Here is a 57,041-nt window from a genome sequence, read left to right on the forward strand (position 1 = left end):
TCCGGAAAAGGGATTGGTTTGCAATGGGTCATTGCAATGGGTCATGGAGCCTGGCTGCACGGTTCCCGGCCAGGGTCGTGTACCGTGGGCAGGCCAACGCTTCGCCCGCTTAGGTTCTTGTTTTGTCGCCGATTTTCAGCGCCGAACCGGCATCCACTTCGTCGGAAAATGCTCTAGCGCCCGTCCGCCCGCGCCACCGCCCGCTTGATCACCTGCTGCACCTCGACGTTCGACAGGAAGAGGTCGTGGTTGATGAGGCCGCTGCCGTAATCGGACGCGTCGGCGACGCGCACGCCGAGCGCCTCGAGGCGGCTGCGGTCGGCGGCACCCGCCCGCGTCACGCCGCCCGCGATGGTGCTGGAGAGTTCGAGCGCCCGGTCGTTCGTCGAGGAGATCACCGTGATCTTCTGCGCCGCGGTGCCGAGGCGCTCGATGCCGTTGGTGAAGAGGTCGATGTCGATGTCGGGGGCGGCGAGCACGATGGCGCCGATCCGGTCGAGGGCGGCCTCGCCGGCATCGGCCCGCAGCATGCGCAGGGTCTCGAGGGTGAGGAGCGTCCCCATCGAGTGGGCGACGATGTGGATCCGCCCGCCCTGCGAGGTAGCGAGCGCCCGCAACAGATCCTCGAAGGCGTCGCGCGACCACAGGGCGCTCTCGCGGTCGTAGCCGTAATCGAAGGTCTTGCCGGCCGACGGCCAGGTGAACAGGCCTGACACGCCGCGGAAGCGGATGCCGTCGGAGAGCTGCGCCGCGCTGACCGCCGCGGTCTCGAACGATTCGCGGTAGCCGTGGACGTAGAGCAGAACGTCGCGCCCGAGCGCCGCCTCCGCGAAGGCGGTGGCGGCTTCCGGCCCGGTGACCACCCGGGGCGCGGCGGCGATGCGCCAGTCGCCGGTGACCACCGACGAGACCTTGCCGATCAGCGACCGGTCGGGGACCGTGAGCCGCACGGTCGCGAAGGAGAGGCCGCGGCCGCGCTGGTCGGTGAAGTAGGGCGGGCGCCCGGCCGGGTCGGCGGGGCGGCGGGTCGTGGCGACGAGGAGCACCGGGCTCACGTCGAGGGCGGATTGCTTCTCGGGGCCCGGGGAATCGCCGAGCAGCCCGTCGCCGAAGCAGCCGCCCAGCGACAGGCTGGCGAGGGCGGAGAGGCCGAGGCGGGCGAAGCCCCGGCGCGTCGGCGCGGCAGTCGTGGTCATGGCGTCCTACTCGGGGCGTCCCGCTCGGGGCCGGCGTCGCGCCGGCTGTGCCCCGGCATTCAGGCCGAGGATGCGGCATGATCGTGGCCGTGGCGCGTCGCGCTGGGGACGACCGTGGGGAAGGGCCCGGGCAGGGTCCGGCCTGTTGCCCGAAGGTTACGCTTCCCCGGCCTTTCGTCCACAGCCCGGGCCCTCGACGGAGACCCGGCGAGGCGGCAGAAAGGTCGCCATGACCGTCCCGGCCCCCGACCTCGCCCAGCTGCTCTCCGGCAACCGCGCCGCACTTGCCCGCGCCATCACGCTGGTCGAGTCCAAGCGGGCCGACCACCGCGCCGCCGCCCGCGAGCTGCTCGACGCCGCCCTGCCGCATGCCGGAAAGGCGGTGCGGGTCGGCATCACCGGCGTGCCCGGCGTGGGCAAGTCCACCACCATCGACGCGCTCGGCGCCGCCCTGACCGCGCGGGGCCACAAGGTCGCGGTGCTCGCCGTCGATCCGAGCTCGTCGCGCACCGGCGGCTCGATCCTCGGCGACAAGACCCGGATGGCGCGGCTCGCGGTCGATCCCAACGCCTTCATCCGGCCCTCGCCCTCGTCGGGCACGCTCGGGGGCGTCGCCGCCAAGACCCGCGAGACGATGCTGCTGTGCGAGGCCGCCGGGTTCGACGTCGTGCTGGTCGAGACCGTGGGCGTCGGCCAGTCCGAGACCGCGGTCGCCGACCTCACCGACTTCTTCCTCGTCCTGATGCTGCCCGGCGCCGGCGACGAATTGCAGGGCATCAAGAAGGGCATCCTCGAACTCGCCGACATGATCGCGGTCAACAAGGCCGACGGCGAGGAGGGGATGCGGCGCGCCATGGCGGCGGCGGCCGAGTACCGCGCCGCGCTCCACATCCTGACCCCGGCGAGCGCCACCTGGTCGCCGCCGGTCGCCACGATCTCGGGGCTCGCCGGCCAGGGCCTCGACGCCCTGTGGGACGCGGTGCTCGACCATCGCCGGAAGCTCACCGCCACGGGCGAGATCGCCGCCAAGCGCCGGGACCAGGACGTGAAGTGGATGTGGGCGCTCGTCCACGAGCGGCTGCACCAGCGCCTCACCGGCAGCGCCGAGGTGCGCAAGACCACGGCGGAGGCCGAGCGGAGGGTGGCGGCGGGCGAGCGCTCGCCCGCGGCCGGCGCCGACCTGATCGCCGAGCTGATCGGCCTGTAGCTCAGTAACCGACGGTGAAGCGTCGGCGGAGATGCGCCGGGCGCTCGATCTCGTCGACGAGGGCGACGGCGTAATCCTCGTAGGAGATGCGGCTGCCCCCCTCGCCGACGAGGAGCGCGTCGCCCCCGAGGCGGAACCGGCCGGTGCGCTCGCCCGGCTCGATCAGCGCCGAGGGCGACAGGAAGGTCCAGTCGAGGTCGTCTACTTGGCGCAACGCGTCGAGGAAGGCCGCGCCCTTCAGGGCCTCCGCCTTGTAGGCGGCCGGAAAGTCGGGCTGGTCGATCAGCCGCCGCCCCGGTGCCACCTCGAGCGAGCCGGCGCCGCCGACCACGAGGTAGCGCCTCACGCCCGAGCCCCTCACGATCCCGATCAGGGCCGCCGGATCGGTGTCGGCGAAGCGCAGCGCGCTCACCACGGCGTCGTGCCCGGCGAGAAGCCGGCTCAGGGCCGCCGGATCGCGCACGTCGCCCGCCGCCGGCGCGACCTGCGGCGAGGCCGCGCCCGGATGGCGGCTGATCGCGGTGACGGCGTGGCCCCGCGACGCTAGCTCGGCGACGAGACGCGCGCCGACGTTCCCGGTCGCGCCGATGACGGCAACCTTGGTCATGGTATTCTCTTGGTTCAATTTCGCGATCTGGTCACTGTTCGAGACCATCGACAGAGCTAGGCCCGTCATACGATCCGCGCAAGACGTCACCGCCGCGCGACCAGGTCATCGCGCAGTGACCATGGAGAAGAAACAGTGCTCGACGATTTGAAGTCAGGCGAAACCTTGGATCAGGCCTGCCCGATCCGCGACGTGCTCGACCGGATCGGCGACCAGTGGAGCCTGCTCGTCCTGGCCACATTGGCACCGGGGGTGAAGCGGTTCAGCCAGATCGAGCGGGAGATCGGCGACGTGTCGAAGCAGATGCTGTCGAAGACCCTGCGCCGGCTGGAGCAGGACGGCTTCGTGGCGCGCGAGGTCCACGCCGAGGTCCCGCCCCGCGTCGAGTACCGGCTGACCCCACTTGGGCACTCGTTCCTGGAGCCGATGCGCGGGCTGATCCGCTGGGCCGAGGCGAACCAGGGGGCGATCCTGGCGGCGCGAGGGCGGGCAGCGACCGCCTGACGCCGCCGGTCGGCGGAAACACCGCCGGATGCCCGGAGAAAGCCGCGATCGTCCGGCAACGTCTTGTTAACCAAACTTCGCGAAAATCCTGGGCATAAAAAAAGGCCGGGACGAATCCCGGCCTCCCGCAAGGGGTCTCAGAGGTCCGAGACCGGCTCAGCCCAGGTTGAGCCGGTCGACCTTGGTGCCGCGCAGCGATTCGGGGATCGCCGAGAAGTCGCTGTAACCGGCCTCGCGCGCCATGGCGTCGAGGGCCTGCTGCTCGTCGGCGGCGCCGCCGGTCCAGAGAATCGCCCCGGTCTCGGCCTGCCTGACCTGGAAGATGGCCATCGCGCAATTCCTTCCCTCGATGACTGGTATTCGAACCGTCAACGCGGACCGGGCCGCAGAAGTTGCAGCCGCTCGGCCATTGCGGAATGTCAGGCCTTGGGTGTAGAGAATGAACGTTCATTCTCACCTGTGAGCCCGCGTGCCGCCCTCCCAGAGTCCCGCCCGCCTCGATTCGGCCGAGGAGCGCCGCACCCGCATCCTCGATGCGGCGGAGGCCTGCTTCGTCCGCCACGGCTTCCATCGCGCGACGATGCACGACGTGGCGGCGGAGGCCGGGATGAGCCCCGGCAACCTCTACCGCTACTTCCCGTCGAAGGACGCGATCGTCGCCGGCCTCGCCGAGCGCGACCGCGCGGCGGTGGCGGAGGACTTTTCCGGCATCGAGGCCGCCCCCGACCTGATGCAGGCCTTCACCGGCCTCGCCCGCCGCCACCTCGCGGAAGCGCCGGCCGAGAAGGCGGTGCTCTGCCTGGAGATGTGGGCCGAGGCGACCCGCAACCCCGCCATGGCGGCGATCTGCCGGGATTTCGAGCGCGAGATCGCGGGGCGCCTGTCCGGCCTCTACCGTCAGGCGCAGGCCCGCGCCCCGCAGCCCGCTCCCGGAGCCGACCCGGAGGCGCTCGCCCGCCTCGCCATGGTGATGGCCGACGGCATCATGGTGCGGCGCGCCCTCTCGCCCGATTTCGCCACCGGCCCCGTCATCGACGCCATGCTGACCGTGATCGGCGCGGCGCTCGACGGCCGCTTCGACCCGACGACTTTTCCGGAATCCGACCGATGACCCGCCCCCGTCGCCGCGCCGGCATTCCGGCCCTCACCTTCGCCGCGACCCTTGCCGCTGCTCTGCCGGCTGCCGCTCTCCCGGCCATGGCCGCCGAGACGGCGCCGCCGGCGGCCCCCATCGTCGCGGCGGCACCCGCGCCCGCCGTCACCGTCGCGGTGGCGGCCGAGCGCGAGATCGTCGAGCGCGCGGTCGTCACCGGGACCCTCGTGCCCCGCGACGAGATCCTGGTCTCGCCGGAGATCGAGGGCTGCCGCATCACCGAATTGCTGGTGGAGGAGGGGGACCGGGTCGCCAAGGGTGCGGTGCTGGCGCGGCTCTCGCGCGAGATGATCGACACCCAGCTCGCCCAGAACGCCGCCGCCATCGCCCGGGCCGAGGGCGCGGTGGCGCAGGCGCGCAGCACCATCGTGCAGGCGGAGGCCGCGCAGACCGAGGCCGCCCTGTCCTTCGAGCGCGCCCAGTCGCTGATGAAGACCGGCAACGGCACCGCGGCGGTACTGGAGCAGCGGGAATCCGCCGCCAAGGGAGCGGACGGCCGGCTCTCGGCCGCGCGCAACGGGCTCGCCATCGCGCAGGCCGATCTCGCCCAGGCCCGCGCGCAGAGGGCCGAGCTCGACCTGAAGCTCGCCCGCACCGAGATCCGCGCGCCGGAGGGGGGCATCGTCAGCCGCCGCACCGCCCGGGTCGGCGCCACGGCGAGCGCCTCGGGCGAGCCGCTCTTCCGGCTGATCGCCCGCGGCGAGATCGAGCTCGAGGGCGAGGTGCCGGAGACCGGGCTGGCGCGCCTGCGCGCCGGTGCCCCGGCGAGCCTCGACCTCGACACCCCGGACGGGCCGGTCTCGGTGTCGGGGCGCGTCCGGGTGGTCTATCCGGAGATCGACCGGGCGACCCGCCTCGGCAAGGTCCGCATCAAGCTCGACGCCGATCCGCGCCTGCGCATCGGCGCCTTTGCCCGCGGCGCCGTCGAGGCGGCGCGCCGCACCGGCGTCGCCGTGCCGCTCGCCTCGGTGGTCTACGGCCCGTCCGGCCCGACCGTGCTGGTGGTCTCGGGCGAGCGGGTCGAGTTGCGCTCGATCCGCACCGGCCTGTCGGCCGGCGGCTTCATCGAGGCCCGCGACGGGGTCAAGGCTGGGGACGCCGTGGTCGCCCGGGCCGGCAGCTTCCTGCGCGACGGCGACCGGGTGCGGCCGATCTACCCCGCGATGCCGGCAACCGCCGAGGCCGGACGTCCCTGACGCCCGCTTCTCGCTTCTCCCGCGTCCCCGACGCCCTCGACCTGCTTCTCCGGCGTCCCTGACGCCCGCCTCGTCCGCCTTCCTCTCCTGACCGGGTCCGCTCGATGCGCCTGAACGTCTCCGCCTGGGCGATCCGCAAGCCGATCCCCTCGATCGTGCTCTTCCTGGTGCTCGGGCTGCTCGGCCTCGTGAGCTTCCGCAGCCTGCCGATCACCCGTTTCCCCAACATCGACATCCCGATCGTCTCGGTGACGGTGACGCAGGCCGGCGCCGCGCCGAGCGAATTGCAGACCCAGGTCACCAAGTGGGTCGAGGACGCGGTGGCGGGGGTGAAGGGCGTCAAGCACATCATCTCGTCGATCACCGAGGGCACCTCGACGACGACGATCGAGTTCCGCCTGGAGGTGAACACCGATCGCGCCGTCAACGACGTCAAGGACGCGATCGCCAAGGTCCGGATGAACCTGCCGCGGACGATCGACGAACCGATCATCGCCCGGGTCGAGATCGCCGGCCTGCCGATCATGGTCTACGGGGCGTCGGCGCCCGCGATGACGCCCGAGGACCTGTCGTGGTTCGTCGACGACGTGGTGGCGCGCCAGATCCAGGGCCTGCGCGGCGTCGGCGGCGTCGAGCGCTTAGGGGGCGTCGCCCGCGAGGTCCGCGTCACCCTGAAGCCCGACCGGCTGCTGGCGCTCGGCATCACGGCGGCCGACGTGAACCGGCAGTTGCGGCTGACCTCTGCCGACATGGCCGGCGGCCGGGCCGAGGTCGGCGGCCAGGAGCAGTCGATCCGGACGCTCGCCGCCTCGTCGAGCCTCGACACCCTGGCGGCGACCTCGATCGTCCTGCCGGGTGGCCGCAAGGTGCGCCTCGACGACCTCGCGACGCTCAGCGACGGGGCCGAGGAGCCCCGCACCTTCGCCCGCCTCAACGGCCAGCCGGTCGTCGCCTTCGCGATCTCGCGGGCGAGCGGCGCCTCCGACGCCTCGGTGGGCGAGGTGGTGTCGAAGAAGATCGAGGATCTCGGCAAGGAATATCCGGGCGTCCGCTTCGACCGGATCGATTCGTCGGTCACCAACACCATCGGCAACTACGAATCCGCCATGCACAGCCTGATGGAGGGCGCAGGCCTCGCGGTGCTGGTGGTGTTCCTGTTCCTGCGCGACTGGCGTGCGACGCTGATCGCGGCCGTCGCGCTGCCGCTCTCGGTCTTTCCGACCTTCTGGGCGATGAGCGCGATGGGCTTCTCGCTCAACGCGGTGAGTCTTCTCGCCATCACCCTCGTCACCGGCATCCTGGTCGACGACGCGATCGTGGAGATCGAGAACATCGTTCGCCACATGCGGATGGGCAAGTCGCCCTACCGCGCGGCGATCGAGGGCGCCGACGAGATCGGGCTCGCCGTCATCGCCATCACGGCGACGCTGATCGCGATCTTCGCCCCCGTCTCGTTCATGGGCGGCATCGCCGGGCAGTACTTCAAGCAGTTCGGCCTCACCATCGCGGCGGCCGTCTTCATGTCGCTCCTGGTGGCCCGCCTCATCACCCCGATGATGGCGGCCTATTTCCTGCGCGACCACGGCCACCACGAGGAGCGCGAGGGGCCGGTGATGCGGGTCTACAACCGCCTCGTCCTGTGGTCGGTGCGGCACAAATACGTGACGCTGGTGGTCGGCCTGGCGCTGTTTGCCGCCTCCATCCTGTCCACCAGCCTGCTGCCGGCGGGCTTCCTGCCCAAGGAGGACGCGGCCCGCACCCTGATGGTGGTGGAGCTGCCCCCGGGCGCACGCCTCGACGACACGATCGCGGTCACCGACCGGATCGCAGCACGCATCCGCACCCTGCCCGAGGTCCGTTCGGTCTTCGTCGACGGCGGCCGCCAGCTGCCGGGCAAGAAGGAGGTGCGACTCGCCACCTTCACCATCAACCTGACGCCGAAGAACGCCCGCGCCCGCAAGCAGGCCGACGTCGAGGCGGCGATCATGGACCTGATGCGCGACGAGGCGGACGTACGCTACTGGTCGCTGCGCGAGGGCGGCCAGCGCGACTTCACCCTCATCGTCGCGGGTGGCGACACCGCCCAGGTGACCGAGGTGGCGGACAAGATGCAGCGCGAGGTCGCGGCCCTGCCCAACCTCGTCAACGTGATGTCGACCGCCCCCCTCGACCGCACCGAGGTCCGCATCCGCCCGAAAGCCGGCGTCGCCGCCGATCTCGGCGTCTCGACCGACACCATCGCCGAGACGGTGCGCGTCGGGACGATCGGCGACATCGGCCAGAACCTCGCCAAGTTCAACGCCACCGACCGGCAGATCCCGATCCGGGTGCAGCTGCCGACGGCCTTGCGCGGCGACCTCTCGGCGCTGGAAAGCCTGAAGGTGCCGGCGAAGAACGGCACCTCCGTGCCGCTCGCCGCGGTGGCCGATATCAGCCTCGGCCGCGGACCCACCGCGATCGACCGCTACGACCGCGCGGTGCGCGTCGCGCTGGAGGCCAACATGCAGGGCTCGGACGCGCTCGGCGAGCAGATCAAGCTCGCGATGAACACCCCCACCGCCCGCAACCTGCCGCCCGGCATCTCGTTGCGCCAGACCGGCGATGCCGAGGTGATGGGCGAGGTGTTCGAGGGCTTCGCCATGGCGATGGGCGCCGGCCTGATGATGGTGCTGGGCGTGCTGATCCTGCTCTTCGCCTCGTTCTTCCAGCCGCTGACCATCCTGTTCTCGCTGCCGCTCTCGATCGGCGGGGCGATCCTCGGCCTCCTGGTCTTCAACCGGCCGATCTCGATGCCGGTGGTGATCGGCATCCTGATGCTGATGGGCGTCGTGACGAAGAACGCCATCATGCTGGTCGATTTCGCCGTCGAGGAAATGGCCCGCGGCGTCGATCGCGTCACCGCCATCACCCAGGCCGGCGCCAAGCGCGCCCGGCCGATCGTGATGACGACGATCGCCATGGCGGCCGGCATGGTGCCGAGCGCGATGGCCTTCGGCATCGGCGGCGAGTTCCGCTCGCCGATGGCGATCGCCGTGATCTCGGGCCTGATCGTCTCGACCCTGCTGTCGCTGCTTTTCGTGCCGGCGATCTTCCTCCTGATGGACGATCTCTCGCGCCTGATGGGCCGGCTGTTCGGCCGCTTCGTCGGCGCGGTGGACGAGCCGCCGGGGCACGAGGGAGCGCATCGGCCGGCGGCGGCGGAGTAGGGGAGGCGGGCGCCGCAGTTCCGCACGGGACCGACGCATCTCCTGGGACGGGCGAGGGGCGTGCGACGGGTTTCCGCCAACCCACGCAACGCCTCTGTCACCATCGCGCGTCGTGGATGCGGTGACCGAACGCCTGCTCGCCTCGGGCGGTCGGGCGGTCCGCCATGCGTGAGACGCCCGACGTGTCCTCATCATGGACCAATTGTCATGAAACCGCGCCGATATATCGGCTGTTGATCGGCAACTGACCATGAGGAAGAGGCCATGATCAAGCCGCTGCTATCCGCCACACTCTGCGCCGCGTGCCTTATGTCCGCGACGCCGGTCTTCGCTGCCGAGAATACCATCCCGCAGGGCAAGCGGGACGAGATGTCTCAAAAATACACCGAGCACCAGATCAAGCAGCAGAACAAAGAGAACCGGGAGGCCAATCGCAACGTCGACAGCCTCATCACCAACCGGAAGTAAGTCGCAGCGATGGTCCCTCGCGGGATTTGACATCCGTCAATGTCATCCCGGGGCCGCGCTGCGGAACCCGGGATCCCACGGTACACGACACTGGCCGAGAACCGTGCAGCCAGGCTCCATGACCCATTGCAAACCAACCCCTTTTCCGGACGACTGAAGCGAAGCGGAAGGAGATCCGGAATCCAGCACGAAAAGCCGCGAAGCGTCTCATTGTCTGCGACGGTGCAACAGGTTGAGCCGCTTCGCGGCATGTCCTCTGCTGGATCCCGGATCTCCTTCCGCTGACGCTCCAGTCGTCCGGGAAAGGGGGTGGAACGCCCGCGTGGTGGCCTCCACTTTCTTCAATGTCGTGTACCGTGCCGGGATCCATAACCGCCGAGGCTTCGGCATGACGCGGAACGCGCTCTGCCGGACCCTGCACCGTCAGCATTGATGGATCCCGAGTTCTCGCCGCGCGAGCCCCGGGATGACCTTCGGGATCGATGGGCCATCAGGGTGACGCGTGCGGGAGCGAACCCGCTACTGGCCCCGCCGTGCCTGCGCGGCGAAGCGCACCGCCTCCTCGGCCGCTCGGAACTGCGCCTTGGCCTTGTTGATGCATTCCTGCTGCTCGGAGGCCGGATCGGAATCGTGCACGATGCCGGCTCCGGCTTGAACGTGCATCCGGCCGTCCTTGACGATGGCGGTGCGCAGCACGATGCAGGTATCCATCTGGCCGTCGGCGCCGAAATAGCCGATGCAGCCGCCATAGGGCCCGCGCTTCTCGCGCTCCAGTTCGTCGATGATCTGCATCGCCCGCACCTTCGGGGCGCCCGAGACCGTGCCGGCGGGGAAGCCCGCGGCGAGCGCCGAGAGGGCGTCGTGCCGGGGATCGAGGCGGCCCTCGACGTTCGACACGATGTGCATGACCTGGCTGTAGAATTCGAGGAAGAACGAATCCGTCACCCGCACGCTGCCGATCTCGGCGACGCGGCCGACATCGTTGCGGCCGAGATCGAGCAGCATCAGGTGCTCGGAGCGCTCCTTGGGATCGGCCAGGAGCTCGTCGGCCAGCGCCTTGTCCTGCTCCGGCGTCGCGCCGCGGGGCCGCGTGCCGGCGATCGGCCGGATCGTCACCGCGCCGTCGCGCACCCGCACCAGGATCTCGGGCGAGGAGCAGACGATCTGGAAGCCGCCGAAATCGAGGTAGCACAGGAACGGCGCCGGGTTGACGCGGCGCAAAGCCCGGTAGAGCGCCAGGGCCGGCAGGCCGAACGGCGATTCGAAGCGCTGCGACAGCACCACCTGGAAGATGTCGCCGGCGGCGATGTACTCCTTGGCCCGCGCCACCATGGCGTGGAAGTCCTCGGGAGCGACGTTCGAGATCTGCGCCGGCGTCGGGATCTCGGCCGGGTTCTGCCGCGCCTCGACCGGCAACGGGCCCTCGAGCGCGTCGGCGGCCGCGTCGAGCCGGGCGAGCGCCCGCTCGTAGGCGGCCCTGGCCGAGAGGCCAGCGATCGGCCGGATCGGCGCCACGAGCGCGATCTCGTCGCGCACGGCGTCGAAGATCACCATCACGGTCGGGCGGACCAGGATCGCGTCCGGCACCCCGATCGGATCGGGATGGGCGGGGCCGAGCCGCTCCATCTCCCGCACCATGTCGTAGCCGAGATAGCCGAACAGGCCGGCCGCCATCGGGGGCAGGCCGGGCTCGGCCGGAATCGCGCTCTCGGCGATCAGCGCCCGCAGGCTGTCGAGGGGAGGGGCGTCCTCGGGCGCGAAGGCCGCGAGGTCGGGCGCCACGGCCCGTTCGGCCCTGCCGTCGGCGCAGCGCCAGGCGAGGTCGGGGTCGAGCCCGATCATCGAGTAGCGGCCGCGCACGGCGCCGCCCTCGACCGATTCGAGCAGGAAGGCCGCGCCGTCACGGCCGGCCTTCAGCTTCAGGAAGGCGGCGACCGGGGTCTCGAGATCCGCCACCAGGGTGGTGCGCAGAAGGACCGGCCGGCCCTCGGCATAGGCGGCGGCGGCAGCCTCGGGGGAGGGGGCGACCAGCACGGGATCAGTACTCGCCGCCGATGGCGCGCCGGAAGGCCGCCTCGTTGACCGAGATGCCGGCCTGCTTCTGCACGTCGGCGATGTACTCGGCCAGGATGTCGTCGGCGAGGGCCGTGCGGTACTGCTGCTCCACGGCGACCGCGCCGGCGGCGCTCGGCACGAAGGCCGGCACCGTGGCGCTCGTCACCCGAAAGACCACCCGGGCGGTGTCCTCGCCGGCGGCGGTGCCGGACTTGCCGACCGGCGTGGCGAAGATCCGGGCGACGCTCTCGGTCGACAGGCCGTCGCGGCCCCGGCCGCGGGCGAGATCGGTCACGGTCTTCGCCTCCTGGCCGAGGGACTTCGCGACCTCCTCGATCGCCTCGCCCTTGTCGAGCCGCTCGGTCGCCTCGCGGGCCTTGGCGGCGAGGCGGCGGGCGACCTCGTCGGCCTTCCACTGCGCCACCACGGCATCGCGGACCTCGGCCAGCGGCTTGTCGTGGGCCGGGTCGACCTTGGTCACGTCGTACCAGACGTAGCCGCCGGCACGGGTGCGCAGGGCCTCGTTGTCGGCCCCCATCTCGCTGCGGAAGATCGCCGCCAGCGTCGCATCCTTGTCGGGAATCGCCTCGACCGCCTTGCCCTGGGGATCGCGGCCCTGTGCGTCCACCGCCGGCACGCTGACGAGGGTGAGACCCTGCTCGCGGGCGATGTCGGCCAGCGGCTTGGCGCCGGCGCGCTGGTCCTCGATCGCGTCGTGGACCTTCTCGAGCCCGTCCCGGGCCTTGTCGAGGGCGACCTCGGCGCGGATCTCCCCCGCCACGTCCTCGAACGGCTTGCGGGCCGCCGGCTGCACCGCGGTCACGCGCAGCAACACCGTGCCGAACCGGCCCTTGACCGGCTCGCTCACCGTGTCCGGCTCGGCCGCGAAGGCGGCGTCGGCCACCGCCGGGTCGAACAGCTCGGACTTGGTGAAGGTGCCGAGATCCAGCGCCTTGGCGTCGAGGCCGCGCTCGGTGGCGACCTGATCGAAGGTGACCGCGCCGCTGCGGATCCGGGCGAGCGCCGCCGCCGCATCGGCGTCGTTCGGGAAGACGATCTGCTGGATCGTGCGCTTCTCGGGGGTGCCGAAGCGGGTCTTCTCGCTCTCGTAGCGGGCGCGGGCCTCGGGCTCGGTCACCGCGTCGGGCTTGGCGATGGTCGCCGGATCGAGGACCAGAAGGTTGACGCTGCGATATTCCGGCGCCCGGAACGCGCCCTTGCGCTCGTTGTAGAAGGTCGTGACCTGCTCGTCGGTCGGGGCCGGGATCTCGCCGGCAGCCGAATCCGGCAGGGTGAAGATGGCGGCGGCGCGCCGCTCCGAGGTGTAGCGGTGGATCGCCTCGCGGGCGGCGAGGGAGACCGGCAGCTCGGCGGTGATCGCGTCGGCGAGCTGGAGGCGGGCGGCGACCGCGCGCTGCTCCTGCACGAAGCCCTGCTCGGTCAGGCCGGCCTGCCGCAGGGTATCGCGGAAGGTGTTGACGTCGAAGGCGCCGTTCGGGCCCTTGAAGGCCGGCTCCTCCTGGATCAGCCGCACCACCGTCGAATCGGGGATGCGCAGCCCCAGATCCTTGGTCTTCTGATCGAGCGAGGCCTCGGTGATCAGCTGGGCCAGCACCTGACGGTCGAGGCCCAGCGCCTTGGCCTGATCCGGCGTGATCGGCCGGCGGCTCTGGCGCGAGAGGCGCTGGAGCTGGTTCTGGTAGGCGGTCCGCAGGGATTCGGCCGGGATCTGCGTGCTGCCCACCGTCGCGACCGCGTTGCTGCCGCCGCCGCGGAAGATGTCGCCGATGCCGAAGATGGCGAGGCCCGCGATCAGGAGGCCGAACACCACCGTCACCACGATCTTGCCGAGCCAGCTCTGGCTGGCGGCGCGGAACCCCTGGAGCATCGCGATCCTCAGAAAAACCCATGAGGGCGCCTGTCCGCGAGGCGGCGCCCGGTTCCGGCCGCGATACCGCATAAGCGCCGCAAGGCAAAGGGCGGGCCTCCCCGGACGTTTGCCGCTCGGCGGCGGACCTGTTACCCGGCAACGCTTGTCCAGGATCGACGAGGCTGGATCGCCTGTGCAGGATCGGGGGAGAGAGATGACGACCGAACGGCCGCGCCCGCTGGTGGCGGGAAACTGGAAGATGAACGGCCTCCAGGCCTCGCTCGCGGTCGCCGAGGCGGTTCGCGACGGCCTCGATGCCGGCCTCGCCGCGCGCATCGACGTGCTGGTCTGCCCGCCCGCGACCCTCGTCGGCGCGACCGCCGCCGCGCTGAAGGGCTCCCCGGTCCAGGTCGGCGGCCAGGATGTCCATGCCGAGGCGAACGGCGCCTATACGGGCAACGTCTCGGCCGAGATGCTGGCGGATCTGGGTGCGCGCTACACCATCGTCGGCCATTCCGAGCGCCGCGCCTACCACCGCGAGAGCGATGCCGACATCCGCGCCAAGGCGCTCGCCGCCCGCCGTGCCGGCCTCGTGGCCATCATCTGCGTCGGCGAGACCCGAGAGGAGCGCGAGGCCGGCCGCACCCTCGACATCGTGCGCGGCCAGCTCGCCGGCTCGCTGCCGGACGGCGCGACGGCCGCCGACACGGTGATCGCCTACGAGCCGGTCTGGGCGATCGGCACCGGGCTCACCCCGACGGTGGACGACGTGGCGCAGGTCCACGCCCTGATCCGGCGGGAGCTCGAAGGCCGGCTCGGCGCGGAGGGCGCCAGGATGCGGATCCTCTACGGCGGCTCGGTGAAACCCTCGAACGCCGCCGAACTGATGAGCGTGGCCAATGTCGACGGCGCGCTCGTCGGCGGCGCGAGCCTGAAGGCCGAGGACTTCTTGGGGATCGCGGCGGCGTATCGCTGAGGCGACGGCAAGACGATTCGTCGAGGCCCCCCTGCGAGGGGGTCTCGACCCATGACGATATCGAGGGCCCGTCGCGGCCCCGACACGTTCTTCTCGCATGGTGGTCCGTTCCGGCATGCACCAGCGGAGCCGCTGTCAGAAACGCGCCTCCGGATGAACGAGACGGCCGTCCTCACGCTCCCGGACGCACCTGGAGGAATCCCGGCGAGCCTTCAGCGCGCGACGCTCCGCTGCACGACACGGATGATTTCGGAACGCCTCGGCGCGTCGCGCTGACGGGCGACACCGGTTTGGCGCGCCCGAACGCGAGGCGGGCGCGACGGGCTACGAAGCCCCTGGTGGGCGGTGACGGGCTCGAACCGCCGACCCTCTCGGTGTAAACGAGATGCTCTACCAACTGAGCTAACCGCCCGGGTGCCGGCATCGTTAAGGGGCTCGGGCCGCGAGTGCAAGACGCCGAGGCCAAGATGCTGCTGCCAGCCTAATGCTGCTGCCAGCTTGCTCCGGACCGGACTCTGCACGGAGCGAGCTCCGGCAGGGAACGAGGCCCTGCACGCCGGAGCTAGCGAGGCGTTTTGCGGATGCGACGCGGGCCGCGGGTGGTGGCCCGCCGACGCGCCCGACACCCGTCCCGCACCCCCTCCCGGCTTTCTTGAGCCGGCGGCTTGACAGGGTAGGGGGCGCCCCATACACCGCAGCCATCGCAGCACTGCGAGACGCCGGGCGGACGTAGCTCAGTCGGTTAGAGTGCCGGCCTGTCACGCCGGAGGTCGCGGGTTCGAGCCCCGTCGTCCGCGCCACTTCCTTTACGGATAAGGCGTTTCTGTAGTGCAAAGCGCCATGTGCGGACGTAGCTCAGTCGGTTAGAGTGCCGGCCTGTCACGCCGGAGGTCGCGGGTTCGAGCCCCGTCGTCCGCGCCACTTCCTTCGAGGGAGTGGCAGCCGAGGCTACATGGTGAAGCGAGCGCGCCGCGCGGGCGTAGCTCAGTTGGTTAGAGTGCCGGCCTGTCACGCCGGAGGTCGCGGGTTCGAGCCCCGTCGCCCGCGCCACTCGCCGCACTGCACAAAAATCCCCTGATCCGCAGCTTACGCTAACGCAACGTCAAGCATCGCGCCCCTAAGGCATTCCCCAACGAAACTCGGGGATGCGGATGTCTTGGTCTAACATGAGCGTGAGCCGAAAGTTCGCCGTCCTGATGGCGGCGGCAGTGCTCGGCCTCGGGGCGGTGGTTCTTTACGCCTTGCGGGCAAACCACGACAGCCTGATCAGCGAGCGCGTGGCGAAGCTCCGGGCCCTCACCGACGTGGTGGTGGCGACCGCGACCGGCCTCGACGCGGATGTGAAGGCCGGTGCGCTGACGAGGGAGGCCGCGATGGCGACGTTCCAGCGGCGCGCCAACGCGATGCGCTACGACGGCGACAACTACGTCGCGGTCTACGACTATTCGGGCAAGGCGCTGGTGATGCCGCCCAAGCCCGACTGGGTCGGCAAGGACATGAGCGGCCTGAAGGATGCGAGCGGCATGCTGCTCGTCAAGGCGATCACCGACATCGCCCGGTCCGGGACGCCCGGCACCCTGCGCTACGTCTTCACCCGTCCGGGCGGCGAGGCCCACGTCCCGAAGCTGAGCTACATCCAGGGCTTCGCGCCGTGGACGCTCGCGATCTTCACCGGCGTCTACGTCGACGACATCGACGCCGCGTTCTGGCGTCACGCCCTCTGGCTCTGCACCATCGCCGGCGTGGCGATCCTCGGCATCGGCCTCTTCGGCGTCCTCGGCTGGCGCTCGATCGTCGGCGGGCTCGCCGGCCTGACCGATGCCACCGCGGCCCTGGCGAATGGGCGCTACGACGCGGCGATCCCCGGAACCGGGCGGCGCGACGAGATCGGCCGGATCGCCCGGGCCATCGACGTCTTCCGTGTCGTCCTCGCGGAGCGCGAGAGCCTGGCGGCCGAGCGGGATGCCAGCGAGGCGCAGGCCCGCCGCGCCGCCCAGATGGCCCGCGAGGTCGAGACCTTCGAGACCGCGGTGGCGCAGGTCCTGGCCCAGGTCGACGCGGCGGCCCGCGACCTCGACGCGACCGCCCGGGCCCTGTCCGGCACCGCCGCCGAGGCCGCGAGCCGCGCCGGGACGGCGGCGACCTCCGCGGCGGAGGCGTCGCGCCGGGCCGGCGGCCTGTCCTCCGCCGCCGAGGGCCTCGGCCGGTCGATCGACGCCGTCGGCAGCGACATGCGCGAGGCCGCGACCATGGCCCGGGACGCGGTCACCGGAACCGACCGCACGGCGGCGGTGATGCAGAGCCTCGGCGAGGCCGCTGCCCGCATCGGCGACGTCGTCACGGTGATCGCCGGCCTCGCCTCGCAGACCAACCTGCTCGCGCTCAACGCCACGATCGAGGCGGCCCGCGCCGGGGAGGCGGGACGCGGCTTCGCGGTCGTCGCCGCCGAGGTCAAGCAGCTCGCCGGCCAGACCGACCGGGCGACCCAGGAGATCTCCGCCCAGGTCGCGGCGATCCAGGATACGACCCGGCGCGCGACCGCCGCCATGGGCGAGGTCGCCGAGCAGGCCCGGGCCATCAACGGCGTGACCGACCGGGTCGCGACCGCCGTCGAGACCCAGGTCGGGGCGACCCAGGCCATCGTGCGCGGCGTGGCGGAGGCCGCTGCCGGCACCGCCACGGTGAGCGGCGCGGTCGAGGGCCTCGCCCTCGACGCCGAGGCCACCGGCGACGCCGCCCGCCACGTGCTTCAGGCCGCCGACACCGTGGCGCAGCAATCCGCCAGCATCGGCGCCGAGGTGAGACGGTTCCTGGCGACGCTCCGAGCCGCCTGAAGGCCGCCCGCACATCGCCACAATCGCCGGACAGGTGGCGCCGCCCGCGTGGATATGCCGGGCTGCGCCGCCTGCCCGAGGATCGACCCGACGATGTCCCAGCCGCTCCGTTCGACGGCCCCCGCCCACCCGGCCGGGCGCCCGCACCACGGCGTGGCCCGGCGCCCGCTCGTGCTCGCCGCCCTCGCCGGAACCGCCCTGGCGCTCGCCGGGTGCAGCGGCAGCGCGCTCCTGCCGGCTCCCGACTTGCCGACGACCCCGGTGATCCTCGACGAGGCGGCTGCCGCTGCGGCGATCTCGCGCTACCGCGCGAGCCACGGCCTCGGCCCGGTGGTGGTCGATTCCTCGCTCATCCGCGCCGCCTCGTACCAGGCGGAATCCAACGCCCGCGCCGGCCGGCTCTCGCACGAGGTCGGCGGCACCTTCGACGTGCGGCTCAAGCGCGCCGGCTTCGGCGGCCGCTACGCCGCCGAAAACCTGAGCGCGGGATCCGCCACCTTCGACGAGGTGCTGAAGCGCTGGCAGGTCTCCCCCGAGCACAACCGCAACATGCTGATGCCGCAGGTCCGACGCGTGGGCATCGCCCGGGTCGATGCGCCCGGCAGCCGCTACAAGCGCTTCTGGGCCCTGATCCTGTCGGACGGCTGAGCGGCGCCCCGGCGACCGGATCGGGCACCCGGCGGGGCCGGAGCGGGAAGGGGCCCTGCGACGATACTCCCCGGGAGGCCCGAGGCCCCGCGGTGTTGTGCGCCGCGCGCATATCCTTATGTAGCGCAGGGACGTTCGCGGTTTGTGCGGTGCGAACGCCCCTTGTTTCGCAATACCCGCTCGTTTAAGCCTCGCGGCACCTTCCGGGCTTTGGAACCGTTCCGAGAACGGCCCCGGCGGCCCGCGGCGCGGGCCCGCGCCAAGGCCCGCGCTCACAAGGCCTCGCGCCAACCCTTGAGGATGCTCGATGAACGGCCTCCTGTCGGATTACCTGCCGCTGGTGATCTTCATCGGCGTCTCTCTCGTCATCGCGGTGGCGCTGCTCGTGGCTCCGTTCCTGGTGGCCTATAACAGCCCGGACCCCGAGAAGCTCTCGGCCTACGAGTGCGGGTTCAACGCCTTCGACGACGCGCGCATGAAGTTCGACGTGCGCTTCTACCTCGTCGCCATCCTGTTCATCATCTTCGACCTCGAAGTGGCCTTCCTGTTCCCGTGGGCGATCACGTTCGGGGATCTCGGCTGGTTCGGCTTCTGGTCGATGATGCTCTTCCTCGGCGTGCTCACCGTCGGCTTCGTCTACGAGTGGCGCAAGGGCGCCCTCGAGTGGGACTAGAAGCCGGAACGCGCAGAGCCGCCCCCGAGACGTAGGAACCGGACCCCACCATGGCCCTCACCACCGTCCGCGCCCCCGAGATCGCGCCGCAGCCCAAGGGTATCCTCGACCCGGCCACCGGCAAGCCGATCGGCGCCAACGACCCGACGTTCCTGACGATCAGCGACGAGCTCGCCGATCGCGGCTTCCTGCTCACCACCACGGACGACCTCATCACCTGGGCCCGCACCGGCTCGCTGATGTGGATGACCTTCGGCCTCGCCTGCTGCGCCGTCGAGATGATGCAGATGTCGATGCCGCGCTACGATTGCGAGCGCTTCGGCTTCGCCCCGCGCGGCTCGCCGCGCCAATCCGACGTGATGATCGTCGCCGGCACGCTGACCAACAAGATGGCGCCCGCGCTCCGCAAGGTCTACGACCAGATGCCGGAGCCGCGCTACGTCATCTCGATGGGCTCCTGCGCCAATGGTGGCGGCTACTACCACTACTCCTACTCGGTGGTGCGCGGCTGCGACCGGGTCGTGCCGGTCGACATCTACGTCCCGGGCTGCCCGCCGACCGCCGAGGCGCTGCTCTACGGCGTTCTGCTGCTGCAGAAGAAGATCCGCCGCACCGGCACGATCGAGCGCTGAGGCGGGGATCCCATGAGCAACGGCATCACCATCCGGGCCCATACCCACAGCGAGCAGGGCGACGCGGCCCTGCTGGCGCTCTCCGACGCTCTGGCCGCAAGCCTGGGCGCCGCGATCACCGACCGGGCGCTCGCCTTCGGCGAATTGACGCTGGTGGTCGAGGGCTCCGAGATCCTGCGGGTGCTCACCCACCTGCGCGACGATCCGGCTTGCGCCTTCTCGACCTTCATCGACATCTGCGGCGCCGACTATCCGGCGCGGGCGAAGCGCTTCGACGTCGTCTACCACCTGCTCTCCATGCGCCATAACCGGCGCATCCGGGTGAAGGTGCAGACCGACGAGCGCACCCCGGTCCCGTCGGCGATCCCGGTCTTCCCGGCCGCCAACTGGTTCGAGCGGGAGACCTACGACCTCTACGGCATCCTGTTCTCGGGCCATCCGGACCTGCGCCGGCTGCTCACCGATTACGGCTTCGAGGGTCACCCCCTCCGCAAGGACTTCCCGCTGACCGGCTTCGTCGAGGTCCGTTACGACCAGGACGAGGCGCGGGTCGTCTACGAGCCCGTGCGACTGACGCAGGAATTCCGCAACTTCGACTTCCTGTCCCCCTGGGAGGGCACCGACTACGTGCTCCCGGGCGACGAGAAGGCCGACAAGGCACCGGCGAAAGGCTGAGCCGACATGGGCGAGCACAGCATCCGCAACTTCTCGATCAACTTCGGCCCGCAGCACCCGGCGGCGCACGGCGTGCTGCGCCTGGTGCTGGAGCTCGACGGCGAAGTGGTCGAGCGCGTCGATCCGCATATCGGCCTGCTGCACCGCGGCACCGAGAAGCTGATCGAGGTCAAGACCTACCTCCAGGCGACGCCCTATTTCGACCGGCTCGACTACGTCGCGCCGATGAACCAGGAGCACGCCTTCTGCCTCGCGGTCGAGCGGATGCTCGGGATCGAGGTGCCGCGCCGCGCCAAGCTGATCCGCACGCTCTATTGCGAGATCGGCCGGCTCCTGTCGCACCTTCTCAACGTCACCACGCAGGCGATGGACGTCGGCGCCCTCACGCCCCCGCTCTGGGGCTTCGAGGAGCGCGAGAAGCTGATGATCTTCTACGAGCGCGCTTCCGGAGCGCGTCTCCACGCCAACTACTTCCGCCCGGGCGGCGTCCACCAGGACCTGCCGCCGAGCCTGATCGACGACATCGAGGCGTTCTGCGAGACCTTCCCGCAGGTGGTCGACGACCTCGACAACCTCGTGATGGCCAACCGCATCTTCAAGCAGCGCAACGTCGACATCGGCATCGTCACCGTCGAGGAGGCGCTGGCCTGGGGCTTCTCCGGCGTGATGGTGCGCGGCTCCGGCATCCCGTGGGACCTGCGCAAGTCGCAACCCTACGAGGCCTATGCCGAGATGGAGTTCGACATCCCCGTGGGGAAGAACGGCGACACCTACGATCGCCAGGTCATCCGCATGGAGGAGATGCGCCAGTCGGTGCGCATCATGAAGCAGTGCATCGCCAAGCTGCGCGAGCCGGCCGGCCAGGGGCCGATCGCCACGCAGGACGGCAAGGTCGCGCCGCCGCCACGGCGCGAGATGAAGCGCTCGATGGAGGCGCTCATCCACCACTTCAAGCTCTACACCGAGGGCTTCCACGTCCCGGCCGGCGAGGTCTACGCCGCCGTCGAGGCGCCCAAGGGCGAGTTCGGCGTGTACCTGGTCGCCGACGGCACCAACAAGCCGTATCGCTGCAAGATCCGCGCTCCGGGCTTCGCCCACCTCCAGGCGATGGACTGGATGTGCCGCGGGCACCTGCTGGCGGACGTGTCGTGCATTCTCGGCACGCTCGACATCGTGTTCGGCGAGGTGGACCGGTGAGGGGGCTCACGCCCTCGCCCGCACCCGTCGGACACGTTTGAGACATGGACGTTTGAGACATGGCCAACCGCAGATTAGCCCCTCTCTCCGAGCAGCCCGAGAGCTTCGCGTTCACGGCTGAAAACGCCGAGTGGGCCAAGGGGCAGATCGCCAAATACCCGGAGGGGCGCCAGGCCTCGGCGGTGATCCCGCTCCTGTGGAAGGCGCAGGAGCAGAATGGCGGCTGGCTGCCGCAGAAGGCGATCGAGGCGGTGGCCGACCAGCTCGGCATGCCGCATATCCGCGTGCTGGAGGTCGCGAGCTTCTACACGATGTTCGCCCTCGAGCCGGTCGGCCGCTACTGGATCCAGGTCTGCGGCACGGCGCCCTGCGACGTCTGCGGCGCCCGCGAGCTGAAGCAGTACCTTCACGAGCGGCTTGGCCCGTCGGGCCATGTCAGCCCGGACGGCAACTTCTCCTGGCTCGAGGTCGAGTGCCTGGGCGCGTGTTGCAACGCCCCGATGGCGCAGATCAACCACGACTACTTCGAGGATCTCACGCCTGAGTCCCTCGGCAAGCTCATGGACGACCTCGCGGCCGGCCGGCCGGTGAAGGTCGGCTCGCAGATCGGCCGCACCTCCTCCGAGCCCAAGGACGCGGTGACGACCCTCCAGGACGAGACGCTGTTCGACGGCTCGCGCGTCGGCGCGTGGCGCAAGCGCTTCGAGGAGGAGGGGCTGAAGGAGACCGGCGCCGACTCGACGGGCGAGAAGGCCCGTGCCGACGCCTCGGCCGCCGAGAATCCGAAGGCCGCCCGCCCGGATGCCGGCCGCGCCACCGAGAGCAAGGCTGCCGCCGCGCCCGCGCAGGCCCAGTCTCCCGCCGGCGTCGAGCCGAAATCCGACAAGGGCGAGGTGACGCCGGACCGCACCACCGTCGCGGTCCCCCGTACCGGGCCGGAGACCGTCGGCGCGCCGCAGAGCGGCCGCTCCTACACCCCGACCCCCGTCGACCCCGCGGACGGCCGCCCGGTGGCTGCCGCCAAGGGGACGACGCCAGAGGCCGGCGCCGTGCCGGCGAACGCCCCGGGCAAGACCGACGGATCGCAGGCCAAGCCCGTCGGCGTGACCAACGCGGACAAGGCCGCCGACAAGGGCCCGCCCGGCCCCAAGGCGAAGCAGTAATCTCGACCATGATGCCCCTTTTCACAGCAGGCCTGTAGGACGATCGCCATGCTCGCCGATCAGGATCGGATCTTCACCAACCTCTATGGTCTCCATTCCCCCGGTCTCGAGGCCGCGAAGAAACGCGGCGCGTGGGACGGCACCAAGTTCCTGCTCCAGCAGGGCCGGGACTGGATCATCGAGGAGATGAAGAAATCGGGCCTGCGCGGCCGCGGCGGCGCCGGCTTCCCCACCGGCCTGAAGTGGTCCTTCATGCCCAAGAAGTCGGACGGCCGGCCGCACTACCTGGTGGTGAACGCCGACGAGTCCGAGCCGGGCACCTGCAAGGACCGGGAGATCATGCGGCACGACCCGCATCTCCTGATCGAGGGCTGCATGCTGGCGTGCTTCGCCATGGGCGCGCATGCCTGCTACATCTACATCCGCGGCGAGTACGTCGCCGAGAAGCACGCGCTCCAGCGCGCGGTGGACGAGGCCTACGCCGCCCGCCTCGTCGGCGAGAGCAACGTCCACGACTACCCCTTCGACATCTACGTCCACCACGGCGCCGGTGCCTACATCTGCGGCGAGGAAACGGCGCTGATCGAGAGCCTCGAGGGCAAGAAGGGGATGCCGCGGCTCAAGCCGCCGTTCCCGGCCAATATGGGCCTCTACGGCTGCCCGACGACGGTCAACAACGTCGAGTCGATCGCGGTGGCGGGCACCATCCTGCGCCGCGGCGGCGCCTGGTTCGCGGGCCTCGGCCGTCCGGGCAACACCGGCACCAAGCTGTTCTGCGTCTCGGGCCACGTCAACAAGCCTTGCAACGTCGAGGAGGAGCTCGGGATCACCTTCCGCGAGCTGATCGACCGGCATTGCGGCGGCATGCGCGGCGGCTGGGACAACCTTCTGTGCTCGATCCCCGGCGGCTCCTCGGTGCCGCTGGTGCCGGCCGCCGAGATCATCGACGCGCCGATGGATTTCGACACGCTGAAGAACCTGAAGTCGGGCCTCGGCACCGCCGCCGTGATGGTGTTCGACAAGTCGACCGACATGGTCGCGACGATCGCCCGCATCGCGTACTTCTACAAGCACGAGTCCTGCGGCCAGTGCACCCCGTGCCGCGAGGGTACCGGCTGGATGTGGCGCGTGATGCTGCGCATGGCGGAAGGCCGGGCGCAGAAGCGCGAGATCGACATGCTGCTCGACGTGACGAAGCAGATCGAGGGCCACACGATCTGCGCGCTCGGCGACGCCGCCGCCTGGCCGATCCAGGGCCTGATCCGGCACTTCCGCCCCGAGATCGAGAAGCGCATCGACCGCTACACCGCCAACCCGCACCCGACCCCGGTGCCGATGGCGGCGGAGTGAGACGGTGCCGCGTCTGCCGCATCATGACCTGCCTTCCCGGTTCGCCGGCCCGGCGCGCGGAGACGCGCGCCCCGCGGACCTCGCCCGAGAGTTGACCGCATGACCAAGATTCTCGTCGACGGCATCGAGGTCGATGTCCCGCCGGACTACACCCTGCTCCAGGCCTGCGAGGTCGCGGGCGCGGAGATCCCGCGCTTCTGCTTCCACGAGCGGCTGTCGATCGCCGGCAATTGCCGCATGTGCCTCGTCGAGCTGAAGGGCGCGCCGAAGCCCGTCGCCTCCTGCGCCTGGGCCGTGCGCGATTGCCGCCCGGGTCCGAACGGCGAGCCGCCGGCGGTGTCGACCAAGTCGGCCCTGACCAAGAAGGCGAGAGAGGGGGTGATGGAGTTCCTCCTCATCAACCACCCGCTCGATTGCCCGATCTGCGACCAGGGCGGCCATTGCGACCTGCAGGACCAGGCGATGGCCTACGGCGTCGACTCGACCCGCTACGGCGAGAACAAGCGCGCCGTCGAGGAGAAGTATATCGGCCCGCTGGTGCGGACCGCGATGAACCGCTGCATCCACTGCACCCGCTGCGTCCGCTTCCTGGCGGAGGTGGCCGGCGTGCCGGATCTCGGCGCCATCGGCCGCGGCGAGGACATGGAAATCACCTCCTACCTCGAGCGCGCGATGGAATCGGAGCTGCAGGGCAACGTCGCCGACCTCTGCCCGGTCGGCGCGCTGGTCCACAAGCCGCAATCCTACAACGTCCGCCCCTGGGAGCTGAACAAGACCGAATCCGTCGACGTGATGGATGCGGTCGGCTCGGCGATCCGCGTCGATACCCGCGGCCGCGAGGTGATGCAGATCGAGCCGCGGGTGAACGAGGCGATCAACGAGGAGTGGATCTCCGACAAGACCCGCCACGTCGTCGACGGCCTGCGCCTCCAGCGCCTCGACCGGCCGTATCTCCGCGAGAACGGCCGCCTGCGTCCGGCCTCCTGGGCCGAGGCCTTCGGGGCGATCGCCGCCAAGCTCAAGGGCGCCGATCCGAAGCGCGTCGGCGCGATCGTCGGTGACCTCGCGGGCGTCGAGGAGATCTTCGCGCTCAAGACCCTGATGGGCGCGCTGAAGGTCCAGAACCTCGATTGCCGCCAGGATGGCGCGATGATCGACCCGGCCTGGGGCCGGGCCGCCTACACCTTCGGTCCCGGCATCGCCGGCATCGAGCAGGCGGACGCGATCCTGATCGTCGGTGCCAACCCGCGCACCGAGGCCTCGCTGCTCAACGCCCGCATCCGCAAGCGTTGGCGGATGAGCCCGATCCAGATCGGCGTGATCGGCGAGGACGCGGACCTCACCTATCCCCACACCTATCTCGGCGCCGGTCCCGAGACCCTGGCCGAGGTGGCCTCGGGCCGTCACAGCTTCGCGGAGGCCTTCAAGGCCGCCGAGCGGCCGCTGGTCATCGTCGGCCAGGCGGCGCTCGCTCGTCCGGACGGCGCTGCGCTCCTCGCGGCGGTCGCCAAGCTGGTCCAGGGCCTGGGCGCGAAGGCCGAGGGCTGGAACGGGCTGGGCGTGCTCCAGAACGCGGCGTCCCGCGTCGGCGCCCTCGATCTCGGCTTCGTGCCGGGGGAGGGCGGCCTGACCTTCGCCGAGATGGTGCAGGGCGGCGCGCTCGACGTGGTGTTCAACCTCGGCGCCGACGAGGTCGAGGTCGGTCCGGGTGCCTTCGTGATCTACCAGGGCACCCACGGCGACAAGGGCGCCCACCGCGCCGACGTGATCCTGCCGGGCGCGGCCTATACCGAGAAGTCGGCGACCTACGTCAACCTCGAGGGCCGGGTGCAGCTCGCCAACCGGGCCGCCTTCCCGCCGGGCGACGCCCGCGAGGACTGGGCGGTCCTGCGCGCCCTCTCGGACGTGCTCGGCCAGCGGCTGCCGTTCGACTCGCTCGGCGCGCTGCGCAAGGCGCTCTACGCCGCGCATCCGCACTTCGCCGGCATCGACCAGGTCGCGCCGGCCGACGGGACTGCGGCCCTGACGACCCTCGCGGGCCTGTCGGGCGAGCCGAGCCGCGAGGCGTTCCGCCCCGCGGTGGCCGATTTCTATCTCACCAACCCGATCGCCCGCGCCTCGCGGGTGCTCGCCGAGTGCTCGGGTCTCGCCCGCGGGCGGGCCCTCGAAGCGGCGGAATGAGGAGCACCGACCGATGACCGTCTGGGAGGTGCTCGGCACCGTCCTCCTCATAGGCCTGAAGAGCGTGGCGCTGCTGGTGGCGCTGCTCGTCTTCATCGCCTACGCGCTGCTCGCCGACCGCAAGATCTGGGCGGCGGTGCAGCTGCGCCGCGGCCCGAACGTGGTCGGGCCCTGGGGCCTGTTCCAGTCCTTCGCCGACCTCTTGAAGTTCGTGCTGAAGGAGCCGGTGATCCCGGCGGGCGCCAACAAGAGCCTGTTCCTCCTGGCGCCGCTGATCTTCGCCACCCTGGCGCTCGCCGCCTGGGCGGTGATCCCGCTCGCCGACGGGTGGCCGATCGCCGACATCAATGTCGGCATCATCTACATCTTCGCGATCTCGTCGCTCGGCGTCTACGGCGTCATCATGGGCGGCTGGGCCTCGAACTCGAAATACGCCTTCCTGGGCGCGCTCCGCTCGGCCGCCCAGATGGTGTCCTACGAGGTGTCGCTCGGCTTCGTGATCGTCACGGTGCTGATGTGCGCCGGCTCGCTCAACCTGTCGCAGATCGTGCGGGCGCAGGACACCTCGCTCGGCATCCTCGGCTGGTACTGGCTCTGGCTCTTCCCGATGTTCGTGGTGTTCTTCATCTCGGCGCTGGCCGAGACGAACCGCCCGCCCTTCGACCTGCCCGAGGCCGAATCCGAGCTCGTCGCCGGCTACATGGTGGAATACTCTTCCACCCCGTACCTGCTGTTCATGCTCGGCGAGTATGTCGCCATCGTCACGATGTGCGCGCTCGGCACGATCCTGTTCCTCGGCGGCTGGCTCTCGCCGATCCCGTTCGCGCCCTTCACCTGGGTGCCGGGCCTGATCTGGTTCGCGCTCAAGGCCAGCTTCCTGTTCTTCATGATCGCCATGGTGAAGGCGATGGTGCCGCGCTACCGCTACGACCAGCTCATGCGGCTGGGCTGGAAGGTCTTCCTTCCGCTCTCCCTCGTCATGGTGTTCGTCGTCGCCTTCGTCCTCAAGCTGACCGGCCTCGCGCCGGTCTCCTGAAGCCCCCCGTCGGAGAACGAGCCATGAAGCTCGACCAGGTCGCCCGCGGCCTGCTGTTGAAGGAGTTCGTCACCGGGTTCGCCCTGGCGATGCGCTACTTCTTCAAGCCCAAGGCGACGATCAACTATCCCTTCGAGATGGGCCATCGCGGCCCGCGCTTCCGCGGCGAGCACGCCCTGCGGCGCTACCCCAACGGGGAAGAGCGCTGCATCGCCTGCAAGCTCTGCGAGGCGGTGTGCCCGGCCCAGGCCATCACCATCGAGGCGGGCCCGCGCCGCAACGACGGCACCCGGCGCACGACGCGCTACGACATCGACATGGTGAAGTGCATCTATTGCGGCATGTGCCAGGAGGCCTGCCCGGTCGATGCCATCGTCGAGGGGCCGAACTTCGAATTCTCGGTCGAGACCCGCGAGGAGCTCCTCTACGACAAGGAGAAGCTGCTCGCGAACGGCGACCGCTGGGAGCGCGAGATCGCCCGCAACATCGCGGCGGACGCGCCCTACCGCTGATCGCGGCCGGGGGAGGGCGGCCCGCTCTCCCTCCTTCGAGGACCAGGGGAGGACGGTGATCCTCCCCCATCCACGCCACATTCGCCGCTCCCCCGGTTGTGCGCCGCGGGAGCGGGTTCTATAGACGAGCCGCCGGCACGCTCCGGGGGTCGGGCAGGAGGCCGCCGCCAGGCGGCATGAATTCAGCGCATGACCGCAGCCGCCGCCTTCTTCTATCTGTTCGCCGCGATCACCGTCGCCTCCGGCTTCATGGTGGTCGCCTCGCGCAACCCCGTCGTTTCGGTGCTCTTCCTCATCCTGGCCTTCGTGAACGCCTCCGGGCTGTTCGTGCTGATGGGGGCGGAGTTCCTGGCCATGCTCCTGGTCGTGGTCTATGTCGGCGCCGTCGCGGTGCTGTTCCTGTTCGTCGTCATGATGCTCGACGTCGACTTCGCGGCGATGCGCCAGGGCTTCCAGGACTACCTGCCGGTCGGCGGCCTGATCGGGGCGGTCTTCCTGGTCGAGCTGCTCCTCGTGGTCGGCTCTTGGGCGATCGATCCGGGCCTCGTCCACGGCCCGCTGGCGGTGTCGCCGGGGTCCGAGACGGTGACCAACACGCAGGCCCTCGGTCTCGTTCTCTACACCAACTACTTTTTCTTCTTCCAGATCGCCGGCCTGATCCTGCTGGTGGCGATGATCGGCGCGATCGTGCTGACCCTGCGCGACCGTCCGGGCGTCAAGCGCCAGGACATCGCGATCCAGAACGCCCGCACCCAGGCCAGCGCCGTCGAGGTCCGCCAGGTCCCGACCGGCCAGGGCGTCGAGGTCTGACGGGCGCGGTCAGACGAGTTTCGTGCGGGGCCCGGCGGGCCCCGCGGTGCGGATGGCAAGAGCGGCGGGGCGGCTGAAGCGCCTCGCGACACGAAGGCGGCCGCAAGCGGCCGAGAGGCACGATGATCGGTTTGAGCCATTACCTGACGGTCGCCGCGATCCTGTTCACCCTCGGGGTGCTCGGCATCTTCATCAACCGCAAGAACATCATCGTGATCCTGATGTCCGTCGAGCTGATCCTGCTCGCGGTGAACATCAACCTCGTGGCGTTCTCGACCCATCTCGGCGATATCGTCGGCCAGGTCTTCGCCCTGTTCGTGCTCACGGTCGCCGCCGCCGAAGCCGCGATCGGCCTCGCCATCCTGGTGGTGTTCTTCCGCAACCGCGGTTCGATCGCCGTCGAGGACGTCAACATGATGAAGGGCTGACGCGGCTCACCGAGCCCGCACGCCCTTTCCCCCAAGAACCAGCGCCACAGCGGCAACCGCCACGCGAGGCCGGGACCCGAGCATGTACCACGCGATCGTCTTCCTGCCCCTGATCGGCTTTCTCATCGCCGGTCTGTTCGGGCGCCGCATCGGCCCGCGGGCCAGCGAGGTGGTGACCACCGGCATCCTCGTCTTCGTGGCGCTCCTGTCCTGGGTCGCCTTCTTCGAGGTGACCGGCGGGCACGGCCACGGCGCCACCACGTATCACGTCGCGACGTGGTTCACCGCCGGCGGCCTGACGGTCGACTGGGCGTTCCGGGCCGACACGCTCACTGCGGTGATGCTGGTCGTGGTCAACAGCGTCTCGGCGCTCGTCCACCTCTACTCGATGGGCTACATGCACGAGGATCCGCACCGGCCGCGGTTCTTCGCCTACCTGTCGCTCTTCACCTTCGCCATGCTGATGCTGGTGACGTCGGACAACCTCGTCCAGATGTTCTTCGGCTGGGAGGGCGTCGGCCTCGCCTCGTACCTGCTGATCGGCTTCTGGTACGAGAAACCCTCGGCCAATGCCGCCGCCATGAAGGCTTTCATCGTCAACCGCGTCGGCGATTTCGGCTTCTCCCTCGGCATCTTCCTCTGCTTCGTGCTGTTCGGCGCGGTCTCCTACGACGCCATCTTCGCCAAGGTGCCGGAGCTCAAGGACGCAACGTTCCACCTGCTGGGCTACGACTGGAACGCGCTGACCATCTGCTGCCTGTTGCTGTTCATGGGCGCCATGGGCAAGTCGGCGCAGTTCCTGCTGCACACCTGGCTGCCGGACGCGATGGAGGGCCCGACCCCGGTCTCGGCGCTCATCCACGCCGCCACCATGGTGACCGCCGGCGTGTTCATGGTCGCCCGTCTGTCGCCGCTCTTCGACGCGGCGCCCAACGCGCTCATCGTCGTCACGGTGATCGGCGGCATCACGGCCTTCTTCGCGGCCACCGTCGGCCTCGTGCAGAACGACATCAAGCGCGTCATCGCGTACTCGACCTGCTCGCAGCTCGGCTACATGTTCGTGGCGCTCGGCGTCGGCGCCTACGCGGCGGGCGTCTTCCACCTCTTCACCCACGCCTTCTTCAAGGCGCTGCTGTTCCTCGGAGCCGGCTCGGTCATCCATGCGATGCACCACGAGCAGGACATGCGGAACATGGGGGATCTGCGCCGCTACATCCCCTTCACCACCGCCATGATGGCGATCGGGACGCTCGCGCTGATCGGCTTCCCGTTCACCGCCGGCTTCTACTCGAAGGACGCCATCATCGAGGCGGCCTACATGTCGACCCGCCCGGGCCACACGCTGGCCTTCCTGGCGACCGTCATCGCGGCCTTCTTCACCTCGTTCTACTCCTGGCGCCTGTTCTTCATGACCTTCGAGGGTCGGGCCCGCTGGCAGAACGCGCATGGCCACGGCCATGACGACCACCACGCCGACGCGCACGCCCACCATGCCGTCGCCCACGCCTCCGCCCACACGTCGGCCCATGCCTCCTCCGCCATCGCCGACGGCGCCCTCGGCCACCACGAGGGTGTCGCCCACGACGACAAGGGCCACGACGTCGAGCCGGTCTCGCGCTCGGCCATCGAGCACCACGACGACCACCACGCCCATACCCCGCACGAGAGCCCGAAGGTGATGACGATCCCCCTGGCGATCCTCGCCATGGGTGCGCTCTTCGCCGGCCTGGTGTTCAAGAACCGCTTCATCGGCGAGGGCATGGACGAGTTCTGGAAGGGCGCGCTCGCGCACGGCCCCGACAACCACATCATGCACGACATTCACAACGCGCCGGCCTGGGTGCAGCACTCGCCCTTCGTGATGCTGGTGCTGGGCTTCGTGCTCGCCTTCTGGATGTATATCCGCCGGCCGGAGCTGCCGCACCAGCTCGCCACCAACCAGCCGCTGCTGTACCGCTTCCTGCTCAACAAGTGGTACTTCGACGAGATCTACGACCGGATCTTCGTCCGCCCGGCCAAGGGCTTCGGCGAGTTCCTGTGGAAGGTCGGCGATGGCCGGATCATCGACGGGATGGGCCCGAACGGCATCGCCGCCCGCGTGGTCGACGTCACCCGCGGGGTGGTCCGCCTGCAGACCGGCTACGTCTACCACTACGCTTTCGTGATGCTGGTCGGCGTCGCGGCCCTGGTGAGCTGGTACCTCATCACCGGCGTCTCCGCGGCCACCCACTGACCTGACCGGAGAACAGAGACTCATGCTCGGCCTCGGGATCCTCTCCGGCCTCCTCGTCCTGCCCCTCGTCGGCGCCGCGTTCATCCTGACGCTGCGCGGCGACGAGGAGTCGGTCCGCCGCAACGCCCGCTGGGCGGCGCTCATCGCCACCCTCGCCACCTTCCTGCTGTCCCTCGTCGCCTGGGGTCGCTACGACACCGCGACCTCGCAGTTCCAGCTCGTCGAGACCCATGCCTGGCTGACGGACACGATCCGCTTCAAGCTCGGCGTCGACGGCTTCTCGATGCCGCTGGTGCTGCTCACCACCTTCCTGATGCCGTTCTGCGTCGGTGCCTCCTGGCTCTCGATCGAGCACCGGGTGAAGGAGTACTTCGTCGCGTTCCTGGTCCTCGAGACCACGATGATCGGCGTGTTCTGCGCCCTCGACCTTGTGCTGTTCTACCTGTTCTTCGAAGCCGGCCTGATCCCGATGTTCCTCATCATCGGCATCTGGGGCGGCAAGCGCCGGATCTACGCGTCGTTCAAGTTCTTCCTCTACACCCTGCTCGGCTCGGTGCTGATGCTGCTCGCCATCATGGCGATGTACTGGCAGGCCGGCACGACCGACATCCCGACCCTGCTGCAGACCCGTTTCCCGGCGAACATGCAGATCTGGCTGTGGCTCGCCTTCTTCGCCTCCTTCGCGGTGAAGATGCCGATGTGGCCGGTCCATACCTGGCTCCCCGACGCCCACGTCGAGGCGCCGACCGCCGGATCGGTCATCCTGGCGGGCATCCTCCTGAAGATGGGCGGCTACGGCTTCATCCGGGTCTCGCTGCCGATGTTCCCGGACGCGTCCCACTATTTCGCCCCGATGGTCTACACCCTCTCGGTCGTGGCGATCATCTACACCTCGCTGGTCGCGCTGGTGCAGACCGACATCAAGAAGCTGATCGCCTACTCCTCGGTAGCGCATATGGGCTTCGTGACGCTCGGCCTGTTCACGCTGAACGAGCAGGGCATCCAGGGGGCCCTGTTCCTGATGATCTCGCATGGCATCGTCTCGGGTGCGCTCTTCCTCTGCGTCGGCGTCATCTACGACCGGATGCACACCCGCGAGATCTCGGCCTATGGCGGCCTCGTCAAGCGCATGCCGCTCTACGCCGTCGCCATGATGGTCTTCACCATGGCCAATGTCGGCCTGCCGGGCACCTCGGGCTTCGTCGGCGAGTTCCTGGCCATGATGGGCGCCTTCCGGGCCAACCCGATGGTCTCGTTCTTCTCGGTCTTCGGCATCATCCTGTCGGCGGCCTACGCCCTGTGGCTCTTCGCCCGGGTGGTCTACGGCAAGCTCGAGAAGCCGAGCCTGCAGGGGATCACCGACCTCGATCGCCGCGAGATGCTGATCCTCGCCCCGCTCGTCGTCCTGACGATCTATTACGGCGTCCATCCCGGCCCGATCCTCGACGTCTTCGCGCCCTCGACGGACGCGCTGATGCAGGGGATGCGCGCCGCCCTCTCCACGACCCAGACCGCTGCCGCGGCTCTGCCGGTCCCGCACTGAGTTTTTCGCGATGAACGCCGCTCAGATCGTCATGCCCGCCCTCGGGCCCGCCCTGCCGGAGCTGATCCTGTCGGTCGGCGTCCTGGTGCTGATCCTCTACGGGGCCTTCAAGGGCGAACGCTCCACCGAGGGTGTCAGCGTCGGGGCCCTGATCCTGCTGATCCTCGCGCTGTTCGCGGTGGTCAGCCAGCCCTTCGGCGCCAAGGTCACCACCTTCAACGGTGCCTTCATCGTCGACGGGTTCGCCCGGTTCATGAAGGCGCTGACCCTCCTCGGATCGGCCGCCGCCATCCTGCTCGCCAAGGAGCATTTCGAGCGCGAGCGCATCGCCCGGTTCGAATATCCGATCCTGATCGTCCTCTCGACGATCGGCATGATGGTCATGGCCTCGGCTAACGACCTGATCGCGCTCTACATGGGCCTCGAGCTGCAGAGCCTGGCGGCCTACGTCATCGCCTCGTTCCACCGCGACGACGTGCGCTCGACCGAGGCCGGCCTGAAGTACTTCGTGCTCGGCGCCCTGTCCTCCGGCATGCTGCTCTACGGCGCCTCGCTGGTCTACGGCTTCACCGGCACCGTCTCGTTCCCGCATATCGTCACCGCGCTCCGCGAGGGCTCGGGGGTCGGCGTGGTGCTCGGCGTCGTGTTCGTCGCCGCCGGCGTCTCGTTCAAGCTCGCGGCCGTGCCGTTCCACATGTGGACGCCGGACGTCTACGAGGGTGCGCCGACCCCGGTCACCGCCTTCTTCGCCTCGGCTCCCAAGATGGCGGCGATGGCGATGGCCGTGCGCGTCTTCATCGGCGCCTTCCCGGTCATCACCCCGGAATGGCAGCAGATCATCGTGTTCGTGTCGATCGCCTCGATGGCGCTCGGCTCCTTCGCGGCGATCGGCCAGCGCAGCCTCAAGCGCCTGATGGCGTATTCCTCCATCGCCAATGTCGGCTACGCCCTCATCGGGCTCGCCGCCGGCACGGAGGAGGGGGTGCGCGGCGTCGTGATCTACATGGCGATCTACCTGGCCATGACGCTCGGCGCCTTCGCGGTGATCCTGTCGCTGCGCCGCGGCCGCCAGATGTACGAGACCATCGACGACCTGTCGGGCCTGTCGCGCACCCATCCGCTGGTCGCGTTCCTGCTCGCCATGATGATGTTCTCGCTCGCCGGCATTCCGCCGCTCGCCGGGTTCTTCGCGAAGTTCTACGTCTTCGCGGCGGCCATCAAGGCGAACCTGGTGCTGCTGTCGGTAATCGGCGTGGTCACCAGCGTGGTCGGCGCCTACTACTACCTGCGCCTCGTCAAGGTGATGTACTTCGACGAGCCGGCGGGCGCCTACGCCCCGATGGGCCCTGGCCTGCGCATCGTGCTCGGCCTGTCGAGCGTCGTGGTGCTGCTGTTCTGGCTCGTGCCGGCTCCGCTGGTCGGGCTGGCTGGGGCCGCCGCGAAGTCGCTGTTCTAGGCGCATGACCTTCGTGCTCGACCCCGCGGCCACGGCCGCGGGATACCGCCTCGAGGTCCATGACAGCCTCGCCTCGACGAGCACGCAGGCCCTCGATCGCGCCCGCGCGGGCGAGACCGGCCCGCTCTGGGTGGTCACCCGGGAGCAGACCGGCGGACGCGGCCGGCGCGGCAAGGGCTGGAGCTGGATCCCCGGCAACCATGCCGCGAGCCTGCTCTGGCCCGTGCCGCCTTCCCTCGCGCCCGACCGGGTCGCGACGCTGGGATTCGTCGCCGGCGTCGCGGTCGAGCGGGCCCTGCGCCGGGCCTGCGGTCCGGGTGCGGATGGACGCGGGCCCGATTTCCGGCTCAAATGGCCGAACGACGTGCTGCTCGGCGGCGCCAAGCTCGTCGGCATCCTCCTCGAGATGGAGACCCTGCCGGATCGCCGCGCGGTGGTGACGGTCGGGATCGGGATCAACGTGGCGGGCGCACCGGACGGGCTGCCCTACGCCGCGACCTCGTTGGCCGGAGCCGGTCACGCGGTCGATGCGCCGGGCCTGTTTCGCCTGCTGACGGGCGCTTGGATCGAGGCCGAGCGGCTCTGGGACGAGGGCAGGGGCTTTTCCCGCATCCGCGAGGCCTGGCTCGCCGCGGCGGCCGGACTCGGTGGTCCGGTGACGGTCCAGGCCGGGGGGCGTAGCGCGACCGGGACCTTCGAGACGATCGACGAGGGCGGGCGCCTCGTGGTGCGGCTGCCGGATGGCGGCCATGTCGCGGTCTCGGCCGGCGAGGTGCATTTCGGGACGGCCGCCACGGCGGCGTGACGCGAGGAGGCGGACCGGCGCCGTGACGGCGACGACGCGTCCCTGAGGGAGAGACGTTTTTACGGCGGGGCGCCCCCTGGGCGCCGCCGCCGCGCGGCCGTTTCCGGCCGGATACGAACATGACGGCGCCGTGACCGTGACGGCAGACGAGGCCGTTCCTCGAGTAGGACCGCGACGGCGGTCCATGCAGCAATGGTATGGGAATGTCGAACAAGGGAGATGAGCTGATCTTCGTGCCCCTCGGCGGGGTGGGCGAGATCGGCATGAATGCGGGCCTCTACGGCTTCGGGCCGCCTAAAGCTCGCAAGTGGATCATGGTCGACCTCGGCATGGGCTTCGCCAGCGAGGAGCATCTGCCGGGCGTCGACCTGATGTACCCGGATCTCAGCTTCGCCGAGGAGCACCGCAAGGACATCCTCGGCATCCTGATCACCCACGGGCACGAGGACCATATCGGCGCCATCGGCGAGATGTGGCCGAAGCTGAAGGTGCCGATCTACGCCACCCGCTTCACCAAGAACCTGATCGAGGCCCGCCGCCTCGGCGAGCCGGGCGCGCCCAAGGTCGACATGCGGGAGGTGCCGGCGGACGGGCGCCTCCAGCTCGGCCCGTTCTCGATCGAGTACGTGCCGGTCGCCCACTCGATCCCCGAGGCGAACGCCCTCGCGATCCGCACTCCGCTCGGGATGGTCCTGCATACCGGCGACTGGAAGCTCGACGACACGCCGGTCGCCGGCAACTCCACCTCGGAGGAGACCTTCACCCGCCTCGGCGAGGAGGGCGTGCTGGCGCTGGTCTGCGATTCGACCAACGTCACCCGCGAGGGCCGGTCGCCGAGCGAGTCGGAAGTCTCGCAGCACCTCGCCGAGCTGATCCGCAACGCCCCGCACCGGGTCGCGGTGACGACCTTCGCGTCGAACGTCGCGCGCATGCGCGCCGTCTGCCTCGCGGCGCAGGCCTGCGGCCGCGACGTGGTGGCGGTCGGCCGGGCCATGGACCGGGTGATCGACGTCGCGCGCGAGTGCGGCTACCTCGACGGCCTGCCGGAGATCCGGGGCGCCGAGGCCTACGGCTACCTGCCGCGCGAGAAGGTGGTGGCGCTCCTCACCGGCTCGCAGGGCGAGCCGCGGGCGGCGCTGGCCCGCGTGTCGCGCGAGGAGCATCCCGAGATCGCGCTCGCCGCGGGCGACCGGGTGATCTTCTCCTCGCGGGCGATCCCCGGCAACGAGCGGGCGGTCGGTGCGATCATCAACGACCTGATCGAGGCCGGCATCGAGGTCATCACCGACCGGACCGAGCTCGTCCACGTCTCCGGCCACCCGCGCCGGGACGAGATGGCGGCGATGTACCGCTGGACCAAGCCGCAGATCGCGGTGCCGGTCCACGGCGAGGCTTTGCACCTCGCCGAGCACGCGACCTTCGCCCGCAAGCAGGGCGTCGAGAAGGTGATGAAGGCCCGCAACGGGACCCTGATCCGGCTGGCTCCCGGCGAGCCGGAGATCGTCACCCGGGTCAAGAGCGGTCGCGTCTACAAGGACGGCAACGTCCTCGTCGATGCGAACGACCGCGCCATCCCCGAGCGGCGCAAGCTCGCCTTCACGGGCATCGTCTCGGTGGCGGTGGCCCTCGACCGCAACGGCGAGATCAAGGGCGAGCCGTCGATCGACCTGATGGGCCTGCCGAGCTACGGCCGCAAGGGCGAGGTCATCATCGACGTCGTCGGCGACGCGGTCGAGCGGACGCTCAACGGCCTGTCGCGGGTCAAGCGCCGCGACTCCGAGGCGGTCGAGAACGCCGTCGACCGCGCGATCCGCTCGGCCGTCAACGAGGTGTGGGGCAAGAAGCCCGCCTGCCACGTGATGGTCGTCGAGGTGTGACGAGAGCGGGGGCGTCGCCCCGATGCGATTTCCGACCCTCCCCCCTCTGCGGGGGGAGGGGGCTCTCCGAGCTTCAGGCGCTCAGCGTCTAGTCACAAGGACGGGTTGATGCCGTCGCGCCGTTGGAGCCAAAACCCAAGAACAGATCATCCCTCGGGGATAACGGAGGAACACCCATGATCGGCCGGCTCAACCACGTCGCCATCGCGGTGAAGGATCTCGAGGCCGCAGCCAAGGTGTACCGCGACACGCTCGGCGCGACCCTGTCGGCGGCGCTGCCGCAGCCGGAGCACGGCGTGACGGTGATCTTCGTGGAGCTGCCCAACAGCAAGATCGAGCTGCTGGAGCCGCTGGGTGCCGATTCGCCGATCAACGCCTTCCTGGAGCGCAACCCGGGCGGCGGCATCCACCACGTCTGCTACGAGGTCGACGACATCCTGGCGGCCCGCGACCGGATGAAGGCGCAAGGCGCCCGCATCCTCGGCTCGGGCGAGCCGAAGATCGGCGCCCACGGCAAGCCGGTGCTGTTCATGCACCCGAAGGACTTCCTCGGCACGCTGGTCGAGCTGGAGCAGGCCTGACCTTGATCGCCGACCTCCTCGACCGTGCCACCGCCTCGATCCCCCGCACCCTCGCGGTGTGCGTGGTCCTGATGCTGCCGATGCTCGCCCTGGCGGTCTGGGGCTTCCGCCTCAGCGCCTTCGGGGCGGGGGCTCTCTATTTCGTGGTCTGGTGGACGGTGCTGTTCGCGGTGCTGCCGTTCCGCGCCGCGCCCGACGGCACCGAGGTCGTGGTGCCGGGGCAGGATCTCGGCGCGCCGCACAAGCCGCAAATGCGCCGCAAGGCGGTGTGGACCACGCTCGTCTCCGACGTGGTCTTCGTCGTCGCGGTGGCGGCCTTTCCTCTCGCAGGGCTGTAGCAGAGCCGCGGCGTTCGACGCCGCGGTCGCCCGCATGGTCCGGGCTTCATTGTCGTTCGAAGCACAAAATAAAAAAGCAAGGCTCGGAAGCCTTGCTTGATAGCTTTCTGAATGTTTTCGCCAGTCCATATTCTATTATTCACCCCGTTGGGTGTTGAGGCTGGCTATTCCTCCCGAGACTCGGACCTTGCGCGGCGCCGTTCGGCCTGCCTGCGCATCATCGCGATGCCGCTTATAGGAACAAGAATTCGCATTGTCACCACCTTTCCAGCAGGTTGATGCGTTTTTTTGCATGGCAACCGCATTTTCCTCCTTCGCCCCGCTTCCGGCGCGGGGAGGGACGCCGACGGAGGCGCCGCGGCGGGCAGCGCGTCGCGTTTCATGTTTTGCGAACGGGGCCGGAAGCGTGCAAAAGGGCGATCCCCGGGGATCAACCCGCCCCGGCGGGGCCGCGAGCCCCCGTAAAGCCACTGCCTGCCACGCCAAGGTCGACCATGCGTCTCAGCCGCTACTTCCTGCCCATCCTGCGCGAGACGCCCAAGGAAGCCGAGATCGTCTCGCACCGCCTGATGCTGCGCGCCGGCATGATCCGCCAGGAGGCGGCCGGCATCTATGCCTGGCTGCCGCTGGGCCTGCGGGTGCTCAACCGGGTCGCGGACATCATCCGGGCCGAGCAGGACCGCTCGGGCGCCGTCGAGCTCCTGATGCCGACGATCCAGTCGGCCGACCTGTGGCGCGAATCCGGCCGCTACGACGCCTACGGCAAGGAGATGCTGCGCATCAAGGACCGGCACGAGCGCGACATGCTGTTCGGGCCGACCAACGAGGAGATGATCACCGCGATCTTCCGCTCGGCTGTGCGCTCCTACAAGGATCTGCCGAAGAACCTCTACCACATCCAGTGGAAGTTCCGCGACGAGGTGCGGCCGCGCTTCGGCACCATGCGCTCGCGCGAGTTCCTGATGAAGGACGCCTACTCGTTCGACCTCGACCAGGCGAGCGCGCGGCACTCCTACAACAAGATGTTCGTGGCCTACCTGCGCACCTTCGCGCGGCTCGGCCTGAAGGCGATCCCGATGCGGGCCGAGACCGGGCCGATCGGCGGCGACCTCTCCCACGAATTCATCATCCTGGCCCAGACCGGCGAGAGCGAGGTCTTCTGCGACCGCGCCTATCTCGACTTCCCGACCCCCGACGCGACAATCGACTTCGACGACGTCGCCGGGCTCCAGGCGACCGTCGATCACTGGACCTCGCGCTACGCCGCGACCTCCGAGATGCACGACGCCGCCGCCTTCGCGCAGGTGCCGGCGCCCGAGCAGATGGCCGCCCGCGGCATCGAGGTCGGCCATATCTTCTACTTCGGCACCAAGTACTCGGAGCCGATGGGCGCGCGTGTCACCGGGCCCGACGGGCAGGAGCGCCCGGTCCATATGGGCTCCTACGGCATCGGGCCGAGCCGGCTCGTGGCGGCGATCATCGAGGCGGGCCACGACGAAGCCGGCATCGTGTGGCCGGATGCGGTGGCGCCCTTCGACGTCGCGCTCCTCAACCTCAAGGTCGGTGACGCCGCCACCGACGCGGCCTGCGCCAAGCTTCAGGGCGAGCTGGAGGCTGCCGGCCTGACCGTCCTCTACGACGACCGCGACGAGCGCCCGGGCGGAAAGTTCGCCACCGCCGACCTGATCGGCCTGCCCTGGCAGGTCATCGTCGGGCCGAAGGGTCTCGCCGACGGCAAGGTCGAAGTGAAGCGCCGCGCCACCGGTGCCCGCGAGACGGTCGCCCCCGACGCCGTGCCGGCCTACCTGCGCCAGAACCGGACGGCCTGAGCCGATGCCCCTTGCCGCGATTCGCGACCGTATCCCGAAGGTCGGTACCCTGTTCGCGGGGCGCGGCGGGGGCGGCACCCTGCCGTTCGCGCCGTTCGAATGGACGATCGCCGGGCGCTACCTGCGCACCCGGCGCAAAGAGGGCTTCGTCTCGGTCATCGCCCTGTTCTCGTTCCTCGGGATCATGCTGGGCGTGGCCACCCTCATCATCGTGCTCTCGGTGATGAACGGCTTCCGCAAGGAGCTGTTGAGCAAGATCGTCGGCATCAACGGCCACATCTTCGTGGCGCCGATCGACCGGCCGCTGACCGACTTCGCCGACCTGTCGGAGCGGCTCGGCAAGGTGGCGGGCGTCCACCTCGCCCTGCCGATGGTCGAGGGCCAGGCCTTCGCCTCGTCGCAGTTCGGCGGCTCGGGCGTGCTGGTGCGCGGCGTGCGGGCCGACGACCTGCAAAAAATTCCGTCGGTCGCCAAGACCATCCGGGGCGGCACGCTGGAGAACTTCGACGCCGCCGGCGGCGTCGCCATCGGCAAGCGGCTGGCCGAATCCCTCGGGCTCCAGGCCGGCGACACGATCACGCTCGCGACCCCGAAGGGCGCCACGACGCCGTTCGGCACCGCGCCGCGGATCAAGAGCTACAACGTCGCGGCGGTGTTCGAGGTCGGCATGTCCGAGTTCGACGGCACCTTCGTGTACATGCCGCTGACCGAAGCGCAGGCCTTCTTCAACCGCGACGGCGACGTCTCGGTGATCGAAATTTTCCTCGACAATGCCGATTCCGTCGGGGAGGCGCGGGGAGAACTGGAGCTTGCGGCCGAGCGCCCGGTGCTGATCACCGACTGGCGCCAGCGCAACCGCACCTTCTTCTCCGCCCTCGAGGTGGAGCGGAACGTGATGTTCATCATCCTCACGCTGATCGTGCTGGTGGCGGCGCTCAACATCGTCTCCGGCCTGATCATGCTGGTGAAGGACAAGTCGAGCGACATCGCGATCCTGCGCACCATGGGGGCGACGCGGGGCGCGATCATGCGGGTCTTCCTGATCACCGGCGCCTCGATCGGCATCCTCGGCACCATCGCGGGCTTCGTGCTCGGGCTCGTCTTCTCGGCCAACCTCACGGTGATCCAGCGCACGCTCTTCCCGGGCGCCTGGGACCCGACGGTGCGGTTCCTGTCCGAGATCCCGTCGGAGACCAACGCCAGCGAGGTCGTGGCGGTCGTCGCGATGTCGATGGTGCTGTCGCTGCTCGCGACCCTCTACCCGTCCTGGCGCGCCGCCCGGCTCGACCCGGTGCAGGCCCTGCGCTACGGCTGATCCTTCGTCCCGGCCGGGCGCTCGCCCGGCCCCGTACCCGAGTACCGTCCGGATGCCGTTGCCCGCCTTCCCCGAACGCCCCACCCCCCACGCCTCGGCGAGGGGCGCCTGACGCCGATGGACGACACCCAGCAGCAGCCGGTCCCGGCGCTCTTCCTCGCGCAGGTCGAGCGGCGCTACGCGCAAGGCGCCGGTCATCTCGAGATCCTGCGCGGGGCCGACCTCGCGATCTGGCCCGGCGAGATCGTGGCGCTGGTCGCGCCGTCCGGCACCGGCAAGTCGACCCTGCTGCACGTCGCCGGCTTGCTCGAGCGCCCGGATGCCGGCGAGGTCTATATCGGCGGCCAGCCGAGCGCCCGGATGGACGATGCCGCCCGCACCCGGATGCGGCGCGAGGAGATGGGCTTCGTCTATCAGTCGCATCACCTGCTGCCGGAATTCTCGGCGCTGGAGAACGTGGTGCTGCCCCAGCTGATCCGCGGCCTGGCGGCCAGGGAGGCGCGGGCGCGGGCGGGCGAATTGCTGTCGTTCCTCGGCCTCAAGGAGCGACTCGCCCACCGCCCGGCGGAGCTATCGGGCGGCGAGCAGCAGCGCGTCGCCATCGCGCGTGCGCTCGCCAACGGCCCGCGGCTGCTGCTGGCCGACGAGCCGACCGGCAACCTCGACCCGCAGACCGCCGGCCACGTCTTCGCGATCCTGGTCTCGCTGGTGCGGGCCTCCGGCGTCGCGGCGCTGATCGCCACCCACAACCTGGAGCTCGCCGCCCGGATGGACCGGCGGGTGACGATCCAGAACGGCCTCATCGTCCAGCTAGCGTGACCCGTCGTCGCCGGCCCGCCGGGCGCCACACCCGGTATCCGGCCCGGGCCCGGGGGAGGCGAGGCACCCAAGTCCTCCGAGCCCAGACCTCCGAGCCCAGACCTCCGGGCCAAAGTCCCCCACGCCCGGCACGTCCCGCCCCTAAGACTTTTGGATGACCCTGCCGTTCAGCTTGCGTTGGGCCGGGGAATGGTCCAACCCGGCGGGAACGTCAGGCGGCAGCCGCTACGAACGGACAAGTGACATGGCGAAGTGGGTCTACACCTTCGGCGACGGCAAGGCCGAGGGCAAGTCGGCGATGCGCGATCTGCTCGGCGGCAAGGGCGCGAACCTCGCCGAGATGTCGAATCTCGGCCTCCCGGTGCCGCCCGGCTTCACCATCACCACCGAGGTCTGCACCTACTACTACGACCACGGCCGGCAATACCCGCCGGAACTGGAGGGCGAGGTCGCCGGCGCGCTCGAAGCCGTCGGCAAGCTGACCGGGCGCCGCTTCGGCGATTCCGAGTCGCCGCTCCTCGTGTCGGTGCGCTCCGGCGCCCGGGCCTCGATGCCCGGCATGATGGACACGGTGCTCAATCTCGGTCTCAACGACGTCACCGTCGAGGCGCTGGCCCGCGGCGCCGGCGACGAGCGCTTCGCCTATGACAGCTACCGCCGCTTCATCACCATGTACTCGAACGTGGTGCTCGGCGTGGAGCACCACTCCTTCGAGGAGGTGCTGGAGCGCTACAAGGACGAGAAGGGCCTGACCCTCGACACCGAACTGGGCGCGGCCGACTGGAAGCACCTGATCGGCGAGTACAAGGCGCTGGTGAAGCGCGAGCTCGGCCAGGACTTCCCGCAGGACCCGCAGGCCCAGCTCTGGGGGGCGATCGGCGCGGTGTTCGGCTCGTGGATGAACCCGCGCGCCAACAAGTACCGCGAGCTGCATAGCATCCCGGCGAGCTGGGGCACCGCGGTCAACGTCCAGGCCATGGTCTTCGGCAACATGGGCGAGACCTCGGCCACGGGTGTGGCCTTCACCCGCAACCCCTCCACCGGCGAGAAGGCGCTCTACGGCGAGTTCCTGATCAACGCCCAGGGCGAGGACGTGGTGGCGGGCATCCGCACGCCCCAGGACATCACCGAGGTCGCCCGCATCGAATCCGGCTCCGACAAGCCGTCGATGGAGCGGGCGATGCCGGAGGCCTATGCCGAGCTCGTGCGCATCTACGGGATGCTCGAGCACCATTACCGCGACATGCAGGACCTGGAATTCACGGTCGAGACCGGGAAGCTCTGGATGCTGCAGACCCGCAACGGCAAGCGCACGGCGAAGGCCGCGCTCCGGATCGCGGTCGAACTCGCGGCGGAAGGCCTGATCACCCACCAGGAGGCGGTCGGCCGCGTCGAGCCGGCCTCCCTCGACCAGCTGCTGCACCCGACCATCGACCCGAAGGCCGAGCGCAAGGTCATCGCCACCGGCCTGCCGGCCTCGCCGGGCGCCGCCTCGGGCGAGATCGTGTTCAACTCCGAGGAGGCCGAGGCCGCCAAGAAGGCCGAGCGCAAGGTCATCCTGGTCCGCGTCGAGACCTCGCCGGAGGACATCCACGGCATGCACGCCGCGGAAGGGATTCTCACCACCCGCGGCGGCATGACCTCGCACGCGGCCGTGGTCGCCCGCGGCATGGGCAAGCCCTGCGTGTCGGGCGCCGGCCAGATCCGGGTCGATTACGCCGCCCGCACCCTGTCGGTTGGCGGCGTGACGCTGAAGGCTGGCGACCGCATCACCATCGACGGCTCGAACGGCCAGGTGATGCAGGGGTCGGTCGAGATGGTCGAGCCCGAGCTGTCGGGCGACTTCGCGGCGCTGATGGAATGGGCCGATGAGGTCCGCACCATGAAGGTCCGCACCAACGCCGAGACCCCCCTCGACGCCCGCACCGCCCGCAAGTACGGCGCGGAAGGGATCGGCCTGTGCCGCACCGAGCACATGTTCTTCCAGGAGGAGCGCATCGTCGCGATGCGCGAGATGATCCTGGCGGACGATGCGGAAGGCCGGCGCGCCGCGCTTGCAAAGCTCCTGCCGTACCAGCGCCAGGACTTCGTCGAGCTGTTCACCATCATGTCGGGCCTGCCGGTCACCATCCGGCTCCTCGACCCGCCGCTGCACGAGTTCCTGCCGCATTCCGACAAGGAGATCGGCGAGGTCGCCGCCGCCACCGGCGTCCAGGAGGACAAGGTGCGGCGTCGCATGAACGAGTTGCACGAGTTCAATCCGATGCTCGGCTTCCGCGGCTGCCGGCTCGCGATCCTCTATCCGGAGATCGCCGAGATGCAGGCCCGGGCGATCTTCGAGGCGGCCGTCGAGGCCGCCAAGCAGACCGGCACGCCGATCATCGCCGAGGTGATGGTGCCGCTGGTCTTCACCCGCACCGAGTTCGATCTGGTGAAGGCCCGCATCGACGCCATGGCGAAAGCCGTGGCGTCCGAGACCGGCACCGAGGTCGAGTATCAGGTCGGCACGATGATCGAGCTGCCGCGCGCCGCTTTGCGGGCCGGCGACATCGCCCAGACGGCGGAGTTCTTCTCCTTCGGCACCAACGACCTGACCCAGACCACTTTGGGCATCAGCCGCGACGATGCGGGCCGGTTCCTCGGGCCCTACACGCAGCGCGGCATCCTGGCCTCCGACCCGTTCGTGTCGATCGACCAGGAAGGCGTGGGCGAACTGGTGCGGCTGGCCGCCGAGCGCGGCCGGGCGGTGCGGGACAAGCTGAAGCTCGGCATCTGCGGCGAGCATGGCGGCGACCCGGCCTCGATCGCCTTCTGCCAGGAAACCGGCCTCGACTACGTCTCGTGCTCGCCGTTCCGCGTGCCGATCGCCCGTCTGGCGGCGGCGCAGGCGGCCCTCAAGGTGAAGGGCCGCGGCGAGGCGTGAGGCCCCCACGCGGCCTGCGCGTCGGGTCGCGTGCAGTCGCCTCTCCCCGCGGGCGGGGAGAGGGCTCCGGCGACTTCATGGTCGACGGAGCGAGGCGTGAGCCGAGGGTGAGGGGGAGGCTCCGGATGAGGCTCCGGAAACGCCCCCTCACCCTCGCCCTTCGGGCTCGCTGCATCCCCTGAACGGGGGTGGGATCTTCGATCCCCAGCAGCCCTCTCCCCGCCCGCGGGGAGAGGGGAAACCCGCGGCAGGAAAGAGTAAACCCCCATGCGCGACCCGCAGGCCGCCGTCGGCCCGGCCCCGGAGGCCGGCGCCCGCCTGTGGCGCGGCTCGCTCGCGCAACGCCTACGGCTGATCTCGGGCCTCGTCCTGTTCGCCTTCGCGGGTACGCATTTCGCCAACCACGCGCTCGGCCTCGTCGGCCTCGAGACGATGATGGAGGCGGCCCGCTGGCGGGTCGCTGTCACGCGCTCGCTGCCCGGCAGCCTGATCCTCGGTCTCGCGCTCGTCGCCCACGTCGCCTTCTCGCTGGTGCGCCTCGCCGAGCGCCGCACGCTGCGGATGCCGCCCTGGGAGGCGGCGCAGACGCTGCTCGGCTTCGCGATCCCCTTCCTGCTGGTGCCGCACGTCCTGGGCACCCGGATCACCAGCCTGGTCGACGGCACGCGGACCACCTACGCTTACGTGATCGTCCGCATCTGGCCCGACGGCATGGGTTTCCAGACCGCCCTGCTGCTGGTGGTCTGGCTCCACGGCTGCCTCGGCCTGCATGCCTGGCTGCGCCTGTCGCCGCTCTACCGGCGCATCGTGCCGCTCCTCGCCGTGCCGGTCTTCGGCCTGCCGGCGGCAGCGCTCGCCGGCATCGTCACGCAAGGGCGCCTGATGGAGCGCGACACGGTGCTGGCCCGCCGCTTCGAGGCGCCGGACCTCGCCGCCCGCTGGCAGGTGCCGCCCCTCGATTCGACGGTCGCGGCCTGGGGCGACACCGTCACGGGCGCGATCTACGCGGCGGTCGCGGTCGCGCTCGGCATCGTGCTGGTCCGGGCGGCCGCGACCCTTCGGGCCCGGCGCTTCACCGTTTCCTATGTCGGCGGCCCCACGGTGAAGAGCCTGGAGGGGCCCACGCTCCTCGAGATCAGCCGGGCGAATCGGGTGCCGCACGTCTCGGTCTGCGGCGGGCGCGGGCGCTGCTCGACCTGCCGGGTCCTGGTGGTGGGCGGGGAAGGGCACCTGTCGCCTCCCGGCGCCCAGGAGAGCGCGGCCCTCCGCGCGATCGGCGCGCCCGCCAACGTGCGGCTCGCCTGCCAGGCGAAGCCCAGCGGCGACGTGGCCGTGGTGCGCATCCTCGACCCGCGCCGCGAGAGCGCGGACCAGCACCTGACCAACACCGACGTCGCCGGCATCGAGCGCGAGGTGGCGATCCTGTTCATCGACATCCGCGGCTTCACGACGCTCTCCGAGCGCAAGCTGCCCTTCGACGTGGTGTTCATCCTCAACCGCTTCTTCGAGGCGGTCGGCCGGGAGATCGAGGCGGCGGGCGGCTGGATCGGCGGCTATGCGGGCGATGGCCTTCTCGCCCTGTTCACCCATGCCGACGGGATCGGCCCGGCCTGCCGCAGCGCCTTCACGGCCGCCGGCGAGGTCGACCGGGCGGTGACCGACCTCAACCGTCAGCTCGCCGCCGAACTGCCGAGCGCGCTCCGCATGGCGATGGGCCTGCATGCCGGCCCGCTGGTGCTCGGCCGCCTCGGCTACGGCGCGAGCCGGGGGCGCTCGGTGATCGGCCCGGCGGTGAACCTGGCGAGCCGGCTCGAATCCCTCGCCAAGGCCGCCGACGTGCAGATCGTCGCCTCGGCCGAGGCCGCGGAGCGCGCCGGGATCGGCCTCCAGGGCCTGCGCGTCGAGACCGTGGCGGTGCGCGGCGTAGCGGCGCCCCTGCCGGTGCTCTACGCCGCGCGGGCCGGCGACCTCGCCGGGCGTCTCGGCGCATCCGCTTAACCAACGCTCAACCATACCCGCCGACACTCCCCTTGACGATCGCGGGTCCCGCACGGGGCCGGCGGAGCGTGCGTAGAGTGGGGTCGGGACCTTGGGCAGGCGGTACGTGCGCAAGCGGGAGCTGCGCAGACGGCAGATGCGGCGGACGAAGGGCATGCGCTGGTTCGCCGCCGCCGTGGCGCCCTGGGCCGTGGGTCTCGGCGTCCTCGTCTCGTTCACGGCGTCCGCGGGCTACGAGACCTCGCTCGGCTCCAGCGCCGTCGCACGCCTCGTCCCGCGCGGGATGCCGCCGCTGCCGGAGCGCGGCCTCATCACCCCGGTCGGCCCGTCGCAGATCGGCCTGTCGGGACCCCTGCGCCTCGCCGTCGACTCCGAGCCTCTGCGCCCGGACCTGAAGGCGGATGCCCGCACCCAGCCGCTGGCCCAGCGCACCCACAAGACCGATCCGCTGGTCCCCGGCCGGGTCACCGGGGCCGGCCGGCCCCTCCCGGTGGCGAGCGGCTGGCTCGGCAGCACCGGCCCGAGCGTCGCGTCGACCTTCACCCCGGGCCCGGCGACCTGGAACCCGGACCTCGAGCCGCAGGAAGCCTTCGTGCCCCTGCCGGACACGGCGAGCGAGGCGGGCGCGAGTTCGCCCGCCGCCGGCGCGACGGCGCCGACCCGCGGGGCCGCCGCCGGCGGCCAGACCGCCGACAAGACCCGCGCGGCGAAGGTCCGGGACACCGAGACCCGGGCGGATCAAGGCGGCACCCCGGCGGTGCCCCGCGCCGTCGCCCTGTCCTCGACGACGCCGGCCCCGGCCGAGGCGACCCCGGTCGAGATCGCCGCCGGCGGCCAGATCTCGCCGCGCCTCGATCGCGACGCCCGGGCGGCCGTCACCACCGCCGCCCGCATCGCCCCCGAGGCGCTGCCGAGCGAGGACGCGAAGCGCCGCTACGCCGACCTCATCACCCCGGAGAACGCCGAGAAGGAGCAGCGCTGCCTCGCCGAGGCGGTCTACTTCGAGTCCCGCGGCGAGCCGGAGCAGGGCCAGGCGGCGGTGGCCCAGGTGGTGCTCAACCGCGCCAAGAGCGGCCTCTACCCGGCCAACATCTGCGGCGTGGTCTACCAGAACCGCCACCGCTACATGGGCTGCCAGTTCTCCTTTGCCTGCGAGGGCAAGTCGCTGCGCATCACCGACGACGCCTCCTGGCAGACCGCGACCCGCATCGCCCACGCGGTGGTCGAGGGCCGCACCTACCTCGCCGATGTCGGCGGGGCGACCCACTACCACGCCGATTACGTCAAGCCGCGCTGGTCGCGCCGCCTGCGCAAGATGGACGTGATCGGCCGCCACATCTTCTATCAGCTGCGGCCGGGACAGACCTGATCGACCGCTGGGCGGGCGTCCCGACGCGGCCGCCCCGCCCGGGCCGGGCGCGCCCGGCATCCGGGCCGGTCGCTGGCCTCAGGTGCCGTCGGGCTTGCCGTCCCGGCCCGTCTCTCCGGACTCCGATCGCCATAGCGATATCCCGCAAGGGCGGTCGCTGCCGACGCGGCTCAGGCTTCATGCCGATGCGGGTGGCAGCCGGCCCCTGTCCGAGCCAGGACCCACCCCGCCCGGGCTGGCCGCCGGTGCGCCGACGCGGCCTCGTGAGCCGCCCGCGAGCTCGGCACCCGATCACCGTCCGGGATGGACGGCGCCGCTCGACTCTTCCTCGTCGAAAAGTTCCGCTCGTCCACCGGCGAAGCGAGCTACGTGGTTTACCGCAAGTATAGAGAACGTGCCGGATTCGCAGGTTCCCGGGCCACCGAGGCGATCGACTCTCAGGCTTGCGCGATCCCCTCTGCAATTCACCGAAATACGTAGTAAATCCCGAGGGCAATTTTACCCTCTTCCGGGTTTCGGCTTGCCTGGCGGGCTCCGCACCGGCTTCACTCCCGGGCAAGCGTGGCGCTGGCGAGTGTCGCGCCAGCGTCTTTCCCCGCGACTCCCGAGGATCTCCGACCATGACCGCCCCGGTCACCCGTGCCATCGCCGCGACCGCGCTCGCGGCCGGCCTCGTCTCCGCCGCCCCGGCCCTCGCGGGCGGCTACGGCTGCACCACCGATTGCTACCGCCAGGTCTCGACGCCGCCGGTCTACGGCACGGTGTCCGAGCAGGTGATGGTGCGCCCGCCGCGCACGGTGAACCACGTCGTGCCGCCGGTCTACGACACCGTGTCCGAGCAGGTGCTGGTGGCCCCGGCCCGCCGCGTCTGGCAGACCTCGATCGACGCCTACGGCCAGACCGTCGGCTGCTGGGTCACGATCCCGCCGCGCTACGCCACCCAGACCCGCCGGGTGCTGGTGCGTCCGGCCCAGGTGGTGCCGCAGGTGATCCCGCCGGCCTACGCCTCCTACCAGCGCCGCGTCCTGGTCGAGCCCGGCCGCTCCGGCTGGGTGCCGGCCAATGGCGGCGGCTATGGCGGCGGCTACGGCGCCGGCCCGGCCCCGGGCGGTCTCGTCGGCGCGGGCCTCGGCCTCGCGGGTGCCGGCATCGGGCTCGGCGCGGCGGCGGTCGGTGCCGGCACCGGCCTCGTCTTCGGCGGCGGCAGCATCTACGACGGCTACTGAGCCGAGCCGATACGCGGCCCAGGTCCGCCTGGGCCTGCGCGGCCCGGGTCCGCCCGGGCGTTGCGCGGCCCGGGCCCACCCGGGCCTGTGCGGCCCGGGTCCGCCCTGGCCGCCGCCACCTTGCCGCCGGGGGGCTCGCGCCCCACAACCCGGTTCGGCGACGCGGCACGAAGGCCGCGCGCGGACAGGGAGGCGACGGCGTGGGTACCTTCAAGGCGGTGGTGATCGAGAAGGGCGAGGGCGGCGGGAAAGGCGAGATCAACCAGCGGGTCTCGCTCCAGGACTTCGACGAGGCCGGTCTGATGGACGGCGACGTCACCGTCCGGGTCACCCATTCCACCCTCAACTACAAGGACGGACTGGCCCTCACCGGCAAGGCGCCGGTGGTGCGGCGCTGGCCGATGATCCCGGGCATCGATTTCGCCGGCGTGGTCGAGACGTCCTCCCACCCGGACTGGAAGCCGGGCGACGCCGTGGTGCTGAACGGCTGGGGCACCGGCGAGACCCATCTCGGCGCCTATGCGGAAAAGTCCCGGGTCAAGGGCGACTGGCTGGTCGCGCTGCCGGCCGCCCTCACCCCCGAGCAGGCGATGGCGATCGGCACCGCCGGCTACACTGCGATGCTCGCCCTGCTGGCACTGGAGCGCCACGGTCTCACCCCCGAATCCGGTCCGGCCCTGGTGACCGGGGCGGCCGGCGGCGTCGGCTCGGTGGCGGTCGCGCTGCTGGCGCGTGCCGGGTGGCACGTCGTCGCCTCGACCGGACGGGCGGAGGAGGAAGCCGAGTACCTGCGCGGCCTCGGCGCGGCCGAGATCCTCGACCGGCAGGAGCTGAGCGCCCCGGGCAAGCCGCTCGGCAAGGAGCGCTGGGCCGCCGCGATCGACGCGGTCGGCTCGACGACGCTCGCCAACGCGCTGGCGATGACCCGCTACGGCGGCGCCGTCGCCGCCTGCGGCCTCGCCGGCGGCATGGACCTGCCGACCTCGGTCGCGCCCTTCATCCTGCGCGGCGTCGCGCTCTACGGCATCGACAGCGTGATGGCGCCGCTTCCCCTGCGCCGCGAGGCCTGGGCTCGCCTCGCCCGCGACCTCGATCCCGCCGCCCTCTCGGCGATGACCACGACGGTGCCGCTCGCCGACGTGATCGCGCGCGGACCCGAGATCCTGGCCGGGCGCACCCGCGGGCGGGTGGTGGTGACGATCGCCTGACCGCGCGGGCCGGCGGAACCTTGACGAGACCTCGCGCATTGCCCCTTTCATGAGCATTGCCTTCGTTCGTGAGAAGGAGGGCGGGGAGGCCTTCGAGGATCTCCCCGACCGCCCCGTCTCCCCGCATCCCAACTTCGTCACGCCGGAGGGCCTCGCCCTCATCGACGCGGAACTCGACCGGCTGCACACCGAGCATGCCGGCCTGTCCCCCGACGACAAGGCGAACATGGCGCGGGTGAACCGCGACCTGCGCTACTGGACCGCCCGGCGCAACTCGGCCCAGGTGGTCGAGCAGCCCCCCGGCGATACGGTGCATTTCGGCTCGACCGTCACCATCACGCGCGACGACGACAGCGAGCAGACCTTCCGCATCGTCGGCGAGGACGAGGCGGATCCCGCCAAGGGCACCATCGCCTACGTGGCGCCTCTCGCCCGCGCGCTCACCGGCAAGCAGGCCGGCGACACCGTCACGCTCGCCGAGCACGAGATCGAGATCGTCGCGGTGCGCTGAGCCCGATCCGGACGGGAGACGATCCGAAGGCCCGGCCTCGCCCCTCGCGTGTTTCCGCGGGCAGGGACGAGGCCGGGCCGACTTTTTTCGAGCCCGGCCGCTCTCGATCATCGGCCGTCACGGCCTCGGTCCCTTGCGGAGCATCGCGAGGGGTCGATGAAGCCTGGCTCGATCGAGGGGGCCGATCCGATCGCGCAGGCCCGTCGCGGTGATCCGGAGCGTATCCCCGCATCGGAACGAAGCCAGGCGACGCGGCGTTTCCGGGGGCGTTTCTGTACCCCATGGGAGCATATGCATGGCCGACGACAAGACCCTCCGGGCGCTGTTCCTGCATCAGCTCAAGGACACCTACTTCGCCGAGAACGCGATCCTGAAGGCCCTCCCCAAGATGGCCCAGGCCGCCCGCTCGGACGCCCTGCGGGGTGCCTTCGGCGTCCACCTGGAGGAGACCCGCGCGCAGGTGAAGCGCCTCGACCAGGTGTTTCGGATCGTCGGCGAGAAGCCCGAGGGCGTGACCTGTCAGGCGATCCAGGGGATCATCGCCGAGGGCGAGGAGGTGATGCGGGAATTCGCCGGCGGCGAGGCCCTCGATGCCGGCCTGATCGCCGCCGCGCAGGCGGTGGAGCATTACGAGATCACCCGCTACGGCACGCTGCTCGCCTGGGCGCGCCAGCTCGGCCTCGGCGAGGCCGAAGACCTGATCAAGGAGACGCTGGTCGAGGAGGAGAACACCGACGAGGTGCTGTCGGAACTCGCCGAGGACGCGGTCAACCCGGCCGCGGTCGCGTAACCGCCGGACCGCCCGGGCGTTGATCCGGCGGGAGGTGCCAGCCATGCCACCGATCGCCGGAATCCTCGAGACGGTCCTCTACGTCGACGATCTCGCGCGGGCCGCCGCATTCTGGGGCGGGCCGATGGGCCTGCCCTGCCTGCACGAGGACCATCGGATGCGGGCCTACGACGTCGCCGGGCGCGGCGTGCTGCTGCTGTTTCCCCGCGGCGGCTCGCTGACACCGATCCCGACGCCCGGCGGCACCATCCCGCCGCATGACGGGTCGGGCCCGCTCCACCTCGCCCTGTCGATCCCGGCCGATGCGCTCGACGCCTGGGAGCGGCACCTCGCGGCGCGGGGCATCGCGGTCGAGGGTCGCACCACATGGCCGCGAGGCGGCACCAGCCTGTACTTCCGCGACCCCGACGGCCACCTGGTCGAACTGGCGACGCCGGGGCTCTGGAAGGGATACTGACCGGTCCCGCTCACGCCACCCAGTGCTGCCCGTCATAGGCGAACCTGTCCGGCTGACAGGCGAGTGCCGAAAGGCCGGTGAGCGCCGGGTCGGCGATGGTGATGACGCAAGTCGGGATCTGCGTCATGCGATCGGAGAAGGGCGGCTTGTGCTCGAAGGCGCGGCGGAAGGTGCCGTCGTTCAGCACGTCGAGGATGCGGGGCACGATGCCGCCGCCGATATAGACCCCGCCGGTGGCGAGGAAGGTCAGGGCGAGGTCGCCGCAGAGCCGTCCCAGCAGCTTGGAGAAGACCTGCAGGGTGCGCCGCGCCGCCGGGTCCTCCCCGGACATGCCCCGCTCGGTGATGTCCTTCGGGTCGGCCTCGCCGCCGCCGAGACCGGCATGGAGCCGGGTGAGGCCGGGGCCGGAGAGCAGCGATTCGACGGTGATGCGCCCCTCGATCCGGGCGAGGTTCGGCCAGAACGCCGCTTCCTCCGCGTCGCTTGGCCCGAAATCGATGTGGCCGGCTTCCGTCGAGACGATGGCGAGCTGCTTGCCGTAGGGCACGAGCGCCGCGGCGCCGAAGCCGGTGCCGGGGCCGAGCACCAGCCGCGCCCCCCCATCGGGACAGAGCGTCGGGCCGATCTGCTCCAGGATCGAGCGGTCGCGACCCGCCGGATCAAGGGCGGCGGCGCCGGCCGCCACCGGGACGTAATCATTGACGACCCGGCAGCTCTTCAGGCCGAAGTCGCGGCCGATCCGCTCGCCCTCGATCACCCAATGGGCATTGGTGAGGTGGACCGACGGCCCATCGACCCGGGCAGCCACCGCCAGGATCGCGGAGCGGGGCGGGGCGACGTCGCTCGTGTCGAGCGCGGCCCGGATCGCCGCGCTCGGATCGGGAAAGGCGGCGGTCTTCTCGTGGGCGAGGACCACGGGCTCGGCCCCCGGCTTCTCCTGCACGGCGAAGCGCGCGTTGGTGCCACCGATGTCGCCGAACAGGACCGGGAACTCGAACATGGGCCGCCGCCTCGCTCCGCCTCAGGGCTACCGGTTATAGCGCCGCGGCGGCCCCGGTCGACCGGTTCACTCGCCTTCCATCCGGCCGACCTCCTTCATCGCCTGCTTGAGGGCGAGCAGCCGCCGGTCGCGGTCGCGGAACAGCTCGGCCGGGTCGCGCCCGCCCCAGTCGAAGAAGCCTTTTCCCGCCATCACGCCGGTGCGCCCCTGCGCCACCAGGTCGTCGACCGCCTCGGAGCGGGTACGGGGCGGGGGCGGGCTGTAGCTGGCATTGGCCAGCGCGTGGCGCAGCAGCTCGATGCCGGTGAAATCCGCCTTGGCGAGGTGGCCGAGGATCGGGATGCGCAAAGCGAGCCCGTGGATGATGGCGTCGTCGATCTCGCGGGCGGACGCCACGCCCTCGTCGAGCAGGTGGTAGACCTCGGCCGAGATCGCCGACTGGATCCGGTTGGCGACGTAGCCCGGGATGAAGCGCTTGAGCACGATCGGCACCTGGCCGAGGCCGAGCACGAGCTGGCGTGCCTCCTCGATCACCGCCGGATCGGTCTGCGGGCCCGGCACCACGTCGACGAGGTCGACGATGTAGGGCGGGGTGTACCAGTGCATCACGAGCGCCCGCGCCTGCCGGGCCTCCGGGATCAGCGGGAAGACGTCGAGGTAGCTGGTGTTGCTGGCGATCCGGGTCTCGGGATCGCAGAGCCGGTCGAGCTCGGCGAACAGGGTGCGCTTGGCCTCCGGGTTCTCGGTGATCGCCTCGATGACGAGGCTCGCCCCCGCCACCGTCGCGGCGAGGTCCGGTTCGAGGCGGATGGCCTCCGCCGCCCGCTCCGGCGTCCAGTCGGCGGACACCGCGCCGGCCTCCCGCAGGGTGTCGAGGGCGGAGGCGATCAGGCTCGGCACCCGCTCCAGGGTCTCGGGCCGGCTGTCCGTCAATCGCACCCGATGCCCGCCGAGCGCCAGCACCAGGGCGATGCCATGCCCCATCAGGCCGGCGCCGACGACTGCGATCTCGCTCATGGTGTCCTCCCGTTTCGATTGATTGTCGTTGCGTCGCGCCGTCCGCGATCGGCGTCGATCCGCGAATGCCGATTCATCCCTCTCGCACTCTCACCCTGAGATGCCTGGCGGGTGAAGATCGCAGACTGAGAGAAGCCTCGAAGGAGGGCTCCAGGACGCGCATCGACATCTGGAGCCCTCCTTCGAGGTCGGTCCATCGTCGATGGACCGACACCTCAGGATGAGGTCGTGGATGGGAGGGGCCGGATGACGAGGCTCACTCCCGCCACGGCCCCAGCCGGGCGATGTCCTTCTCCCGCCGCTCCAGCCACCAGCCGGCCTGGTGCGGCCAGGCCTCGAAGCCGGGCTCCGGCGCCCCGTCGAGGACGCGGCTGGCGCGCACCGCCCAGTTCGGGTCGGCCAGCGCCTCGCGGCCGACCGCGACGAGGTCGGCCCGGCCCTCCGCCACGATGGCGTCGGCCTGGCGCGGATCGACGATCAGGCCGACCGCCATGGCGGCGAGCCCGGTCTCCCGCTTCACCGCCTCGGCGAAGCCGACCTGGAAGCCGTAATCGCGCCGGATCCGGGCGGCGGTGGCCGAACCGGCGAGCCCGCCCGACGAGCAGTCGAGGACGTCGACCCCCAGCCCCCGCAACTCGCCCGCAAAGGCCAGGGTGTCGTCGAGCGTGATCCCGCCCTCGAGCCCGTCGACCGCTGAGACCCGCACGAAGAGCGGCTTGTGCGAGGGCCAAGCCTCGCGCAGCGCCCGGGCGATGCGCAGGGGAAACCGCATGCGCCCGGCCCGGTCGCCCCCGAACGCGTCCTCGCGCCGGTTGGTCAGCGGCGACAGGAAGGTGTGCAGCAGGTAGCCGTGGGCGGCGTGGAGTTCGATCACGTCGAATCCCGCCGCCTCGGCCCGCCGGGCCGCCGTCACGAACGCCTCGGTCAGGGCGTCGAGATCGTCGCCCGAGAGCTCGGCCGGCATCAGCCAGCCCTCGTCGAGGGGGATCGCGCTCGGCGCCACGATCGGCCAGGGCGCCTCGCCGCGGGCGATTTCCTGGGCCGAGAGCGGGCCGTTGCCCTCCCAGGGCCGCTGCATGCTGGCCTTGCGGCCGGCATGCGCCAGCTGCACCCCGGCCGCTGCGCCATGGGCCTTGAGAAAGGCCGCGACCCGGGCGAGCGCGGCGCCGTGCGCGTCGGACCAGATCCCGAGATCGCCGTGGGTGATGCGCCCTTCCGGCACCACCGCGGTCGCCTCCAGGATCACCAGCCCGGCGCCCCCGAGGGCGAGGCGGCCGTAATGGACGAGGTGGTAATCGCCCGCCATCCCGTCGGCCGCCGAATACTGGCACATCGGCGGGATCACGATGCGGTTGCGCAAGGCGACGTCGCGGAGGGAGACGGGGGTGAAGAGCGGCGCGGTCATGGGGTGGCTCACACGGTGGCGATCGGCGTCGTCGGCGAGCCGACCGCGCCGGGCAGCCGCAGGGGCGGCGCCGTCAGGAGGAAGCGGTGGCGCCCGTTGGCCCGCAGCCAGTTCGCCAGCGGCGTGAGGTGCCACAGCTCGCCGAGATTGACCCCGAGACGAAACAGGCAGTGCTCGTGCAGGGGGAGGGTGGCGCAGCACCCCTCCGCCGGCATCGCGGGGTGGACCTCGACCGCGTAATTGTCGGCGATGAGGGCGGCGAGTCCCGAATCGGTGATCCAGTTCAGGAGCTTGCGGTCGCGCCCGTCGAGGCCGGCGCAGAGGTCGTGGACGATCGCCGGGTCCGGGTTGCGGTTCATCCCGAGCAGCCGCTCGGCGAAGCCGGTATGCAGGCAGACCATGTCGCCCGGCTCGACCGTGACCCCGTCGGCGTCGAGGATGCGGCGCAGGCCGTCGTAGCCCACCGCCACCCGGGCCTCGCCGAGATGGGCATGGAGGTCGATCATCACGCCGCGCCCCTGCATGCCGCGCTCGGCCAGCCGCTCGATGCCGAGCGCCTGGGCGCGGGAGGGGGCGCCGGCCTCCTCCGGGGTGGCGGGGCCGGTGATGTCGGAGCCGGCCCGGAAGCCGTTGTAGTAGACCGGGCGCGGGGTGCCGTCGCCCTCGACGTCGAACAGCGAGCCGACATGGGCGAGGCTGTCCCACTGCGTCGAGTATTGCAGGTGGAGCACCGCGAGGTCGTCGCTGATCACGTCGGTGGCGTCGGGCACCTCCTCGCAGACCAGGAAGTTCATGTTCGGGCGGCCGCTCGCCCGCACGGTCGGGCGGATCTGCGGCGGGTGGCGGCGGGGGTTGAGCACGTTGCCGCCCGGATAGTCGAGGGGCAGGCTGAGGCAGAAGGTCAGGCCTTCGCGCACCTCGGCGGCGCCCTGGCGCACCTTCTCGGGGGTCAGGAGGTTGAGCCGGCCGAGCTCGTCGTCGGGGCCGAAATCGCCCCAGGTCGAGCCCTCCGGCCGGCGGCGCCAGCGCAGGGTCATGGTCGGGATCTCCCCTCACGGTGCGGCCGGACGGCGCGCCGGTCCGCGGCGCGCGCGCCCGCCGCCGTCACTTCTTCACCAGCGGGCAGCGCGAGGCCGAGAGCGGCTGGAACGCCTTGTCGCCCGGCACCGTAGCGACGCGCTTGTAGAGGTCCCACGGCCCCTTCGATTCCTCGGGTGTCTTGACCTCGAACAGGTACATGTCGTGGACCATGCGGCCGTCCTCGCGGATGCGGCCGCCGCGGGCGTAGAAGTCGTCGACCGGCATGTCGCGCATCGCCTGCATCACCGGCGCGGTCTCGTCGGTACCGGCCTTCCGCACGGCCTTGAGATAGTGCATCACCGTCGAGTAGACGCCGGCCTGGGACATGTTCGGCATCTTGCCGACCCGGTCGAAGTAGCGCTTCGACCAGGCCCGGGTCTCGTCGTTGAGATCCCAGTAGAAGCCCTCCGTCAGCAGCATCCCCTGCGTCGCCTTGAGACCCAGGCTGTGGACGTCGCTGATGTAGACGAGAAGCCCGGCGAGCTTCTGCCCGCCTTGCGTCAGGCCGAACTCGGCCGCCTGCTTGATCGCGTTGGTGGTGTCCGCCCCCGCATTGGCGAGGCCGACCACCTTGGCACCCGACCCCTGCGCCTGGAGCAGGTAGGACGAGAAGTCGGCCGTGTTGAGCGGCACCCGCACCGCGCCCCGCACCGTGCCGCCATTGGCCTTCACCACCGCGCCCGC

At 70.6% G+C, this 57,041-nt stretch carries 48 protein-coding genes and 4 tRNA genes (1 of these 52 running past the window's edge); 41 read left to right on the forward strand and 11 right to left on the reverse strand.

The window, feature by feature from the left end; translation table 11 throughout:
• Positions 1–173: 173 nt before the first annotated feature.
• Positions 174–1,196, reverse strand: a complete 1,023-nt coding sequence (locus QR78_RS00005; RefSeq protein WP_048425426.1) for an alpha/beta hydrolase — start codon at positions 1,194–1,196, stop codon at positions 174–176.
• 229 nt (positions 1,197–1,425) lie between these two features.
• On the opposite strand from QR78_RS00005, the gene meaB reads away from it, so the two are divergent.
• Positions 1,426–2,403, forward strand: coding sequence for a methylmalonyl Co-A mutase-associated GTPase MeaB (meaB, locus tag QR78_RS00010; protein WP_048425427.1), 978 nt, complete (start codon positions 1,426–1,428; stop codon positions 2,401–2,403).
• Between the two features lies 1 nt (position 2,404).
• Here the strand turns inward: meaB and QR78_RS00015 are convergent, their stop codons facing one another.
• Positions 2,405–3,010, reverse strand: a complete 606-nt coding sequence (locus tag QR78_RS00015; protein WP_048425468.1) for an NAD(P)-dependent oxidoreductase — start codon at positions 3,008–3,010, stop codon at positions 2,405–2,407.
• Between the two features lie 165 nt (positions 3,011–3,175).
• Here QR78_RS00015 and QR78_RS00020 point away from each other — a divergent pair, with 165 nt between their 5' ends.
• Positions 3,176–3,514, forward strand: a complete 339-nt coding sequence (locus tag QR78_RS00020; protein WP_244276578.1) for a winged helix-turn-helix transcriptional regulator — start codon at positions 3,176–3,178, stop codon at positions 3,512–3,514.
• Positions 3,515–3,670: 156 nt separating this feature from the next.
• Here the strand turns inward: QR78_RS00020 and QR78_RS35380 are convergent, their stop codons facing one another.
• Positions 3,671–3,844, reverse strand: a complete 174-nt coding sequence (locus tag QR78_RS35380) for a hypothetical protein (RefSeq protein WP_165602011.1) — start codon at positions 3,842–3,844, stop codon at positions 3,671–3,673.
• 139 nt (positions 3,845–3,983) lie between these two features.
• Between QR78_RS35380 and QR78_RS00025 the strand changes: the two genes are divergently transcribed.
• From QR78_RS00025 to QR78_RS00040, 4 genes are all read left to right on the forward strand, one after another.
• Complete coding sequence (locus tag QR78_RS00025) at positions 3,984–4,625, forward strand: TetR/AcrR family transcriptional regulator (RefSeq protein WP_048425428.1); 642 nt, start codon at positions 3,984–3,986, stop codon at positions 4,623–4,625.
• Positions 4,622–5,863 (forward strand): efflux RND transporter periplasmic adaptor subunit, encoded by a 1,242-nt coding sequence (locus tag QR78_RS00030; protein WP_048425429.1) that lies wholly within the window; start codon positions 4,622–4,624, stop codon positions 5,861–5,863. The genes QR78_RS00025 and QR78_RS00030 overlap by 4 nt, the downstream gene beginning before the upstream one ends.
• Before the next feature lie 104 nt (positions 5,864–5,967).
• Positions 5,968–9,069, forward strand: coding sequence for an efflux RND transporter permease subunit (locus tag QR78_RS00035; RefSeq protein ID WP_048425430.1), 3,102 nt, complete (start codon positions 5,968–5,970; stop codon positions 9,067–9,069).
• Between the two features lie 264 nt (positions 9,070–9,333).
• The gene (locus QR78_RS00040) at positions 9,334–9,537 is read left to right on the forward strand and encodes a hypothetical protein (RefSeq protein ID WP_048425431.1); all 204 of its coding nucleotides are present in this window, start codon (positions 9,334–9,336) and stop codon (positions 9,535–9,537) included.
• 519 nt (positions 9,538–10,056) lie between these two features.
• On the opposite strand, the gene trpE is transcribed toward QR78_RS00040, so the two are convergent.
• Positions 10,057–11,571, reverse strand: coding sequence for an anthranilate synthase component I (gene trpE, locus QR78_RS00045; RefSeq protein ID WP_048425432.1), 1,515 nt, complete (start codon positions 11,569–11,571; stop codon positions 10,057–10,059).
• A 4-nt stretch (positions 11,572–11,575) separates the two neighbouring features.
• Positions 11,576–13,480 (reverse strand): peptidylprolyl isomerase, encoded by a 1,905-nt coding sequence (locus tag QR78_RS00050; RefSeq protein ID WP_048425433.1) that lies wholly within the window; start codon positions 13,478–13,480, stop codon positions 11,576–11,578.
• 196 nt (positions 13,481–13,676) lie between these two features.
• Here QR78_RS00050 and tpiA point away from each other — a divergent pair, with 196 nt between their 5' ends.
• Positions 13,677–14,438, forward strand: a complete 762-nt coding sequence (gene tpiA, locus QR78_RS00055) for a triose-phosphate isomerase (RefSeq protein WP_048425434.1) — start codon at positions 13,677–13,679, stop codon at positions 14,436–14,438.
• A gap of 336 nt (positions 14,439–14,774) precedes the next feature.
• On the opposite strand, the gene QR78_RS00060 is transcribed toward tpiA, so the two are convergent.
• Positions 14,775–14,850: transfer RNA gene (locus tag QR78_RS00060), tRNA-Val, on the reverse strand.
• A gap of 311 nt (positions 14,851–15,161) precedes the next feature.
• On the opposite strand from QR78_RS00060, the gene QR78_RS00065 reads away from it, so the two are divergent.
• From QR78_RS00065 to QR78_RS00230, 34 genes are all read left to right on the forward strand, one after another.
• A tRNA-Asp gene (locus QR78_RS00065) sits at positions 15,162–15,238 on the forward strand.
• Between the two features lie 44 nt (positions 15,239–15,282).
• A tRNA-Asp gene (locus tag QR78_RS00070) sits at positions 15,283–15,359 on the forward strand.
• Positions 15,360–15,411: 52 nt separating this feature from the next.
• Positions 15,412–15,488, forward strand: a tRNA-Asp gene (locus tag QR78_RS00075).
• A 116-nt stretch (positions 15,489–15,604) separates the two neighbouring features.
• Positions 15,605–17,272: a methyl-accepting chemotaxis protein gene (locus tag QR78_RS00080; protein WP_048425435.1), complete on the forward strand. Its 1,668-nt coding sequence runs from the start codon at positions 15,605–15,607 to the stop codon at positions 17,270–17,272.
• Between the two features lie 93 nt (positions 17,273–17,365).
• Positions 17,366–17,920: a CAP domain-containing protein gene (locus tag QR78_RS00085; protein WP_082171520.1), complete on the forward strand. Its 555-nt coding sequence runs from the start codon at positions 17,366–17,368 to the stop codon at positions 17,918–17,920.
• 307 nt (positions 17,921–18,227) lie between these two features.
• Positions 18,228–18,593, forward strand: coding sequence for an NADH-quinone oxidoreductase subunit A (locus tag QR78_RS00090; RefSeq protein ID WP_048425436.1), 366 nt, complete (start codon positions 18,228–18,230; stop codon positions 18,591–18,593).
• A gap of 50 nt (positions 18,594–18,643) precedes the next feature.
• Positions 18,644–19,225: a NuoB/complex I 20 kDa subunit family protein gene (locus QR78_RS00095; RefSeq protein ID WP_048425437.1), complete on the forward strand. Its 582-nt coding sequence runs from the start codon at positions 18,644–18,646 to the stop codon at positions 19,223–19,225.
• Positions 19,226–19,237: 12 nt separating this feature from the next.
• On the forward strand, positions 19,238–19,900 hold the full coding sequence (locus tag QR78_RS00100; protein ID WP_048425438.1) for an NADH-quinone oxidoreductase subunit C: 663 nt from the start codon (positions 19,238–19,240) through the stop codon (positions 19,898–19,900).
• 6 nt (positions 19,901–19,906) lie between these two features.
• Entirely contained in the window at positions 19,907–21,097 is a 1,191-nt protein-coding gene (locus QR78_RS00105; protein WP_048425439.1) for an NADH-quinone oxidoreductase subunit D, read from the forward strand.
• 59 nt (positions 21,098–21,156) lie between these two features.
• Positions 21,157–22,260: an NADH-quinone oxidoreductase subunit NuoE gene (nuoE, locus tag QR78_RS00110; RefSeq protein WP_048425440.1), complete on the forward strand. Its 1,104-nt coding sequence runs from the start codon at positions 21,157–21,159 to the stop codon at positions 22,258–22,260.
• Between the two features lie 48 nt (positions 22,261–22,308).
• Positions 22,309–23,610, forward strand: a complete 1,302-nt coding sequence (gene nuoF / locus QR78_RS00115) for an NADH-quinone oxidoreductase subunit NuoF (protein WP_048425441.1) — start codon at positions 22,309–22,311, stop codon at positions 23,608–23,610.
• Positions 23,611–23,709: 99 nt separating this feature from the next.
• On the forward strand, positions 23,710–25,791 hold the full coding sequence (gene nuoG / locus QR78_RS00120; RefSeq protein WP_048425442.1) for an NADH-quinone oxidoreductase subunit NuoG: 2,082 nt from the start codon (positions 23,710–23,712) through the stop codon (positions 25,789–25,791).
• Positions 25,792–25,804: 13 nt separating this feature from the next.
• Positions 25,805–26,827, forward strand: coding sequence for an NADH-quinone oxidoreductase subunit NuoH (gene nuoH, locus QR78_RS00125; RefSeq protein WP_048425443.1), 1,023 nt, complete (start codon positions 25,805–25,807; stop codon positions 26,825–26,827).
• Positions 26,828–26,850: 23 nt separating this feature from the next.
• Positions 26,851–27,339, forward strand: coding sequence for an NADH-quinone oxidoreductase subunit NuoI (gene nuoI / locus QR78_RS00130; RefSeq protein WP_048425444.1), 489 nt, complete (start codon positions 26,851–26,853; stop codon positions 27,337–27,339).
• 189 nt (positions 27,340–27,528) lie between these two features.
• The gene (locus QR78_RS00135; RefSeq protein WP_048425445.1) at positions 27,529–28,149 is read left to right on the forward strand and encodes an NADH-quinone oxidoreductase subunit J; all 621 of its coding nucleotides are present in this window, start codon (positions 27,529–27,531) and stop codon (positions 28,147–28,149) included.
• 122 nt (positions 28,150–28,271) lie between these two features.
• Entirely contained in the window at positions 28,272–28,577 is a 306-nt protein-coding gene (gene nuoK, locus QR78_RS00140; protein WP_048425446.1) for an NADH-quinone oxidoreductase subunit NuoK, read from the forward strand.
• Positions 28,578–28,659: 82 nt separating this feature from the next.
• On the forward strand, positions 28,660–30,810 hold the full coding sequence (gene nuoL, locus QR78_RS00145; protein ID WP_048425447.1) for an NADH-quinone oxidoreductase subunit L: 2,151 nt from the start codon (positions 28,660–28,662) through the stop codon (positions 30,808–30,810).
• A gap of 22 nt (positions 30,811–30,832) precedes the next feature.
• Positions 30,833–32,353, forward strand: a complete 1,521-nt coding sequence (locus QR78_RS00150) for an NADH-quinone oxidoreductase subunit M (protein WP_048425448.1) — start codon at positions 30,833–30,835, stop codon at positions 32,351–32,353.
• A 10-nt stretch (positions 32,354–32,363) separates the two neighbouring features.
• Positions 32,364–33,809, forward strand: coding sequence for an NADH-quinone oxidoreductase subunit NuoN (gene nuoN / locus QR78_RS00155; protein ID WP_048425449.1), 1,446 nt, complete (start codon positions 32,364–32,366; stop codon positions 33,807–33,809).
• 4 nt (positions 33,810–33,813) lie between these two features.
• On the forward strand, positions 33,814–34,614 hold the full coding sequence (locus QR78_RS00160; RefSeq protein WP_048425450.1) for a biotin--[acetyl-CoA-carboxylase] ligase: 801 nt from the start codon (positions 33,814–33,816) through the stop codon (positions 34,612–34,614).
• Positions 34,615–34,817: 203 nt separating this feature from the next.
• Positions 34,818–36,491 (forward strand): ribonuclease J, encoded by a 1,674-nt coding sequence (locus QR78_RS00165; RefSeq protein WP_048425451.1) that lies wholly within the window; start codon positions 34,818–34,820, stop codon positions 36,489–36,491.
• Positions 36,492–36,667: 176 nt separating this feature from the next.
• Positions 36,668–37,072: a methylmalonyl-CoA epimerase gene (gene mce, locus QR78_RS00170; RefSeq protein ID WP_048425452.1), complete on the forward strand. Its 405-nt coding sequence runs from the start codon at positions 36,668–36,670 to the stop codon at positions 37,070–37,072.
• Between the two features lie 2 nt (positions 37,073–37,074).
• Positions 37,075–37,410, forward strand: a complete 336-nt coding sequence (locus tag QR78_RS00175) for a DUF1467 family protein (RefSeq protein ID WP_053220736.1) — start codon at positions 37,075–37,077, stop codon at positions 37,408–37,410.
• A gap of 494 nt (positions 37,411–37,904) precedes the next feature.
• Entirely contained in the window at positions 37,905–39,239 is a 1,335-nt protein-coding gene (proS, locus tag QR78_RS00180) for a proline--tRNA ligase (protein WP_048425454.1), read from the forward strand.
• 4 nt (positions 39,240–39,243) lie between these two features.
• Entirely contained in the window at positions 39,244–40,554 is a 1,311-nt protein-coding gene (locus tag QR78_RS00185; RefSeq protein ID WP_082171519.1) for a lipoprotein-releasing ABC transporter permease subunit, read from the forward strand.
• A 117-nt stretch (positions 40,555–40,671) separates the two neighbouring features.
• On the forward strand, positions 40,672–41,373 hold the full coding sequence (locus QR78_RS00190) for an ABC transporter ATP-binding protein (protein WP_048425455.1): 702 nt from the start codon (positions 40,672–40,674) through the stop codon (positions 41,371–41,373).
• A 244-nt stretch (positions 41,374–41,617) separates the two neighbouring features.
• Positions 41,618–44,296 (forward strand): pyruvate, phosphate dikinase, encoded by a 2,679-nt coding sequence (gene ppdK / locus QR78_RS00195; RefSeq protein WP_048425456.1) that lies wholly within the window; start codon positions 41,618–41,620, stop codon positions 44,294–44,296.
• Positions 44,297–44,563: 267 nt separating this feature from the next.
• A complete protein-coding gene (locus QR78_RS00200) occupies positions 44,564–46,294 on the forward strand; it encodes an adenylate/guanylate cyclase domain-containing protein (RefSeq protein ID WP_053220737.1) in 1,731 nt (576 codons plus the stop codon).
• A 136-nt stretch (positions 46,295–46,430) separates the two neighbouring features.
• A complete protein-coding gene (locus tag QR78_RS00205; RefSeq protein WP_244276236.1) occupies positions 46,431–47,663 on the forward strand; it encodes a cell wall hydrolase in 1,233 nt (410 codons plus the stop codon).
• Between the two features lie 620 nt (positions 47,664–48,283).
• Entirely contained in the window at positions 48,284–48,889 is a 606-nt protein-coding gene (locus QR78_RS00210; protein ID WP_048425457.1) for a hypothetical protein, read from the forward strand.
• A 200-nt stretch (positions 48,890–49,089) separates the two neighbouring features.
• Positions 49,090–50,097, forward strand: coding sequence for an acrylyl-CoA reductase (NADPH) (gene acuI / locus QR78_RS00215; RefSeq protein ID WP_048425458.1), 1,008 nt, complete (start codon positions 49,090–49,092; stop codon positions 50,095–50,097).
• A gap of 49 nt (positions 50,098–50,146) precedes the next feature.
• Positions 50,147–50,608 (forward strand): transcription elongation factor GreA, encoded by a 462-nt coding sequence (gene greA / locus QR78_RS00220; RefSeq protein WP_048425459.1) that lies wholly within the window; start codon positions 50,147–50,149, stop codon positions 50,606–50,608.
• A gap of 295 nt (positions 50,609–50,903) precedes the next feature.
• Positions 50,904–51,398, forward strand: coding sequence for a YciE/YciF ferroxidase family protein (locus QR78_RS00225; RefSeq protein WP_048425460.1), 495 nt, complete (start codon positions 50,904–50,906; stop codon positions 51,396–51,398).
• Between the two features lie 43 nt (positions 51,399–51,441).
• A complete protein-coding gene (locus QR78_RS00230; RefSeq protein WP_048425461.1) occupies positions 51,442–51,855 on the forward strand; it encodes a VOC family protein in 414 nt (137 codons plus the stop codon).
• 10 nt (positions 51,856–51,865) lie between these two features.
• Here QR78_RS00230 and QR78_RS00235 read toward each other — a convergent pair whose 3' ends face one another.
• The 5 genes from QR78_RS00235 to QR78_RS00255 form a co-directional block, all read right to left on the reverse strand.
• Positions 51,866–52,855, reverse strand: a complete 990-nt coding sequence (locus QR78_RS00235) for a glucokinase (RefSeq protein ID WP_048425462.1) — start codon at positions 52,853–52,855, stop codon at positions 51,866–51,868.
• Between the two features lie 66 nt (positions 52,856–52,921).
• Entirely contained in the window at positions 52,922–53,872 is a 951-nt protein-coding gene (locus tag QR78_RS00240) for a 3-hydroxyacyl-CoA dehydrogenase family protein (RefSeq protein ID WP_048425463.1), read from the reverse strand.
• Between the two features lie 256 nt (positions 53,873–54,128).
• Complete coding sequence (locus tag QR78_RS00245) at positions 54,129–55,277, reverse strand: NADH:flavin oxidoreductase/NADH oxidase (RefSeq protein WP_048425464.1); 1,149 nt, start codon at positions 55,275–55,277, stop codon at positions 54,129–54,131.
• A gap of 8 nt (positions 55,278–55,285) precedes the next feature.
• Positions 55,286–56,314 (reverse strand): cyclase family protein, encoded by a 1,029-nt coding sequence (locus QR78_RS00250; protein ID WP_048425465.1) that lies wholly within the window; start codon positions 56,312–56,314, stop codon positions 55,286–55,288.
• Between the two features lie 67 nt (positions 56,315–56,381).
• A protein-coding gene (locus QR78_RS00255) for an ABC transporter substrate-binding protein (protein ID WP_082171517.1) crosses the window boundary here: on the reverse strand, positions 56,382–57,041 show its 3' portion. Its footprint extends 564 nt past the window's final position; 660 of the gene's 1,224 nt are visible here — the last part of the coding sequence; the start codon falls outside the window, past its right edge — the gene reads right to left on this strand; the stop codon is at positions 56,382–56,384.

The sequence above is a fragment of the Methylobacterium indicum genome, from assembly GCF_001043895.1.
Classification (GTDB): domain Bacteria; phylum Pseudomonadota; class Alphaproteobacteria; order Rhizobiales; family Beijerinckiaceae; genus Methylobacterium; species Methylobacterium indicum.

Bases quoted from the DNA above. Each gene is read 5' to 3' on its own strand.
- nuoE (WP_048425440.1), top strand. From the start codon at position 21,157: ATGGCCAACCGCAGATTAGCCCCTCTCTCCGAGCAGCCCGAGAGCTTC.
- ppdK (WP_048425456.1), top strand. From the start codon at position 41,618: ATGGCGAAGTGGGTCTACACCTTCGGCGACGGCAAGGCCGAGGGCAAG.
- QR78_RS00080 (WP_048425435.1), top strand. From the start codon at position 15,605: ATGAGCGTGAGCCGAAAGTTCGCCGTCCTGATGGCGGCGGCAGTGCTC.
- proS (WP_048425454.1), top strand. From the start codon at position 37,905: ATGCGTCTCAGCCGCTACTTCCTGCCCATCCTGCGCGAGACGCCCAAG.
- QR78_RS00095 (WP_048425437.1), top strand. From the start codon at position 18,644: ATGGCCCTCACCACCGTCCGCGCCCCCGAGATCGCGCCGCAGCCCAAG.
- QR78_RS00135 (WP_048425445.1), top strand. From the start codon at position 27,529: ATGACCGCAGCCGCCGCCTTCTTCTATCTGTTCGCCGCGATCACCGTC.
- QR78_RS00160 (WP_048425450.1), top strand. From the start codon at position 33,814: ATGACCTTCGTGCTCGACCCCGCGGCCACGGCCGCGGGATACCGCCTC.
- QR78_RS00235 (WP_048425462.1), bottom strand. From the start codon at position 52,855: ATGTTCGAGTTCCCGGTCCTGTTCGGCGACATCGGTGGCACCAACGCG.
- QR78_RS00040 (WP_048425431.1), top strand. From the start codon at position 9,334: ATGATCAAGCCGCTGCTATCCGCCACACTCTGCGCCGCGTGCCTTATG.
- nuoK (WP_048425446.1), top strand. From the start codon at position 28,272: ATGATCGGTTTGAGCCATTACCTGACGGTCGCCGCGATCCTGTTCACC.
- QR78_RS00245 (WP_048425464.1), bottom strand. From the start codon at position 55,277: ATGACCGCGCCGCTCTTCACCCCCGTCTCCCTCCGCGACGTCGCCTTG.
- meaB (WP_048425427.1), top strand. From the start codon at position 1,426: ATGACCGTCCCGGCCCCCGACCTCGCCCAGCTGCTCTCCGGCAACCGC.
- QR78_RS00105 (WP_048425439.1), top strand. From the start codon at position 19,907: ATGGGCGAGCACAGCATCCGCAACTTCTCGATCAACTTCGGCCCGCAG.
- QR78_RS00015 (WP_048425468.1), bottom strand. From the start codon at position 3,010: ATGACCAAGGTTGCCGTCATCGGCGCGACCGGGAACGTCGGCGCGCGT.
- QR78_RS00165 (WP_048425451.1), top strand. From the start codon at position 34,818: ATGTCGAACAAGGGAGATGAGCTGATCTTCGTGCCCCTCGGCGGGGTG.
- QR78_RS00240 (WP_048425463.1), bottom strand. From the start codon at position 53,872: ATGAGCGAGATCGCAGTCGTCGGCGCCGGCCTGATGGGGCATGGCATC.
- QR78_RS00200 (WP_053220737.1), top strand. From the start codon at position 44,564: ATGCGCGACCCGCAGGCCGCCGTCGGCCCGGCCCCGGAGGCCGGCGCC.
- QR78_RS00085 (WP_082171520.1), top strand. From the start codon at position 17,366: ATGTCCCAGCCGCTCCGTTCGACGGCCCCCGCCCACCCGGCCGGGCGC.
- QR78_RS35380 (WP_165602011.1), bottom strand. From the start codon at position 3,844: ATGGCCATCTTCCAGGTCAGGCAGGCCGAGACCGGGGCGATTCTCTGG.
- mce (WP_048425452.1), top strand. From the start codon at position 36,668: ATGATCGGCCGGCTCAACCACGTCGCCATCGCGGTGAAGGATCTCGAG.
- QR78_RS00185 (WP_082171519.1), top strand. From the start codon at position 39,244: ATGCCCCTTGCCGCGATTCGCGACCGTATCCCGAAGGTCGGTACCCTG.
- QR78_RS00250 (WP_048425465.1), bottom strand. From the start codon at position 56,314: ATGACCCTGCGCTGGCGCCGCCGGCCGGAGGGCTCGACCTGGGGCGAT.
- QR78_RS00230 (WP_048425461.1), top strand. From the start codon at position 51,442: ATGCCACCGATCGCCGGAATCCTCGAGACGGTCCTCTACGTCGACGAT.
- tpiA (WP_048425434.1), top strand. From the start codon at position 13,677: ATGACGACCGAACGGCCGCGCCCGCTGGTGGCGGGAAACTGGAAGATG.
- nuoF (WP_048425441.1), top strand. From the start codon at position 22,309: ATGCTCGCCGATCAGGATCGGATCTTCACCAACCTCTATGGTCTCCAT.
- QR78_RS00210 (WP_048425457.1), top strand. From the start codon at position 48,284: ATGACCGCCCCGGTCACCCGTGCCATCGCCGCGACCGCGCTCGCGGCC.
- QR78_RS00225 (WP_048425460.1), top strand. From the start codon at position 50,904: ATGGCCGACGACAAGACCCTCCGGGCGCTGTTCCTGCATCAGCTCAAG.
- greA (WP_048425459.1), top strand. From the start codon at position 50,147: ATGAGCATTGCCTTCGTTCGTGAGAAGGAGGGCGGGGAGGCCTTCGAG.
- QR78_RS00050 (WP_048425433.1), bottom strand. From the start codon at position 13,480: ATGCTCCAGGGGTTCCGCGCCGCCAGCCAGAGCTGGCTCGGCAAGATC.
- QR78_RS00035 (WP_048425430.1), top strand. From the start codon at position 5,968: ATGCGCCTGAACGTCTCCGCCTGGGCGATCCGCAAGCCGATCCCCTCG.
- nuoI (WP_048425444.1), top strand. From the start codon at position 26,851: ATGAAGCTCGACCAGGTCGCCCGCGGCCTGCTGTTGAAGGAGTTCGTC.
- nuoG (WP_048425442.1), top strand. From the start codon at position 23,710: ATGACCAAGATTCTCGTCGACGGCATCGAGGTCGATGTCCCGCCGGAC.
- QR78_RS00190 (WP_048425455.1), top strand. From the start codon at position 40,672: ATGGACGACACCCAGCAGCAGCCGGTCCCGGCGCTCTTCCTCGCGCAG.
- nuoH (WP_048425443.1), top strand. From the start codon at position 25,805: ATGACCGTCTGGGAGGTGCTCGGCACCGTCCTCCTCATAGGCCTGAAG.
- nuoL (WP_048425447.1), top strand. From the start codon at position 28,660: ATGTACCACGCGATCGTCTTCCTGCCCCTGATCGGCTTTCTCATCGCC.
- QR78_RS00150 (WP_048425448.1), top strand. From the start codon at position 30,833: ATGCTCGGCCTCGGGATCCTCTCCGGCCTCCTCGTCCTGCCCCTCGTC.
- nuoN (WP_048425449.1), top strand. From the start codon at position 32,364: ATGAACGCCGCTCAGATCGTCATGCCCGCCCTCGGGCCCGCCCTGCCG.
- QR78_RS00030 (WP_048425429.1), top strand. From the start codon at position 4,622: ATGACCCGCCCCCGTCGCCGCGCCGGCATTCCGGCCCTCACCTTCGCC.
- QR78_RS00090 (WP_048425436.1), top strand. From the start codon at position 18,228: ATGAACGGCCTCCTGTCGGATTACCTGCCGCTGGTGATCTTCATCGGC.
- QR78_RS00005 (WP_048425426.1), bottom strand. From the start codon at position 1,196: ATGACCACGACTGCCGCGCCGACGCGCCGGGGCTTCGCCCGCCTCGGC.
- QR78_RS00205 (WP_244276236.1), top strand. From the start codon at position 46,431: ATGCGGCGGACGAAGGGCATGCGCTGGTTCGCCGCCGCCGTGGCGCCC.
- QR78_RS00100 (WP_048425438.1), top strand. From the start codon at position 19,238: ATGAGCAACGGCATCACCATCCGGGCCCATACCCACAGCGAGCAGGGC.